The following is a 57,671-nucleotide window of genomic DNA, read 5'->3' on the forward strand; positions in this document are numbered from 1 at the left end:
CAAGGTCACCACATGTGAAGAATGCCCAATTTTGACGGCATTCTGAAGCATATGGGCACCGCCTGCGCGCCGATCGGACACTTGGGACGGAAGGGGCGACTGGGGCGCAGGCATAACGAGTGCACAACACCCGAGGCGTGAGGCGCCAAAAGCGATGCGGGATTCGTACCTGCCTGCGATTATCAGGACCGCTTCACTGAACCTCCACATAGCGCCTCGGAGGCGAAGCACCAGGGACAAGGACCCGGGAGCCCTATCCTTGTCCCCGGCAAGGTCACGGCTCGTCCCCACCCGGGCTCCAGGCCACCGGCCACCATCCGGCCCCCGTAGCTCAGTGGATAGAGCAGGCGCCTTCTAAGCGCTTGGCCGCAGGTTCGAGTCCTGCCGGGGGCGCACATGGCCCCTCACTTGCGAAGACGCGTGAGGGGCTCTTTCATGGCCGGGTGCGCATCACTGCGGCCCCACAGGGGAACGTCAGCGGTTCGCTACTTCTTGACCGGCGGGCACGTGCCCGTTTCCTCGCCGATCGAGTTGATCTCCGCGTTCGAGCGGGAGTCGCCCGCGTAGTCCAGCTGGTCCGTGCACTTCGTGTCGGCCTGCTTCGGTGCGCCCGATGCCGCCTCGGAGGTCTTGACCGGCGGGCACGTGCCCGTGTCTTCGCCGATCGAGTTGATTTCGGCGTTGGAGCGGGAGTCGCCGGCGTAGTCGAGCTGGTCCGTGCACTTCGTGTCGGACGGGGACTTCTGGACCGGCGGGCACGTGCCGGTGTCCGCGCCGATCGAGTTGATCTCCGCGTTCGAGCGGGAGTCGCCCGCGTAGTCGAGCTGGTCCGTGCACTTCGCGTCCGGCTTGGCGGGCGTGCCCGCCTGCTTGCCGTCTTCAGTGGAAGCGTCGGACTTCGGAGTGCTCTTGGCCGTCGCCACCGCCGATGAGTTGCTCGAGGGGCTCTCGGAAGAGGACGCGTTGCCTGCGCCGCCGTTGTTGCATGCCGTCAGCGCCAGGCCGAGGGCCACAGCGGTCATGGTCAGTGCCGAGATCTTCCGAGTGCGCATATTGGTGTCTTTCCTCTGCGTGTGCGTCTGCGTGGGGCTGCCGCTCCGGGAGGAGCGAGCGGGCTAAGCGGGTGGGCGAAGCGGGTGGGGACTGTTCGCCTGTTGGGTCTGTTTGCCTGTTGGGTCTGTTCGTCTGTGTGGGTTTCTGTCTGGTCAGACAGCGATGTGATCACGTCAGTTCCATCTTGATCGTTCTCAAGACACGTTCGTGACATGACAGTGGTCGCGTCGTGAAGTGGCCCGCAGGGATGGGGTTCGGGACGCCACCGAATACGGTGATCCGATGACGTCGATCAAGAAGTTCCAAGTCACCTTCGATTGCGCCGAACCCGAGCGTCTCGCCCGCTTCTGGTGCGAGGTGTTGGGGTACGTCGTACCTCCGCCGCCCGAGGGGTTTGCCACTTGGGATGACTTCAAGCTTTCGCAGCCGGCCGAGGAGCGGGACTCGTCGTTCTCCTGCAGTGATCCCTCAGGCGTGGGTCCGCGGCTCTACTTCCAGCGCGTTCCCGAAGGGAAGGCCGTCAAGAACCGGGTGCATCTCGATGTGCGGGTCGGCACCGGGCTCGTAGGAGAAGAGCGCCTCGCCGCGCTCGAGGCCGAATGCGCGCGGCTGATCCCGCTCGGCGCGATACACCTGCAGACGCTGTACGACGGTGTGGACTCGTGCATCCCGATGCAGGACATCGAGGGCAATGAGTTCTGTATCGACTGACGGGCGGCTGACGGGCGGCTGATGGGCGGCTGATGGGCGGCTGACGGGCGGCTGATGGGCGGCTGATGGGCGGCGCATTCCCTCTACGGCACGTCCGGCAGGCGCAGTTCCCCGTAGGCGCCCTTCGGGACCGCCGGGCTCCGTGGCGTGACGGCCGGGACTCGTGCGTAGCCCGTGCCCTGGGGCGGGCGGCCGTCCTGTTCGTTCTTGTTGGGCCAGTGCGCCATCGCCCGCTCGGCCTGGGCCGTGATCGTGAGGGAGGGGTTCACGCCCAGGTTCGCCGAGATCGCCGAGCCGTCCACCACCGAGATCCCGGGGTGGCCGTAGAGGCGGTGGTAGGGGTCGATCACTCCCCCGGCCGGGGTATCGCCTATCGGGCAGCCGCCCAGGAAGTGTGCCGTCAGTGGCTTGTTGAGGAGTTCGCCCAGGTTCGTGCCCGCGAAGCCGTTGATGCGTTCGGCCACCAGGCCCGCCGCCTTCCAGCCCTCCGCGATGTGCACGGGGTTGGGCGCGCCGTGCCCCTGCTCGGCCGTCAGCAGGCGGCGGCGTCCCAGGCGGGTGGTGAGGGAGTTGTCGTGGGTCTGCATGACGAGGCCGATGATCGTGCGCTCCGACCAGCGGTGCGTCGACGCGACCCGGGCCACGAGTACGGGGTGGGTGACGAAGGCGAGGACGGCGGCCAGCGGCTTGGGGAGGTTGCGGCGGTACTGCGGGACGCAGATCAGCGCCATCAGGTTGGAGCCCTTGCCGTAGCGGACGTTCTCGATGTGGGTGGTCGGGTTCGGGTGGATGGAGGACGTGATGGCCACCCCCTTGGTGAAGTCCAGGGGGCGGTCGGCGCCGTACTTCTTGCGGTAGCGGCGCGGGAAGGTCACCGCACCCACCAGCGCCTCGGAGTTGGTGCGCGTCAACCTGCCCAGGCGGTCGGAGAGGCCCGGCAGGAGGCCCTCGTCCTTCATGCGGTGCAGAAGCGTCTGGGTGCCGTACGTTCCCGCCGCGAGGACGACCTGGCGGGCCCGCAGGACGGTGCGGCGGCCCCTGCGCCGCCTGTTGGTGGGTACGGTCACCACCTCATGGCCCCCTGCGATCTCGCGCACCGACACCACCGTCGTCATCGCGCGGATCTCCGCGCCCGCCCGCTCGGCCAGGTAGAGGTAGTTCTCGGTGAGGGTGTTCTTGGCGCCCACCTTGCAGCCCGTCATGCACGAGCCGCACTCGGTGCAGGGCCTTCGCGCGGGGCCGGCCCCGCCGAAATACGGGTCGGGAACTTCCGGATGCGGGCCGGGAACTTCCGGGCGTGCCCCGGCCGTTGAAGAGCTGGAGCCGGTGGCGCCGCCGGTACCGCCACCGCCCCCAGCCTCCGCCCCGTCAGCGTCCTCTCCGTCGCCGAAGAAGACCCCCACGGGCGTCAGCCGGAAGGTGTCCGCCACACCCATCCGGTCCGCCGCCGCCCTCAGATGCTCGTCCGCCTCCGTGATGGTCGGGTTCTGGCGTACGCCGAGCATGCGCCGGGCCTGGTCGTAGTACGGGGCGAGTTCCGCCCGCCAGTCCGTGATGCCCGCCCACTGCCTGTCCTGGAAGAAGGCCGGCGGGGGCACGTAGAGGGTGTTCGCGTAGTTCAGCGAGCCGCCGCCCACCCCCGCGCCCGCAAGGACCATGACGTTGCGAAGGAGATGGATGCGCTGGATGCCGTAGAGACCGAGGGCCGGTGCCCAGATGTAGTTCCGCAGGTCCCACGAGTGCCGGGGCAGCGAATCCCTGGTGAAGCGGCGCCCCGCCTCCAGTACGCCGACCCGGTAGCCCTTCTCGGTCAGTCGCAGGGCGGCCACCGACCCGCCGAAGCCCGACCCGACCACCAGCACGTCGAAGTCGTACGCCCCCTGAGAGGGCTCCGTCACCCCCTCCGCCGCCTCACTCCCCTCGCTCCCCTCCGCCGCCTCACTCCCCATAAAGCGCCTCGATCTCGGCCTCGTACGCCGCCGCCACCGCATGCCGCTTGATCTTCAGTGACGGCGTGAGCAGCCCGTTGTCCTCGGTGAACTCGCCCTCGACCAGGGAGAACTTGCGGATGGACTCGGCCCGCGAGACCGCCTCGTTCGCGTAGTCCACCGCCTTCTGGACCTCCGCGATCATCTTCGGGTCCCGGCAGAGTTCGGCGAGCGGGGTGCCCTTCGGGCGTTTGCGCACCGACAGCCAGTGCTCGACGGCTTCCGGATCCAGGGTGATGAGCGCCCCGACGTACGAACGGTTGTCGCCGACGACGATGCACTGTCCGACCGGCGCCCGGCTGCGCAGCCGGTCCTCCAGGACCGCCGGGGAGACGTTCTTGCCCCCGGACGTGACGAGGATGTCCTTCTTGCGCCCGGTGATCGTGAGATAGCCGTCCTCGTCGAGCGCCCCGAGGTCACCGGTCGCGAACCACTCGTCCCGCAGCACGGCGTCCGTCGCCGCCGGATTGTTCCAGTACGAGCCGAAGACGATGCCGCCCTTGATGAGCACCTCACCGTCGTCCGCGATGCGCACGGCGGTGCCCGGCACCGGAAGACCCACCGTGCCGGGGCGCGGTTTCAGCGGCGGCGTGATGGTCGCGGCGGCCGTGGTCTCCGTCAGGCCGTAGCCCTCGTAGATGACGATCCCTGCGGCGTAGAAGAAGAGGTTGAGGCGCCGGTCGAGGGGCGAGCCGCCGCTGATCGCGTACCGCAGCCTGCCGCCGACCTCCTTGCGGATGCGGCGGTAGACGAGCAGTTCGTAAAGGCCCCAGCCGAGGTAGAGGCCGATCGAGGGGCCGGGGCCGCGCTTGTCGAGGAACTTGTTCAGATACGCCTCCCCGAACCGCACCGCGATCCCCTCGGCCCGGTCGAAGGACGCGCCGCGCCCGATCTTCTCCGCGGTCGCGCGGCCCGTGTCGTGGATCTTCTCGAAGAGGTACGGGACGCCGACGACGAACGTCGGCCGGAAGGAGCGCAGTTCGGGCCGCAGTTCGTCCGGCTTGATGCTCGGGCAGTGGCCGAGTTCGATGCGCGCGAGCATGCAGGCGATCTGGATCGTGCGGCCCAGGATGTGGGCGAGCGGCAGGAAGAGGAGCGTGGAGGCGACCTGGCCCGTGATCTCCTTGAAGATGGGGTGCAGCAGGTCGACCGTGTTCGCGGCCTCTGCGTGCAGATTGCCGTGGGTCAGGACGCAGCCCTTGGGTTTGCCGGTCGTCCCCGAGGTGTAGCAGATGGTGGCGATGGAGTCCGGGGTGAGGGCGGACCTCCGTTTGGTGACCTCCTCGTCGGACAGGTCCCGCCCCAGGGAGACGAGTTCGGTCAGCGCGCCGTCATCGATGCACAGGACCCGCGGCGGCCCGGCGAGGTCCGCGACCGCCGCACCGGCCGTCGTGACGTTCTCCGCCGTCTCCGCGATCAGCAGCGTCGCGCCGGAGTCCCGCACGATCCACTCGATCTGTTCCGCCGCCGATGTGGCGTACACGGGCACGCTCTGCCCGCCCGCCGACCAGATCGCGAAGTCCAGTACGGCCCACTCGTACCGCGTACGGGACATCAGCGCGACCCGGCCGCCGGGTTCGAGCCCGGCGGCTATCAACCCCTTGGCCGTGGCCGTGACTTCACGGGCGAAGGCCGCCGCGGTGACCGGCCGCCACTGGCCGTCGCTGCCCTGCTTGCGGCGCATGACGACCGCTTCGGGCGCCTCGGCGGCGTTGGCGAAGGGGATGTCGGCGGTGCTGCCCGTCGTCGCCTTCGCCGCGAGCCGGGCGGTACGCGCCTCGCGCACGACTCCTTGCTCGTCCCGGACGAGCTCCACCGCGGCCCGTTCCGCCAGCTCGCTGTGGCGTTGCGCCCGTTTCAGATCCTTGCGTACGCCCATGACGGCTCCCGGCTCCCGAACTACCAACTGACGTGCAGAGGTGGTGCTGCGGTGCATGCGTACTTACTGGGAGGTCAACTTACTCAAGCGTAGGGAAAGTTCAATGGGGTGTGCAGCGAAGAAATCGGTGGTCGGCCATCACATCGGTGACAGAAGCGCTCACCGTGGCGCAAGGAGCGCCCATCGTGGTGACGGCAACACTCACTCCTCCTGCGAAGGAGTGGCGGGCGGCACCCACACCTCCCCCTCCAGCACCCGTCCCATCCCCACCCACACCATGTTCATGAGCCGCAGCGTGACGCCCTCCGGCGACTGGCCGGGGTGGCCGCCCATCCAGTCGGTGAGCGAGTCCGCGGCGCCGACCAGCGCGTGCGCGACGAAGTCGGCGTCCTCGTCGTCGAGTTGCGTGCCGCCGTCGCTCTCCGCGATGCCGTCCCAGACCAGGCCCGCGACCTCGGCCATCACCGCGCGCCGCGCGTCGGCGACGGCGGACGCGATCGCCTCGCTCAGCTCCGACGCCTGGCGGTGCAGGACGATCCAGCTGTCGCGGTGCGCGGCGACGAAGGCGAAGAACGCCGAGAGGCCGGCGTGCAGACGCAGTTCGGGCGCACCGCCACCCGCCTTCGCCGCGCCCTGGAACGCCGCCACGAGGCGGTCGGCCTCGCGTCGCAGGCAGGCGAGGAAGAGACCCTCCTTCGAGTCGAGGTAGAGATAGACCATCGGCTTCGAGATCCCGGCAAGCTCGGCGATCTCGTCCACGGACGCGGCGTGATAGCCGCGCTTGGCGAAGACCGTCACCGCCACATCGATGATCTGCTGCTCGCGCTCCTGGCGCGGAACGCGCTTCCGCCGTCCCTCAGTTCTCCCGTTGACCGTCACCCTTGCAGCCTCCCAGACTCGGGGCTACCTTACCCTCTAGTAAGCTTACTATCGAGTAAGGAGATTGCCATGGCAGATGGTGTCGGCGGGGCCGAAGGCGTGGCCGGACTGGACTTCGCGAGCGTCACCCCCGAGGAATTCGCGAAGATCGTCAAGGGCCTGTCCAGCAAGGAGATCAACGAGATCGCCCGGGACGCCGAGCTGCGCGCCCGCGTCCTGCAGGAGGTGTTCGGGCGGATGGGCCGGCAGTTCAAGCCGGAGGCCGCGGGCACGCTCAAGGCCCTGATCCGCTGGAAGATCACCGGAGTCGACGAGTCGGTCGAGACGGTCTACGAGACGGACATCTCGGACGGCACCTGCACCGTCCGCGAAGGCCGCTCGGACGCCGACCCGCGCGTCACACTCGTCATGCCCGACGCCGAGTTCCTCAAGCTGGTCTCCGGCAACGCCAACCCCGTGACGATGTTCATGATGCGCAAGCTCAAGATCGCGGGCGATGTGGCGCTCGCCGCCGGCCTCACCCGCTACTTCGACATCCCCAAGGCCTGACCCCCGGCACCGACCTTCCGAAACGAAAGGAGCACATCATGGCCTTCTCGCTCGAACTGACCGAGGAACAGCGGGATCTGCGCGGCTGGGTGCACGGATTCGCCGCCGACGTGGTGCGGCCGGCGGCCGCCGAGTGGGACGAGCGCGAGGAGACGCCCTGGCCCGTTATCCAGGAGGCCGCGAAGATCGGCCTGTACGGGTTCGAGTCCCTTGCCGATCTGTTCGGCGACCCCAGCGGGCTCTCGCTGCAGATAGCCAACGAGGAGCTGTTCTGGGGCGACGCGGGCATCGGAATGGCCCTGTTCGGCACGTCGCTCGCGGTGGCCGGCATCTTCTCCGCGGGCACGCCCGACCAGCTCGCCGAGTGGGTGCCGCAGTGCTTCGGTGACGAGGACGACCCGAAGGTCGCGGCGTTCTGCGTCTCCGAGCCCGAGGCGGGCTCGGACGTGTCGGCGATGCGCACGCGCGCGAAGTACGACGAGGCACGCGACGAGTGGACCCTGTCGGGCCAGAAGGCGTGGATCACGAACGGCGGCATCGCCAACGTCCATGTGGTGGTCGCGTCCGTCGACCCGGCCCTCGGCTCGCGGGGACAGGCTGCGTTCATCGTGCCGCCCGGCACGCCGGGCCTCGAAGGCGCCAAGAAGATAAAGAAGCTGGGGCTTCGGGCCTCGCACACCGCGGACGTGTTCCTGGACGACGTACGCGTGCCGGGGCACTGCCTGCTCGGCGGCAAGGAGCGACTCGACGCCCGGCTGGCGCGGGCCCGCGAAGGCGCGAAGGCGGGCTCCGGAGGCGGCCGCGGCCAGGCCGCCATGGCGACCTTCGAGGTGAGCCGCCCGACGGTGGGGGCGCAGGCGCTCGGGATCGCGCGGGCCGCGTACGAGTACGCGCTCGACTACGCGGGCTCACGGGAGGCCTTCGGCCGCCCCATCATCGAGAACCAGTCCATCGCCTTCGCGCTGGCCGATCTGCGGACCGAGATCGAGGCCGTGCGGCTGCTGATCTGGCAGGCGTCCTGGATGGCACGGAACGACAAGTCGTTCGACGCGGGCCAGGGCTCGATGTCCAAGCTGCGCGCCGGGGAACTGGCCGTGGCGGCGACGGAGAAGGCGGTGCAGGTGCTCGGGGGTGCGGGGTACAGCAGGGAGCATCCGGTGGAGCGGATGTACCGGGACGCGAAGATCTACACGATCTTCGAGGGGACGAGTGAGATCCAGCGCCTGGTGATCGCCAGGGCGATTTCCGGGCGGCAGATTCGCTAGAGCGGTGTTTGCGGGGCGGTGTTGGCTAGAGCGGTGTTCGCGGGGCGGGGCGGGCGCCGGCCGGAGCTTGTTACGCGCCCCGGATCACCGGCTCCGCCGAGTTCGTCCTCAACCGCCGGACGGGCCGAATAGTCCTCAAGCCACGCCTGACCTGCGCCGATAACTGGATCATGACGTCGACGCAACTCTCACCCCGCGAACCCGACGCCGTCCTCGGGCTGCTCAACAGCCGACGCGACGCCGGGGGCGGTCTCCGGCGTTGGGTCCTCTGTCTGCTGCCGGCCTGCGTCATCGTGTTCGCCGGGTTCCAGCGGCGCTGGATGTCCGACGACGGGCACATCTACGTCCGCACGGTCCGGCAGATCCTGGCCGGCAACGGCCCCGTCTTCAACGCGGGCGAGCGCGCCGAGTCGTCCACCGGCACCCTCTGGCAGTGGCTGCTGGTGCTCGCGGGGCTGCCGGGCTTCGACATCGCGCGGGCGGCGATGTACGGCGGGCTGCTGCTTACCGCCGCCGGGTTCGCGTTCGCCTCGTTCGGGGCAATGCGGCTGTACGCGGACAAGGCAGTGCTGCCCGTCGGCTGTCTCGTCCTGCTCGCGCTGCCGCCGGTCTGGGACTTCGCCACCTCCGGTCTGGAGACCGGCCTCGCCACCTGCTGGATCGCGGGGGCCTGGCTGCTGCTCGTCACGCGGGCGCACTCGCCCGCCACCTGCGTGGTCCTGGGGCTCGGTCCGCTCGTACGGCCCGACCTGGCACTCGTGACCGCTGTCTTCCTCGTCGCCCAGTGGCTGATCGCGCAGCCCTCGCGGCGGGCCGCGTTCGGCGGCCTGGGAGCCGCCCTCGCGCTGCCGGTCGCGTACGAGATCTTCCGGGTCGGGTACTACGGGCAGCTGATGCCGCTGCCCGGCGTGACCAAGGAGGCATCCCAGAGCCTGTGGGGGCGCGGATTCGACTACCTCGCGGACTTCGGGGAGCCCTATCTGCTGTGGGTGCCCGCGCTGTTCCTGCTCGCGGCCCTGCTGCCGTCGGCGGCAGGGGTATCGGTCTCGGCATGGGCATCGACATCGGCATCGGCATCGGCATCGGCATCGGCATCGGCATCGGCAGGACGCAAGGGCTCCGTTCCGCTGGTCCCCGCGCTCGCGCCCGTCGTCGCCGGGCTCCTCTGCTGGGGTTACGTCATCAAGGTGGGCGGCGACTTCATGCACGGCCGGATGTTCCTGCCGGGTCTCCTGCTCATGCTCCTGCCGGTCTTCCTGGTGCCCCTCACGCGCGCGTGGACCATCGCGGCGGTGGGCATCGGCATCTGGGCGGTGGCCTGCGCGAGCTGGCTGCGGATTCCGTACGAGGGACGGATCGGGCCCGAAGGGGTGGCGGACGAGCGCGGGGTGTACGTCCAGCAGAACGCGGCCCCGCACCCCCTGCACCACGACTTCGCGGGCTACCCGGGCAACGTCGCCTACGCACGTCTCGTACGCGAAGCCGATCGCGAGGGCACACCGAGCCTGTTCCTGGCGAGGACCCCGGCGGGCACCAACTCCCCCACGGTGACCGGCGTCTACATGACCCTCGGCTTCAGCGGCACCGTCGTCCCCCTCAATGGCGCCGCCCTCGATCCGATCGGCCTCGCCTATCCCCTCGCCGCCCACTCCGAGCGCATCGACGGCAGCCGCGTGGGCCACGACAAGCGGCTCCCCGATACGTGGATCTTCGCCGACCGCGGCCATGGCCCCCTCCCCGCGGGCCTCGACCCCGCGGGTGTCGCCGCCGCCCGGCGGGCGCTCGACTGCGGGGCCCTTGCCGAGCTGCGGGCGGCGACGCGGGATCCGATGACGCCGGGGCGGTTCCTGCGCAATGTCGCCGGGGTGTGGGACCGGACGTCGTTCCGCTTCCCCAACGACCCGGTGCGGGCCGAGCGGCAGTTGTGCGGTAACTGAGACCCCCGACGAGTTCTAGCCCGTAATCTCGCCCTCGTCCTCTCCGCCGCTCCCGCCACCCCCGTAACGGTCGGTGAGCCGGTCCGCCTGCCGGACGGCGGTCGCGAGGTCCCGCAGGGCCTTGTCGCCGTCGCCGTCGCCGTCCGATGACAACGCGTCGGCGATCCCCGCCAGTTCGGCCAGCGAGGGCGCGCCGGGCAGCGGCTGCCTGGATCCGGGGGAATCGGTGGAGGTGGAGGTAGAGGTGGACATCGGCTCGGGGCCCGCAGTGGTGCCGGAGGCTCCCTGCCGCAGCGCGTCCGCGAAGTACGCGGCGACCGCCGCCGTCCGCAGCCCGTGGTCGGCGTCCCGCAGGCCGCCCTCCAGGTCACCCGACTCGATCTCGTTCGACTCCTCGTGCGGTGCGCGGCTGTCGGGGTCGAGCCAGCGGACGCTCGCCGTCGCCACGTGTCCGCTCGTTGCGGGCCTCATCCGTACGGCATACAGCGCGGTCACGGTGTGTCCGGGGCCGACCTCGCCGCCGTCCACGGTGTCGTCGCGGAAGTCGTCGTCGGCGACCGCGCGGTTGTCGTAGCCGATGAGGCGGAACTGCTTGACGGTCTGCGGGTCGAAGGCGACCTGCGCCTTCGCGTCGCGGGCGCGCAGTTCGATGTTGGCGGGGAGCTGCTCGCAGAAGACCTTGCGGGCCTCCTCGCTGTCGGACACGTACGTGGTGTGGCCGTCGCCCTTGTCGGCGAGACGTTCCATCAGCGCGTCCCCGTAGTCGCTGCCGACGCCGACCCCGAAGAGGGTGATGCCGTGTTCCTCGCGGGCGTCGGAGATGCGCTCCAGGATGCCGTCGGCGCTGGTCTCGCCGGTGTTGGCGAGGGCGTCGGAGAGGAGCACGACGCGGTTGGTCGCGCCGTCGCGCCGGCCGCCCACCGCGGTGTCGTACCCCGTGCGGATGCCCGCTTCGAGGTTGGTGGACTGGGTCGGCTCCATCGCGTCGACGGCCGAATGCACCTTGTCCCGGTGGCCGCCGAGGCGGGTCATGGGCAGCACCTTCTCCGCGCTGTCGCTGAAGGTGACGAGTGCGACGGAATCCTCGTCGCGCAGCTCGTCGGTCATGGTCCCGAGCGACTCCTTGACCAGGTCGAGGCGGCCGGGCTCCGCCATCGAGCCGGAGACGTCGATCACGAAGGTGAGGGCCGCGGGCGGGCGTTCGCCGTCCGGACCGTCTCCGCGGGTGGCGAGGCCCACCCGCATGAGGGACCAGCCGTCCTCGTCTGTGCGGGCGCCGTCCACGTTCACCGAGAAGCCGTCGCCCTCGGGGCGCGGGTAGTCCTGGCGGAAGCTGTTGACGAACTCCTCGGGGCGTACGGTCGCCGGGTCCGGCAGGCGCCCTTCGTCGAGGGTGCGGCGGGCGAAGCCGTACGAGGCGGTGTCCACGTCGAGGGCGAACGTGGAGAGGTAGTCGGGGGGCGGGGCGAAGTCGCGGTCCTTGCGGTCCTGTTGCTCCTCGGGGGTGGCCGCGTCGCCGGTGCCGGGGGAGGCGGGGCCCGGTGCGGGCAGGACCGGGGCAGTGTCGCTGCGTTCCCTCCCGCTGGTGTCGCTGGCCCGGTCCGTGTTGCCACCGCCGCCGCCACCGCATCCGGTGAGCAACAGCCCACCGGCCACAGCCGCGGCGAGCAGCCCCCGCCGTACTTTCCAGGTCCGTGTCCGCATCCTGGCCCCCTCGCGTCGTCGGTTCACATGACTGTGACGCGCGGGGCACCGCGAACGCTCGCTCGAAAGCGTTGCGGTCGAGTCTCAATGCGGGTACGGGGAGCCACCAAGGTAACGCCCGGCGGTGGGTGCGCAGATCGTCGGCCATGGCCGACGGGCCCTGCCCACGGGCCCTGTCGGTGCAGATGGAGGCAGCGCCGGATCGGCGGAACGCTCCTCTAGGAGGGGGCCCGGCAGGAGAGATTCCCAGGGCGTGGGCCGCGACGGCCTCTGGGGGGGGGTGAAGGTGGGGCCGGGGTGGGGGTGGGACTCTCGACTAGGACCGGCCGGTCGCGGGGTCATCGTGTCGGGTGCGGACTGGTTCGTCGGGGGTGGCCGGGGTGAATCGGCACCGGAACGGGGGCTGTGCTGGACCGGCGTTTGAATCGGTCACCGGTGCCGTCCGGTTCTCCCGAGATTGGCGGTTACGGACCGGGAGTAAAGGGCGCTCCGCTGCGCTGCGCGTCGGCTGCGCCGATTCCGCTTCGCTCCACCCTTGACACCCGCCCCTCCACCGCGCGAGGGAAAGCGACCGGACGGCCCGGGGGCGGGACTCTCGACCAGGGGCCGTGGGGTCGTCTGCATTCCTGTCGAGTGCGGACTGGCTCGTCGGGGGCGGCCGCCAGAGGGTGAGGTGCGCGACCCGCTGGACCGGGGCACAGGTCTCGTCAAGCGGCTGCGGACCGGATCGTTGGGGGTGGCCGCCAGGGGACGGGGCGGGCGTGGGGCGGCGGTCCGTGTCGGCGGGAGGGGACGGGCACCCGGCTGCCCGGCAGTCGGGAAGGCGGTCCGTCGCCCGGTCGTGGGGCGGATTGCAGGAAAGTCGCACGAAACGAGGCACTGAGGGCCCGTGGGGCGGGACTTTTCTGCAATCGGTGCGGAGGGCCGGGGGTGGGGGACCTACTTGGCGAAGTTGTGTTCCTGCAGGCGGGGGGCGCGCGGAGTGTGTGATGCGCCCTCTGGGGGTGAGGGGCCGGGCAGTGTGCGCCGGTCCCGCCCGGCGGCTGCCGGACGGGACTGCCGGGGCCGACTCCACGGTCGGCCACCCTCCGCCCCTCACCCACGGGCAGCCGCAGTTGGCGACGGGGCCGTCTGCTCACCGGGCGTGCGCCTGCGGGAGGACCAACACCCCATCCCCAGAGGGCGCATAGGCCCACGCGTGCGCCCCCCGCCTGCAGGAACACAACTTTGCCAAAGTAGGTGCCCCACCCCCGACCCTCCTGGCGATGGCAAAAGAGTGCCGATCGCAGAAAAGTCCCGCCGCACCCGCCCTCCACCCGGCGCGGCGTGCGACTTTCCTGCAATCCGCCCCACGACCAGCCGACGGACCACCCCGCCCCACGCCCGCCCCGTCCCCTGGCGGCCACCCCCAACGGACCAGTCCGCAGCCGCTTGACGAGACCGGCACCCATCCCCGGAGCGGATCGCGCACCTCACCCTCTGGCGGCCGCCCCAAACGAACCAGTCCGCACCCGACGGGAAGCCGGATATCCCGGCTGCCCTGGTCGAGAGTCCCGCCCCCGGGCCGTCCGGTCGCTTTCCCTCGCGCGGTGGAGGGACGGGAGTCAAGGGTGGAGCGCAGCGGAATCGGCGCAGCCGACGCGACGTAGGAGCGCCCTTTACTCCCGGCCCGCAACCGCCAAACTCGCGACCACCGGACGGCACCGGTGCCCAGACCAACGCCGGACCACAACAGCCCCCGCTCACGCAGCCGAGAGTTCGCACCAGACGTACTTTCCGGAGTCCCCCGTACTCGTGAGCGGATACCAGCCCCAGCCGTCGGCGCAGGTGCGGACGAGCGCCAACCCCCGGCCCCGCTCAGCATCCAGGGCAGTGCTCGACGGTGGCGCCGGTGGTGTGGGGTCGGCGTCGTGGGGGATGTAGAGGGTGTACTCCAACTCACCGCAACCCCCACAAGCATCCTCCTCCGCGAAAGCGAAGCTCCCGGCACGGAGCTCTCCGCCTCCCCCGCACAACTCGCCTCACTCATACGCTGCGTGAAGTCACGAGGGCGAGGCACAAGCACCTCCGCCCCGCCCTTCAGCTGACCACGTCCTTCCGCGCAAACCCCCTGAACGCCAGCGCGAACAGCACCAGCGCATACGTCACCGAGACCGCTGAGCCCTGGATCATTCCGCCCCACTCCATGCGGGGCTGGATCGCGTCCGCCCAGGCGAATTGCCAGTGCGCCGGGAGGAAGTCGCGCCAGCTGCCCAGGGCCGTGACCGCGTCGAGGACGTTGCCGACGATGGTCAGGCCCACCGCGCCGCCTACCGCGCCCAGCGGCGCGTCCGTCTTCGTCGAGAGCCAGAACGCGAGCGCGGCCGTGACCAGTTGGGAGACGAAGATGTACGCCACGACGATCACGAGGCGCTGGGCCGCCGTGCCCGCGGGCATGACGCCGCCGGTGGGGATGTGGAGCGGCCCCCAGCCGTACGCCATCGACCCCACCACCAGGCCGACCAGCGGCAGCAGCACCATCGCCGCCGCGCTGAGCCCGAGCGCCACCGCCAGCTTCGACCAGAGGAGGCGGGCCCGCGGCACGGGAGCCGCGAGGAGATAGCGCAACGACGACCAGCTCGCCTCGGAGGCGACCGTGTCCCCGCAGAACAGCGCGACGGGGATGACGAGCAGGAAGCCCGCCGACACGAACAGGCACGTTGCCGCGAAGTTCGCGCCGGACGCCGTGGCCGTGTCCATCAGGGTCACCCGGCCGCTCCGGGACTCCGGCGAACCGGCGACGGCGAACGCGATGAGCAGGACGAAGGGCAGCAGGCCCATCACTCCGGCCATCACGAGCGTCCGGCGCCGCTTCAGCTGGCGGACCGCCTCGACGCGCAGCGGCAGCGTACGGCCGGGGCGGTAGCCGGGAGCCGTGGACCGTTCCGTGCCGGACTGACCGCCCGGCTCCCGGCCCGGCTCCCGGCCCGGCTGCCTGCCCGGTTCCGTGGCTGTGGCGCTCATGCGTTGCCTCCGTCGATCAGGGTCAGGAACGCGTCTTCGAGGCGGCGGTGCGGGCCCATGGACTCCACGGGCAGCTCCAGGCGCACCAGTTCGGGCAGCAGCCGCGCCGCGCTGCCCGCCTCCGTGCCGTCGAGCCGTACGAGCAGGCCGCCGTCCGCGCGGACCGCCGACGCGACGCCGGGCAGCGCGGCCACCTTGTCGACCATCGGCTCGGAGATGTCGTCCGCGAGCCCCACCAGGAGCGTGTCGCCGGAGCCGACGATCTCGGCGACCGGTCCTGCCTGGATGAGCCGGCCGCGGTCCATGACCACCAGGTGCGTGCAGGACTGCTCGACCTCGGCGAGGAGATGGCTGGAGACGATGACCGTACGGCCGCCCTGCGCGTAGCGGATCATCACCTCGCGCATCTCGCGGATCTGCGGCGGGTCGAGGCCGTTCGTCGGTTCGTCGAGGATCAGCAGGTCCGGCATGCCGAGCATGGCCTGGGCGATCGCGAGCCGCTGCCGCATGCCCTGTGAGTACGTCCGCACCGCGCGGGCAAGGGCATCACCGAGCCCGGCGATCTCCAACGCCTCGTCCATGCGGGCGTCTTCGGCGGGGCGGCCGGTGGCCTTCCAGTACAGCTCCAGGTTCTCGCGGCCCGAGAGGTGCGGCAGGAAGCCCGCGCCCTCGACGAACGCGCCGACCCTGGAGAGGACCGGAGCGCCCGGCCGGATCGCCTGCCCGAAGACGCGGATCTCGCCCGCGTCGGGCTTGATGAGGCCCATGAGCATGCGCAGGGTCGTCGTCTTGCCCGCGCCGTTCGGGCCCAGGAGGCCGAGCACCTGGCCCTTCTCGACGCTGAAGGAGAGGTCACGCACGGCGTAACGGTCCACCGACTTGGCGTACCGCTTGCTCAAGTCCGTGATCCGCAGCGGTACTTCCCCGAGCTCCGGGTCGGGCGCGGGCGCCGCCGTCCGGCGCCGCGCGGTGACCAGGAGGAGCACCCCGATCACCGCTCCGGACGCGGGGAGCCACCACACCCAGGCGGGCAGCGGCGTCGCCGCCGTCTTCACGCCGGGCGCCGTGGGGACCTGGAGGTCGCCCTTCGTGGACACCGTGTACGTGGCGGGCTGGGTCGGAGAGGCGTAGCCGAGGTCCGTCGAGGCGAGGACGAGGCGCAGGCGGTGGCCCTTCTGCAGGTCGTGGTCGACGGCGGGCAGGGTGAGGGTGACGTCCTTGCCCGCCTTCGTGCCCTCCACGCGGATCGGTGAGACCAGCTGCGAGGGCAGCACCTTCTGGCCGCCGCCGGGGCCGACGTCGTACACCTTGCCGAAGAGCACCGTGTCCTCGCTGGTGGACTTGACGTGCACCCGCACCTTCGGTGATCCGGTGATCCGCAGGTCGTCCTCGATCGGCGCCGACTGGAACGCGGCGTGCTGGCCGGGGAAGTCCAGGGAGACGCCGACGCCCAGCGAGGACAGCTCGTCCAGACCGCCGCCGCCCGCGCCCGGAAGCGCGGAGATGGCGGGCGGCGCCGCGCCCGCGGGGTTCTCGACGCGCTGCGGCTCGCGCCCCTTGAGCGCGATGTCCCGCAGTCCGCTCTCCAGGCCGGGGTACTGATCGCGGCTCGCGCCCCGCAGCTGCGCCGATCCGTTGGTGGAGTCCATGCCGCCGGTGCGCGTCACGCGGAAGCCGGGGCCGGTGTCCGCGCTCTTGTCGTCCTTCAGATAGCGGTCGAACCATGATCCGATGCGGCCCTCGACACGCTCCGTCTCGGGGTTGCCGCCGTCGTGGCCGCCCGCGATCCAGTCGACGGAGACGGGCGCGTGGTTGGCGCGCAGTGCCTTGGCCGTGGCGTCGGCCTGGCCGAGCGGGAAGAGGGAGTCGGTCTGGCCCTGCACGAGCAGGGCGGGCACCTTGATGCGGTCGCCGACGGCCTGCGGGCTGCGCTCGGCGAGGAGCTTCTGGGCAGCAGCGTCGGGCTTTCCGTTCACCGCGACGCGGTTGTACATCTCGCAGAGCTGCTTCTCGAAGCGCTCGCAGCCGCCGCCGGTGTTGATGAAGAGGCCCGCCCAGAGCTTCTTGAAGACGCCGTTCGGGAAGAGGGCGTCGCTGAGGTTCCAGTACGTGATCTGGGGGGCGATGGCGTCCACGCGGTTGTCGTAACCGGCGGTGAGGAGGGAGATCGCGCCTCCGTACGAAGCGCCGGTCATGCCGACGCGGGGGTCGCCCTTCTTGTCCAGCTGCACCTCGGGGCGCTCGGCCAGCCAGTCGATCAGGTGCGATGCGTCGGCGACCTCGCCCTTCGGGTCGTTCAGGCCGATCTTGCCGGTGGACTTGCCGAAGCCGCGGGCGGACCAGGTGAGGACCGCGTACCCCTTGCCCGCCAGGTCTTCGGCCTGGGCGCGCAGCTTGTCCTTGCTGGCGCCGAAGCCGTGGCCGATGAGGACTGCGGGGCGCTTCACGTCGGGGTCGCCTGCGGTGAAGTACGACGTGTCGATCTTCGCGCCGCCCGCTCCCGTCATCCGCATGACGCGGTCCTGGCGGTGCACGGTGGGGCCGTCGTCCGATGCCGCCGCCGTCCAGGTGCCGGCGCCCGCGAGCAGCGCGAGGGCGGCCGCTGCGGCCAGCAGTCTGCGCTTGGGCAGCTTCGGCAGTCGTAGATCCATGCGTCAACCGTACGGGCGAGGGGTGACAACCGTGGCAGCCGGTGGGTTGAACCCCGTTGGCTACTTGAGGAGTAGGCGGGGGGCCTGCCGTACCACCGCTGCAGTACGGCAGGAATTTCCCCAACCCCGCCCCTTCCCGAAAACCCGCTGGCGCGGGGGCCTTGATTGCCCCCCAATCACCGGCTTCGCCGAGTTCGTCCTCAAACGCCGGACGGGCTGAAAGATCCCTACTCAGTGATTCCGCGGGAAACCCAGGTCCACGCCCTCCGGCGCGTCCGACGGGTCCGGCCAGCGGGTGGTGACGACCTTGCCCCGTGTGTAGAAGTGCGTGCCGTCATTTCCGTAGATGTGGTGATCTCCGAAGAGGGAGTCCTTCCAGCCACCGAAGGAGTGGTAGCCGACCGGCACGGGGATCGGGACGTTCACGCCGACCATCCCCGCCTCGATCTCCAGCTGGAAGCGCCGCGCGGCGCCGCCGTCGCGGGTGAAGATCGCCGTGCCGTTGCCGAAGGGCGAGGCGTTCATCAGCGCCACGCCCTCCTCGTACGTGTCGACGCGAAGGACGCACAGCACGGGGCCGAAGATCTCGTCCTTGTACGCGTCGGCCGTGACCGGCACCCGGTCCAGGAGCGAGAGGCCGACCCAGTGGCCGTTCTCGAAGCCGTCGACGGTGTGGCCGGTGCCGTCGAGGACGACCTCGCAGCCCTGGGCCGCCGCGCCGGTGACGTACGAGGCGACCTTGTCGCGGTGGGCCGAGGTGATCAGCGGGCCCATCTCGGACGTGGGGTCGTTGCCGGGGCCGATCTTGATCTTCTCGGCCCGCTCCTTGATCTTCGCGACGAGCTCGTCGCCGATGGAGCCGACCGCGACCACGGCCGAGATGGCCATGCAGCGCTCGCCCGCGGAGCCGTACGCGGCCGAGACGGCAGCGTCGGCAGCCGCGTCGAGGTCCGCGTCCGGCAGGACCAGCATGTGGTTCTTGGCGCCGCCGAGCGCCTGGACGCGCTTGCCGTTGGCGGACGCGGTGGCGTGGATGTGGCGGGCGATGGGCGTGGAGCCGACGAAGGAGACGGCCGCCACGTCCGGGTGCTCCAGGAGGCGGTCGACGGCCACCTTGTCGCCGTGGACGACGTTGAAGACGCCGTCGGGCAGACCGGCCTCGGAGAGCAGCTCGGCGATCTTCAGCGACGCCGACGGGTCCTTCTCGGACGGCTTCAGTACGAAGGTGTTGCCGCACGCGATGGCGAGCGGGAACATCCACATCGGCACCATGGCCGGGAAGTTGAACGGCGTGATGCCCGCGACGACACCGAGCGGCTGGCGGATGGACGAGACGTCCACGCGCGAGGCCACCTCCGTCGACAGCTCGCCCTTGAGCTGGACCGTGATCCCGCACGCGAGGTCCACGATCTCCAGGCCGCGGGCGACCTCGCCGAGCGCGTCCGAGTGCACCTTGCCGTGCTCGGCGGTGATCAGCTCGGCGATCGCGTCACGGTTGGCGTCGAGCAGCGCGCGGAAGGCGAAGAGGACCGAGGTGCGCTTGGCCAGGGACGACTTGCCCCACGTGGCGTACGCCTCGCGCGCGGAGGCGACGGCGGCGTCCACCTCGTCCACGGACGCGAAGGCGACCTGCGTGGTGACGGCGCCGGTCGCCGGGTCGGTCACGGGGCCGTACGTACCCGAGACGCCCTCGACGGACTTCCCGCCGATCCAGTGATTGACGGTCTTCGTCATGACAAGCATCCCTACTCTCACAGGTGGCGGCGTCGGGCTGAGACGTGCCGGTCGTACTCTTTCCTGGCCTTGATCGCGGACGGTCGGTCCGCTGTCTCGGCCACGGGCACATCCCACCACGCCTGCGCCGGGGGCGGGGGCGACACTGTGTCTGCCGTTTCCGTCTCCGCGTAGACACATGTGGGACCGTCGGCGGCTCGCGCTTCGGCGAGCGCATCGCGCAGGTCAGCCACTGTTTTGGCGCGGATCACCCGCATCCCGAGCGACGCCGCGTTGGCCGCGAGGTCGACGGGCAGCGGGGCGCCCGTGTATGTGCCGTCCGGCGCCCGGAAGCGGTAGGCGGTGCCGAACCGCTCGGCGCCCACGGACTCGGAGAGCCCGCCGATGGACGCGTATCCGTGGTTCTGCAGGATCACGACCTTGACCGGGATGTTCTCCTGGACGGCCGTGACGATTTCGGTGGGCATCATCAGATACGTCCCGTCGCCCACAAGGGCCCAGACCTGGCGGTCCGGTGCCGCGAGGGCGACGCCGATCGAGGCGGGGATCTCGTATCCCATGCAGGAGTAGCCGTACTCGACGTGGTACTGCCGGGGCGAGCGCGCCCTCCACAGCTTGTGGAGATCTCCGGGGAGCGATCCGGCCGCGTTGATGATCACGTCCGTGTCCGTGACGATGCCGTCGAGCAGGCCGAGGACCTGGACCTGCGTGGGCCGCGCGTCGGGGTCGTCGGCCGTGTAGGCGGCGTCGACGCGCAGCTCCCAGCGCACCTTGTCCTCGCTGTACTCGGTGACGTAGGCGGGCGGGACCCGCCACCCCTCAAGGGCGACCGTCAGGGCTTCCAGGCCCGCGCGCGCGTCCGCGACCAGGGGCGTGGCCGCCATCTTGTGGCCGTCGAACGCGGTGACGTTGAGGTTCAGGAAACGGACGTCCGGTGTCTCGAAGAGGGTGTTGGACGCGGTGGTGAAGTCGCTGTAGCGGGTGCCGACGCCGATCACCAGGTCGGCGGTGCGGGCGAGTTCGTCGGCCGTGGCCGTGCCCGTGTGCCCGATGCCGCCGGCGTCCGCCGGGTGGTCGAAGCGCAGGGAGCCCTTGCCGGCCTGCGTGGAGGCGACGGGGATGCCGGTCGCGTCCGCGAGGTCCCGCAGCGCGTCCTCGGCCGCGCTGTGGTGGACTCCGCCGCCCGCGACGATCAGCGGGCGCCGCGCCGCGCGCACGGCCCGTGCGGCGGCGGCCAGTTCATGCGGGTCGGGTGCCTGTCGGCGTACGCCCCACACCCTCTCCTCGAAGAACTCCTCCGGCCAGTCGAAGCCTTCCGCCTGTACGTCCTGCGGAAGCGCGAGGGTGACGGCGCCGGTGGCCGCCGGGTCGGTGAGGACGCGCATCGCGCCGAGCGCGGCCGGGATCAGGGCCTCGGGGCGGGTGATCCGGTCGAAGTACTTCGACACCGGGCGCAGACAGTCGTTGACGGACACGTCGCCCGCGTAGGGGACTTCGAGCTGCTGGAGCACCGGGTCGGCGGGGCGGGTCGCGAAGGTGTCGCCGGGCAGCAGGAGCACCGGGAGGTGGTTGATGGTCGCGAGCGCGGCGCCGGTGACGAGGTTGGTCGCGCCGGGCCCGATGGACGTGGTGACGGCGTGCGTGGACAGGCGGCCCGACTGGCGGGCGTATCCGACGGCTGCGTGCACCATGGCCTGTTCGTTGCGGCCCTGGTGGAAGGGCATGTCGTTGCCGTACTCCACGAGGGCCTGGCCGATGCCCGCGACGTTGCCGTGCCCGAAGATCCCCCAGGTGGCGCCGATGAGCCGCTGCCGCTCGCCGTCGCGCTCGGTGAACTGCCGGGTCAGGAAGCGGACGAGAGCCTGCGCGGTGGTGAGCCTGATCGTCGAGGTCATCGTTGCTCCTGCGCTGTCATCGTTGTCCCTCCGCCGTCATCGGTACCCCTCCGTGTGATCGGGATGGAAGCAGATCCGCCACTCCCGTTCCTCTCCGGGACCTGCCATCACGTTCAGGTAGTACATGCTGTGCCCCGGCTGGGCGATCGACGGGCCGTGCCAGCCGTCGGGGACGAGCACGGCGTCGCCGGTACGGACCTCGGCCAGGACGTCGGTGCCGCCGGGGCGCGAGGGGAAGACCCGCTGATAGCCGAAGCCTTCCTGCCCTTCCCGTGTCGCCTCGATCTCGAAGTAGTAGATCTCTTCGAGCTCGGCCTCGACGCCGGGGCGGTGCTCGTCGTGCTTGTGCGGAGGGTACGAGGACCAGTTGCCGGCGGGGGTGATGACCTCGACGGCGATGAGGCGGTCGCACTCGAAGGCGTCCGCGGACGCGAAGTTGCGGACCTCGCGGGAGCATGTGCCGCTGCCGCGGTGCTCGACGGAAACCTCCGGCGCGGAGCCGTAGCGGGCGGGGAGTCGACGCTCGCACTTCGCTCCTGCCAGGGCGAAGCGGCCTCCCGCGCCGGAGGCGATCTGGATGTGGGCGTCACGGGGCACGTAGGCGAAGTCGCTCACTCCGCTGAACACGCTCTCCCGGCCCAGCAGTTCGATGATCTCGTCTTCCGCGTGCACCGTACAGCCGCCGGTCAGCGGGAGCACGATCCATTCACTCTCCCCGGTGGCGAAGGAGTGCGTGGTGCCGGGTTCGATGTCGATCACGCGCAGCGCGGAATAGACCAGACCGGACCGCTTGGGATCGAGTTCGAGTGCGTACGGCCCTTCGGCCGCGCTGCCCTTCGGTACGTACGTCATGTGGCCCTCCTACAGCAGTCCGACGGCGGTGTCGACGGCGCCCGCCACGTCGCCGTCGGCCGGGTACAGCAGCGTGCGCCCGGCGACGAGTCCGTGCACGGTGGGCAGTTGGAGAGCGCCCCGCCACTTCTCGTACGCGGCGTCGCTGTCGTCGCCGATGTCGCCCCCGAGGAGGACGGCGGGCAGTGTCGACGCCTCCATGACCTGCGCCATGTCGTCCGGATTCTCGGTGACGGGGACCTTCAGCCAGGTGTACGCCGAAGTCCCGGCGAGCCCCGACGCGATGGCGATGGACGTGGTGACGGCCCGCGCGCTCAGGTCGTTGCGCGGCGGGCCGCCGCCGGGCGGGCGGCTGCTGAGGAAGGGCTCGACGAAGACGGGCAGCTTCCGCTCGGCCATGGCGTCGATCGCGCGGGCACTGGAGTGCAGGGTGGTCAGGGAGCCGGGGTCGTCGTGATCGACCCGCAGCAGGAGCTTGCCCGCGTCGAACCCGAGCCGGTCGATGTCCTGCGCCCGGTAGCCCGTGAACCGGTCGTCCAGTTCGAACGAGGCCCCCGCGAGCCCGCCACGGTTCATCGACCCCATGACGACCTTGCCCTCCAGGGCGCCCAGCAGGAGCAGGTCCTCCAGGATGTCGGCGGTGGCGAGCACACCGTCCACGCGGGGCCGTGAGAGCGCCAGGCAGAGCCGTTCGAGGAGGTCCCCGCGATTCGCCATGGCCAGCTTGTCCCCGCCGACGGAGAGCGCGCCCCGGGCGGGATGGTCGGCGGCGATGATCATCAGCCGCCCCGTGTCGCCGAGGAGCGGCCTCCTGGCCCGCCGGGCGGCGGCTTCGGCGATGGCTTCGGGGTGCCTGGCCCGGATGCGGATGAGCTCGGCGAGGTCAGTCATCGCCTTCATTGCCTTCCCCCACCGGCACCGCTCCCGCGGCCAGCGCCGCCTCGACCTCGTCCGGGAAGGGCATCGCGGACGAACATTCCAGGCGCGAGGCGACGATCGCCCCCGCCGCGTTGGCGTACCGCATGATCCGCTCCAGGTCCCAGCCGGCGAGCAGCCCGTGGCACAGGGCCCCGCCGAAGGCGTCCCCGGCGCCGAGGCCGTTGAGCACCGTCACGGGCAGCGGCGGCACCTCGGCGCGTTCGCCCTTGCCGTTCATGGCCAGGACCCCCTTGGGGCCCTGTTTGACGACGGCGAGTTCGACGCCGGAGTCCAGCAACGCGCGGGCGGCGGCCTCCGGTTCGCGCACTCCCGTGGCGACCTCGACCTCGTCGAGATTGCCCACCGCGACGGTGGCGTGCGCGAGCGCCTGCGCGTAGGCGTCCCGCGCCTCCTCGACCCGCTCCCAGAACACCGGCCGCCAGTCGAGGTCGAAGACGGTGAGCCCGGCCTTCGCCCGCCCCCTGAGCGCGGCCAGCGTCGCCGAACGGCTGGGCTCCGCGCAGAGCCCCGTGCCCGTCATCCAGAACACCCGTGCCGATGTGATCGCGCCGAGGTCGAGTTCCTTCTCGTACATCTCCAGGTCAGGGGCTTTCGGCTGCCGGTAGAAGTAGAGCGGGAAGTCGTCCGGCGGGAAGACCTCGCAGAAGGTCACCGGGGTCGGCAGGCCCGCGACCGGGCTCACCCACCGGTCGTCGACCCCGAACTGCCGCAGTTCCCGGTGCAGATAGTCCCCGAAGGGGTCCTCGCCGGTGCGCGTGACGACCGCGACGCGGCGGCCGAGCCGGGACGCGGCGACGGCTACGTTCGAGGCCGAACCGCCCAGGAACTTGCCGAAGGTACTGACGTCGGCGAGGGACACCCCGGCCTGCAGGGGATAGAGATCCACCCCGATCCGGCCCATGGTGATGACGTCGTACGGATCGATGACGTCGTACGGATCGGACACCCTGCACTCCCTCTCGCTGCCGTTCCCGCCCCCTGAACCCAGCCCCTAGGTCTATTCCGCCCCACGGCGCCTGTCAACACATTGTCCTTACATTCGGACCACTCCTTGACATCGTTCCGCGGCGCCCTGAAAGCTGGCGGACATGACGACGCTGTCACGCATCCGGATCGGCTCCGCACCCGACTCGTGGGGCGTGTGGTTCCCCGAGGATCCGGGCCAGGTCCCCTGGAGCCGCTTCCTCGACGAGGTGGCGGACTCCGGATACGAGTGGATCGAGCTCGGCCCGTACGGCTATCTGCCGAGCGATCCGGCCGTACTGACCGCCGAGACCCAGCGGCGCGGCCTGAAGGTCTCCGCCGGAACGGTCTTCACCGGCCTGCATCACGGACCCTCCGTATGGGACAAGACCTGGGCCCATGTGGCCGACAACGCGGCGCTCGCGCAGGCGATGGGCGCCGAGCACCTCGTCGTCATCCCGTCCTTCTGGCGCGACGACAAGACCGGCGAGGTCCTCGAGGACCGCACGCTCACCCCGGAGCAGTGGCACCAGCTCACCACGCAGACCGAGCGGTTGGCGTACGAGGTGCGCGAGCAGTACGGGCTGCGCGTGGCCGTCCACCCGCACGCCGACACGCACATCGACGACGAGCAGAACGTCACCCGCTTCCTCGACGCGACCGACTCCGGCCTCGTCTCGCTCTGCCTGGACACCGGGCACTACGCGTACTGCGGCGGCGACAACGTCAAGCTGATCGAGACGTACGGCGAGCGCATCGGTTATCTGCACCTCAAGCAGGTCGACCCGGCCGTGCTCGCCGAAGTGCGCGCGCAGGAGATGCCGTTCGGGCCCGCGGTGGCGCGCGGCGTGATGTGCGAGCCGCCGACCGGCGTTCCGGCCATCGAGCCGGTCCTCGCCGCGGCCCAGAAGCTGGACGTCGACCTGTTCGCGATCGTCGAGCAGGACATGTATCCGTGCCCGCCGGACCAGCCGCTGCCCATCGCCCGCCGGACGCGGTCGTATCTGCGGTCCTGCGGCGCCTGACGCCCCGCTGCGAGGGGCGGCGAGAGTCCGCCCGCTGCCCGGCGGGGGCTGATCGCGCAGTTCCCCGCGCCCCTTGCGGGGCACACCCGACGCCGGCCTGCGTGCTCGCGGCTCGGCGCCACGCCGGCGACAGGCACGCACTCGGTCACCTCAGTCGCGTTCGTCCCTGCCCCATGCATCACAAGCGTCACAAACAACACCCTCTTGTCACGCATGTCCCGTATACGCGGGTGATCCGTAACAGCCAGTCGACAGCCGCCTCCGCGCGGTCACTCCGCGTCGTTCACCGGGCACAGGCTGAGTGATCGCCAGCGTCGCGCCGCAGCTCCCCCGACGACTCCCCCCGAGTCGCCCCTGCGGCGCCCGCAGGGAGGTGCCACTGATGACCGACCGAAGGCTCTGGTCGTACAAGGAGATCGCCGCGCACATCCGGGTACAGCCCGACACCGTGCGCTCCTACCGCAAGCACGGCCTGCTCCCCGACCCCGACCACGTGGAGTCCGGGAAGCCCTACTGGTACGCGGACACCGTCCGCGCCTGGGTCGCCGCGAGGCCGCGCAACCGCGGGCGCCAGGACTGAGCCCCCCGATGGGGCATCACCCCCGACCGCCTCCCCCTCTTTGAGGTGTACCCCCTAGGGGTATAGTGTGGTGAGCGTCAGGGGGTCTCCGGGAACACCGGGACCACTCCTGCACATTACGACGCATACATACGCACACACTCCGCACCCTCACCGAGGAGAACGACATGAGCGCCCAGACCGAGCTGACGACCGTGTACAAGGTGACCGGGATGACCTGTGGTCACTGCGAGGGTGCCGTGAGCAGCGAGATCTCGGAGATCGCCGGCGTCAGCTCGGTCAAGGCGGTGGCCGCGACCGGCCAGGTGACCGTGGTCTCCGAGAGCCCGCTCGACGAGGCCGACGTCCGCGCCGCCGTCGACGAGGCGGGCTACGAACTCGCCGGTGCCGCCCAAGCCTGACCCGCCCGCTGCCGGGTACCCCAGGCCCTGTGACACCGTCACAGGGCCTGCCGCCGTTGCACCCCAGTCGTACGAGAGAGCCATGAACGAAGTCGAACTCGCCGTCGGCGGAATGACCTGCGCCTCCTGCTCCGCCCGCATCGAGAAGAAGCTGAACCGCGTGGAGGGCGTGACCGCGTCGGTCAATCTCGCCACGGAGAAGGCGAAAGTCTCGTACGGAGAAGGGATCGAGGTCGCGCAGCTGATCGCGACGGTCGAGAAACTGGGCTACAGCGCGCAGGAGATCGTCCCCGCTCCCCCCGAGCCGGACGCTCCGGCCACCACGGCCGACATCACCGAGCCCGACACCCTGCGCCAACGCCTCGTCGGCTCGGCGGTGCTCTCGCTGCCCGTGGTCCTGCTCGCGATGATCCCCTCGCTGCAGTTCGACAACTGGCAGTGGCTCTCGCTGACCCTGGCCGCGCCCGTCGTCGTCTGGGGCGGGTTCCCCTTCCACAGGGCGGCGTTCACGAATCTGCGGCACGGCGCGGCGACCATGGACACGCTGGTGTCGGTGGGCACGCTGGCCGCGTTCGGCTGGTCGCTGTGGGCGCTGTTCCTCGGGGACGCGGGGATGCCGGGGATGCGGCACGGCTTCGAGTTCACCGTCTCGCGCGCCGACGCGGCGTCGACGCTCTATCTCGAAGTCGCCGCGGGGGTCATCTCCTTCATCCTGCTCGGCCGCTGGCTGGAAGCCCGCTCGAAGCGGAAGGCGGGGGCGGCCCTGCGTGCCCTGCTCGAACTGGGCGCCAAGGACGCGGCCGTACTGCGCGACGGCTCGGAGGTCCGTGTGCCGGTCGCGCGCCTGGTGGTCGGCGACCGCTTCGTCGTCCGGCCGGGAGAGGCCGTCGCGACCGACGGCACCGTCGTGGAAGGCGTCTCCGCGGTCGACGCGTCGATGCTGACCGGCGAATCCGTGCCGGTGGACGTGACCGCGGGCGACGCGGTGACGGGGGCGACCACGAACGTCTCGGGGCTGCTCATCGTCGAGGCCACCCGGGTCGGCTCGGACACCCAACTGGCCAGGATGGCGAAGCTCGTCGAGGACGCGCAGACGGGCAAGGCCCGGGTGCAGCGCCTGGCCGACCGGATCGCCGGGATCTTCGTCCCGGTGGTCCTGCTCATCGCCACCGCCACGCTCGGCGGCTGGCTGGGCGCCACCGGCGACGTGACCGCCGCCTTCACGGCGGCCGTCGCCGTCCTGATCATCGCCTGCCCGTGCGCGCTCGGCCTTGCCACACCGACCGCCCTGATGGTCGGCACGGGGCGCGGCGCGCAGCTCGGCATCCTCATCAAGGGTCCCGAAGTCCTGGAGTCCACACGCCGGGTGGACACCGTCGTCCTGGACAAGACCGGGACGGTCACGACGGGGCGCATGACGCTGCGGGAGGTGTACGCCGCCGGGGAGACCGAGGAGAAGCAGCTGCTGCGCCTCGCGGGGGCCCTGGAGCACGCCTCGGAGCATCCCGTGGCGCGGGCGGTCGCCGCGGGCGCCGCCGCGGAGTTGGGGCTCCAGACGGGCGCTCTGCCCGCCGTGGAGGGGTTCGGGAACGTCGCGGGGTCCGGCGTGCGCGGCACGGTGGAAGGTCATGCCGTGCTCGTGGGGCGTGAGCGGCTCCTGGCGGACGCGGGAGTCGAGGGGCTCGCCTCGGTGGCCGCGCTCAGGGCGCAGGCCGAGGCGGCGGGACGTACGGCCGTCCTGGTCGCCTGGGACGGCGTGGCACGCGGCGTCCTCGCCGTGGCCGACACGGTCAAGGACACCAGCGCCGAAGCGGTGCGCGAGCTGCGCGCCCTGGGTCTTGCGCCGGTGCTGCTCACCGGGGACAACCGGGCCGTCGCCCTGGCGGTGGCGGAAGCGGTCGGCATCGACGCGGACTCCGTGTACGCCGAGGTCCTGCCCGAGGAGAAGGCCGATGTCGTACGGCGGTTGCAAGGCGGGGGCAAGGTCGTCGCGATGGTCGGGGACGGGGTCAACGACGCCGCCGCTCTCGCCACGGCCGATCTGGGCCTGGCCATGGGCACGGGCACGGACGCGGCCATCGAGGCGAGCGATCTGACGCTGGTGCGCGGGGACTTGCGCGGGGCGGCCGACGCGATCAGGCTCTCCCGTAAGACCCTCGCCACCATCAAGGGCAATCTCTTCTGGGCCTTCGGCTACAACGTCGCCGCGCTGCCGCTCGCCGCCGCCGGATTCCTGAATCCGATGATCGCCGGCGCCGCGATGGCGTTCTCATCGGTCTTCGTAGTCACCAACAGCCTTCGTCTCAGAGCGTTTACATAGTCCCTTCACATCTCTGTTGCAGTATTCTCACTCATAGGCCCCGATCGGCATATCGGGCCTCTTGCGCATGTACAGGACATATGCAAGAGACGCAGATCACAGCGATCCGAACGTAACCATCCGGGGGGTTCGCGAGTCTAAGAGGCGATGCAAGGGACGTCTTGGGGGACGTCTCTAGACATCGGGGACATCTTGGGGGATGTTCCTAGGAATGCGTTGGCCGGGGCACGTACACCGGGGAGCTTTGAGCGGCCCTCCCGATAGGTACGCGTCCCGGCAGATCGCATCGCAGTACGACTGGCGCGCTGCCACCACAGACGCCCGGCCGGATCCCGTGGGGGGAATCCGCACCGGGAAACAGGAAAGCGCCCCGACCGTCGACCCGTGGGGGGATCGGCGGCGGGGCGCTTTTCGCTGTGTGAGTTCAGCGGCCCTCGACCGGGACGAAGTCCCGGAGGACCTCACCGGTGTAAATCTGGCGCGGACGCCCGATGCGGGATCCGGGCTCCTTGATCATCTCGTGCCACTGCGCGATCCAGCCGGGAAGACGGCCGAGCGCGAACAGCACGGTGAACATCTCGGTCGGGAAGCCCATCGCGCGGTAGATGAGACCCGTGTAGAAGTCCACGTTCGGGTAGAGCTTGCGCTCGACGAAGTAGTCGTCGGCCAGCGCGTGCTCTTCCAGCTTCAGCGCGATGTCGAGCAGCTCGTCGGACTTGCCGAGCGCCGAGAGGACGTCGTGCGCCGCCGCCTTGATGATCTTCGCCCGGGGGTCGAAGTTCTTGTAGACGCGGTGCCCGAAGCCCATGAGCTTCACGCCGTCTTCCTTGTTCTTCACCTTGCGGATGAAGGTGTCGACGTCGCCGCCGTCCTGCTTGATGCCCTCGAGCATCTCCAGGACGGACTGGTTGGCGCCACCGTGCAGCGGGCCCCAGAGGGCCGAGATGCCGGCGGAGATCGAGGCGAACATGTTCGCCTGCGACGAGCCCACCAGGCGCACGGTGGAGGTCGAACAGTTCTGCTCGTGGTCCGCGTGCAGGATCAGGAGCTTGTCGAGCGCGGAGACGACGACCGGGTCCAGGTCGTACTCGGCGGCAGGCACCGAGAAGGTCATGCGCAGGAAGTTCTCGACGTAGCCGAGGTCGTTGCGCGGGTAGACGACCGGGTGGCCCTGCGACTTCTTGTACGCGTAGGCCGCGATCGTCGGAAGCTTGGCGAGAAGGCGGATCGTCGAGAGGTCGCGCTGCTCCTCGTCGAACGGGTTGTGGCTGTCCTGGTAGAACGTCGACAGCGCGCTGACCACGGAGGACAGCATCGCCATCGGGTGGGCGTCGCGCGGGAAGCCGTCGTAGAACCGCTTGACGTCCTCGTGCAGCAGGGTGTGCTGCGTGATCTCGTTCTTGAAACTGGCGAGCTCGTCGACCTTCGGCAGTTCGCCGTTGATCAGCAGGTACGCCACCTCGGTGAAGGTGGAGCGCTCGGCCAGCTGCTCGATCGGGTAGCCGCGGTACCGCAGGATGCCCTGCTCGCCGTCGAGGTAGGTGATGGCGGATTTATAGGCGGCGGTGTTGCCATAGCCGCTGTCCAGGGTCACCAGACCGGTCTGGGCGCGGAGCTTCCCGATGTCGAAGCCCTTGTCGCCGACAGTCGAGTCGATCACCGGGTAGGTGTACTCGTCGCCATCGCCGTACCGCAGTACTACAGAGTTGTCGCTCACGTCATCCCTCACCGACGTTGTGCCTCTTCTTCGAGGTGCCCTGACTGTCTCTACCATCCCCCATTTGGCCCTGGAGAGTGCACTCGGGGTCGACCATTGGGCCTATTGGCGGCACTCAGTGCCGCCAACCTACTCATCCTGCCCCTCTTCGCCCCGGTTGCGGAAGTGGTGTGTGACCTTTCCTACTCGTTTGATCGATCAAAATTTCCGGAGGTGGATCCGGGCGTGGATCCGGGGGCGGATCCACGGCCTCCGGCGAGCCGGAAGTCCAGGGCCGTACAGCGTCTGCCCGCGGACACCGTCCGCACCGCTTGTCCGAGAGCCTTGCGCGAACCGACCAGGACGACCAGCTTCTTGGCGCGCGTGACTGCCGTGTAGAGCAGATTTCGTTGCAGCATCATCCATGCCCCCGTGGTCACGGGGATCACCACCGCGGGGTACTCACTGCCCTGGGAGCGGTGGATGGTGACCGCGTACGCGTGCGCCAGTTCGTCCAGTTCGTCGAAGTCGTACGGAATCTCCTCGTCCTCGTCCGTCAGGACCGTGAGCCGCTGCTCGTCGGAGTCGAGCGAGGTGACTACTCCGACGGTGCCATTGAAGACGCCGTTCTGCCCCTTCTCGTAGTTGTTGCGGATCTGGGTGACCTTGTCGCCGACGCGGAAGACCCGGCCGCCGAACCGCTTCTCCGGTACGTCCGGCCTGCCGGGGGTGATGGCCTGCTGGAGCAGGCCGTTCAGGTTGCCCGCGCCCGCCGGGCCGCGGTGCATGGGCGCGAGGACCTGGACGTCGCGGCGGGGGTCGAGGCCGAACTTCGCCGGGATGCGGTGCGCGGCCACGTCCACCGTGACCCGGCCCGCGTCTTCGGTCTCGTCCTCCACGAAGAGGAAGAAGTCGTTGAGGCCCTGCGTGATGGGGGGTACCCCGGAATTGATGCGGTGGGCGTTCGTGACGACGCCGGACTGCTGGGCCTGGCGGAAGATGTGGGTCAGCCGGACCGCGGGGACGGGGCTCTGCTCGCTGAGCATGTCGCGCAGGACCTCGCCGGCGCCGACGCTCGGCAGCTGGTCCACGTCTCCGACGAACAGGAGGTGGGCGCCGGGGGCGACGGCCTTCACCAGCTTGTTGGCCAGGAGCAGGTCCAGCATGGATGCCTCGTCGACCACCACGAGGTCGGCGTCCAGCGGCCTGTCCCTGTCGTACGCCGCGTCTCCTCCCGGCTTCAGCTCCAGAAGCCGGTGGACCGTGGAGGCCTCCGCCCCGGTGAGCTCGGCGAGGCGCTTGGCGGCCCGTCCCGTGGGGGCGGCCAGGACGACCTTGGCCTTCTTGGCGCGGGCCAGCTCCACGATGGACCGCACCGTGAAGGACTTGCCGCAGCCGGGGCCTCCGGTGAGGACGGCGGCCTTTTGCGTCAGCGCGAGCCTGACGGCTTCCCGCTGCTCGGGGGCGAGGTCGGCGCCCGTACGGGTGGCCAGCCAGCTCAGGGCCTTGTCCCAGTCCACGTCCTGGAAGGCGGGCATGCGGTCCTCGGGCGTTCGCAGGAGGCGCAGGAGCTGGGCTGAGAGGGAGAGTTCCGCGCGGTGGAAGGGGACGAGATAGACGGCGGTGACGTCTCCCTCGCCTTCGGGGCCGGGGACCCTCTCGCGTACGACGCCCTCCTCTTCCCCGGCCAGTTCCGCGAGGCAGTCGATGACCAGGCCCGTGTCCACCTGGAGCAGCTTCACCGCGTCCGCGATGAGTCGCTCCTCCGGGAGGTAGCAGTTGCCCTGGTCGGTGGACTGGGAGAGTGCGTACTGCAGGCCCGCCTTGACCCGTTCCGGGCTGTCGTGCGGGATGCCGACGGACTGGGCGATGCGGTCCGCGGTGAGAAAGCCGATGCCCCAGACGTCGGCGGCGAGGCGGTAGGGCTCGTTCTTCACTATGGAGATGGAGGCGTCCGCGTACTTCTTGTAGATGCGGACGGCGATGGAGGTGGAGACGCCCACGCCCTGCAGGAAGACCATCACCTCCTTGATGGCCTTCTGCTCCTCCCAGGCGGCAGCGATCATCTTGGTGCGCTTGGGGCCGAGGCCGGGGACTTCGACGAGGCGCTTGGGTTCCTTCTCGATGATGTCGAGGGTGTCCACGCCGAAGTGGGTGGTGATGCGGTCCGCCATGACGGGGCCGATGCCCTTGATGAGGCCGGAGCCGAGGTAACGGCGGATGCCCTGGATGGTGGCGGGGAGGATGGTCGTGTAGTTCTCCACCGTGAACTGCTTGCCGTACTGCGCGTGGGAGCCCCAGCGGCCCTCCATGCGCAGGGACTCCCCCACTTGTGCGCCGAGCAGCGCGCCGACGACCGTGAGGAGGTCGCCGCCGCCGCGGCCCGTGTCCACGCGGGCGACGGTGTACCCGTTCTCCTCGTTGGCGTAGGTGATCCGCTCAAGGACACCCTCGACCACTGCGGCCGTTGCGGCCGTTGCGGCCTTTGCCGCTGCTGGACTCGACATGAGCTGACGCTATCGCTCTGCGCCGACAGTGCGGGAAGCCTGTGGATAACTCGGGGTGCGGTGCGGTGGGGTTCGGTGGGATGGGGTGGTTGCGGTGGAGTGGGGTGGTTGCGGAAACTTCGAAGGGGCCCGGTCTTTACGACCGGGCCCCTTCGGGTCTCCCCTCCCCTGTCGGCACTCCGCGATCCCCCCAGATCCCCCCTGCGGAGGCCCCGACGCAAAGTACGACCCGCGTCGGGCGGGAAGGGTTGCACGGGCAAGGCCACTAGTTTTCGGAGTGCCGATGCGGGAGGGCGGAAGTAGCGTTTCGCCCATGAGCGAAGAATCTGCCGCAAACCCGGCCGGAACTCCGGCGGGAACCCCGCCCGAGACCTCGCTGGAAAAGGACGTTCTCGACGAACTCGGCGACGACAGGCTCCAGGAGATCGCGGGGCTTCTCGGTACGGATGCCGCGGGAGCGCAGGACGTGGTGGGCACCACGGTGACCGCGCTTTCGGGGAACCTCCAGGAGAAGGCAGAGGACCCCGCGGAGGCCCCGGAGGTCGAACAGGCCTTCGCCGAGGCGTCGCCTCCGCAGGGGGTTGTCGGTTTCGGAGGCTTCGGGGGGCTTGCGGCGGGCGGGATGCTGTCGGGGGTGCTCGCGAAGATGAGCAGGCCGGTGGCGAATGCGGTGGCCAAGAAGACGGGGCTGCCTGCGGCGTCCGTGACGCGCGTGATCGAGCTGTTGATTCCGGTGCTGCTTACGGTGCTGACCAAGCGGGCGCGGCGGGCGCCGGGGGCGGCGGGGTCGGGTTCACCTGGGGGCGGGCTGGGTGACCTGCTGGGGCAGATCCTGGGTGGCGGCAAGAAGAGGTAGCTGTTCTGGGGTGGTGCGGCGCTGCTCCGGCTGTGGGGGCGGGTGCGCGCCGGTATGTCCGTCCTCGCCATCCGCTGGCGGGCGCTTGCCTGCTTCGGCTCGGGAGTGCCGCGAACCGTGCTCCGGGCGGAAATACCGACACACCCCCTCGCGTCTCGACGCCGGGTGCAGGTGCGTTCCGGTGCGGCGCTGCTCCGGCTGTGGGGGCGGGTGCGCGCCGGTATGTCCGTCCTCGCCATCCGCCCCTGGACGCTTGATTGCTTCGGCTGGCGAGTGCTGCGAACCGTGCTCCGGGCGGAAATACCGACACACCCCCTCGCGTCTCGACGCCGGCTGCGGGGGCGTGGATCTCCCGCCCATCCCCTGGTGCTGCGGGGCAATCGGGTGGGTGGGCGGGAGAAGTCTGCTCGTTCAGGGTGGATGCGGGGTGAACGGGCGGGTGGGTGGGAGAGGTTGTTCGGGGCCCAGGGGCCAGGCTACGTGGCGTGGCGGATGTAGTTTTGGGCCGTTTCTGCGAGGAGCTTCTTGCCGGGGTGTGTCCACAGGTCGTCGTTGAAGAGTTCGACCTCGATGGGGCCCCCGTAGCCCGCCCGCTCCACCAGGGAACGCCACGACCGCAGGTCGACCGAGCCCTCACCGAGCTGGCCGCGGCCGTTCAGGACGCCCTCGGGCAACGGGGTGATCCAGTCGGCCAGTTGGAAGGCGTGCAGGCGGCCACCGCGCCCCGCGCGGTCGATCTGCGCGGGCGCCGTGTCGTCCCACCACACGTGGTACGTGTCCACGCAGACCCCGACCTGCCCGGCAGGGAACTGCTCCGCCAGGTCGAGCGCCTGGGCCAGCGTGGAGACCACGCAGCGGTCCGAGGCGAACATGGGGTGGAGGGGTTCGATGGCCAGGCGGATGCCGCGGGACGCGGCGTACGGGGCCAGGTCCGACAGTGCCTCCGCGATACGGGAGCGCGCTCCGTGGAGGTCCTTGCTGCCGGCAGGCAGGCCGCCCGAGACCAGGACCAGCGTGTCCGTGCCCAGCGTCGCCGCCTCGTCGATCGCCGCCTTGTTGTCGTCGATGGCCCGCACGCGCGCGTGCGGGTCGATCGCCGTGAGGAAGCCGCCCCGGCAGAGCGTGGTGACCGTCAGGCCCGCGTCGCGCATCAGCTTGGTGGTTGCCTCCAGGCCGTAGGCCTGGACCGGCTCCCGCCAGAGGCCCACCCCGGTGATGCCCAGGTCCGTGCATGCGGCGACCAGTTCCGGCAGCGAAAGCTGCTTGACCGTCATCTGGTTGATGGAGAAGCGCGCCAGGCCCTCGCCGTCGTTGCTCATTGCTGGACTCCGTACACCGTGAGCAGGGATTTCATGCGGGACTCGGCCAGGAGCGGGTCCGGGAACAGGCCCAGGGCGTCGGCGAGTTCGTACGCGCGGGACAAGTGCGGCAGCGAGCGTGCCGACTGGAAGCCGCCCACCATCGTGAAGTGGCTCTGGTGGCCCGCTAGCCAGGCCAGGAACACCACTCCGGTCTTGTAGAAGCGGGTGGGGGTCTGGAAGAGGTGGCGGGAGAGATCGACTGTGGGGTCCAGGGTGGCGCGGAACGCCTTCGTGTCGCCCGTGTCGAGAAGCCGTACCGCCTGTGCCGCCAGCGGAGCAAGCGGGTCGAAGATGCCGAGGAGGGCGTGGCTGAAGCCCTGTTCGTCGCCCGCGATCAGCTCGGGGTAGTTGAAGTCGTCGCCCGTGTAGCAGCGCACGCCCTTCGGGAGGCGGCGGCGCAGGGCGACCTCGCGGCCCGGATCGAGGAGGGAGATCTTGATGCCGTCGACCTTGTCCGGGTGCGCGGCGATGACCTCCAGGAAGGTCTCGGTCGCCGCGTCCAGGTCCTCGCTCCCCCAGTAGCCGGTGAGCGCCGGGTCGAACATCGGGCCGAGCCAGTGCAGGATCACCGGCTCGCTCGCCTGGCGCAGGAGGTGGCCGTATGTCTGGAGGTAGTCCTCCGGTGACTTGGCCGCTGCGGCGAGCGCCCTCGACGCCATCAGGATCACCTGTGCGCCGCTCGACTCGACCAGGGCGAGCTGCTCCTCGTAGGCGGAGAGGACCGCCGGGAGGTCCGCGGGGCCCGTCAGTTGGTCCGTGCCCACGCCGCAGGCGATCGCGCCGCCCACCGACTTCGCCTCCGCCGCGGAACGCGTGATCAGTTCCGCCGCGCCCTTCCAGTCGAGGCCCATCCCCCGCTGGGCGGTGTCCATCGCCTCGGCCACGCCCAGGCCCTGCGCCCACAGGTGGCGGCGGAAGGCGAGGGTCGCGTCCCAGTCGACGGCCGCCGGGGAGTCCGGGGAGACGTCGGCGTACGGGTCCGCGACCACGTGGGCCGCGGAGAAGACCGTGCGTGAGGTGAGGGGGGAGCTGCCGGGTGCCAGTTGCGCGGGCGCGCGGCGGGGCTCGTACGGGCGCGTGGTGCCGTCCGCGCGCGGGAGCAGGAGCGTCACCGTGCGATCTCCGGCACCTCGATGCGGCGGCCCTCCGCCGAGGACTTCAGGCCCAGTTCCGCGAGTTGCACGCCGCGTGCGCCCGCGTGCAGGTCCCAGCGGTAGGGCGCGTCCGCGTACACGTGCTTCAGGAAGAGCTCCCACTGCGCCTTGAAACCGTTGTCGAACTCCTGGTTGTCCGGCACCTCTTGCCACTGATCACGGAAGGAGTGCGTGACGGGCAGGTCCGGGTTCCAGACCGGCTTGGGGGTGGCGGCGCGGTGCTGCACGCGGCAGTTGCGCAGGCCCGCAACCGCCGAGCCCTCCGTGCCGTCCACCTGGAACTCGACCAGTTCGTCGCGGTTCACGCGGACCGTCCAGGAGGAGTTGATCTGCGCGATCGCGCCGCCTTCGAGCTCGAAGATGCCGTACGCGGCGTCGTCCGCCGTGGCGTCGTAGGGCTTGTCCTGCTCGTCCCAGCGCTGCGGTACGTGCGTCGCCGCAAGCGCCTGGACGCTGCGTACTCGGCCGAAGAGCTCGTGCAGGACGTACTCCCAGTGCGGGAACATGTCGACGACGATGCCGCCGCCGTCCTCCGAACGGTAGTTCCAGGAGGGGCGCTGGGCGCTCTGCCAGTCGCCCTCGAAGACCCAGTAGCCGAACTCGCCGCGGATGGAGAGGATCTTGCCGAAGAAGCCGCCGTCGATCAGGCGCTTCAGCTTGAGCAGGCCAGGCAGGAAGAGCTTGTCCTGGACCACGCCGTGCTTGATGCCGGCCGCCTGGGCCAGACGGGCCAGTTCCAGGGCTCCGGCGAGGCCGGTCGCGGACGGCTTCTCCGTGTAGATGTGCTTGCCCGCCGCGATGGCCCGCTTGATGGCCTCCTCGCGGGCCGACGTGACCTGCGCGTCGAAGTAGATGTCGATGGCGGGGTCGGCGAGGACCGCATCGAGGTCGGTCGAGACGCTGGTCTCCGGGTCGAGTCCGTGGCGCTGTGCGATTTCCCGCAGCGCGTGTTCTCTGCGGCCCACCAGGACCGGCTCGGGCCACAGCACCGTGCCCTCGGCGTCGCCGAGGGGGAGGCCGCCCTGCTCGCGCAGGGCGAGCAGGGAGCGGACGAGGTGCTGGCGGTAGCCCATCCGTCCCGTCACACCGTTCATGGCGATGCGCACCGTCTTGCGAGTCACAGGGGTCCCTCCGTACGCAGGTAAGCGGATAGCAAGCGCTTTCTATCCAGGAAGAAGCTAGCCTGCCGCACAAGGTTCGGACAAGGGCTTCGGACCAGAGCCGTGACCGGAGGACGACGAGATGACCGTGACCCTGTCGGATGTGGCGGCCCGCGCTCAGGTCTCCCCCGCTACCGTCTCCCGCGTACTGAACGGCAATTACCCCGTGGCGGCGGCCACCCGGGAGCGTGTCCTCAAGGCCGTGGACGATCTCGACTACGTCCTCAACGGACCCGCGAGTTCGCTCGCCGCGGCCACCTCCGACCTGGTCGGCATCCTCGTGAACGACATCGCCGACCCCTTCTTCGGGATCATGGCGGGCGCCGTCCAGTCCGAGATCGGCGGCCCCGGCGGGCGGGCCGGCGGCGAGCGGATGGCCGTGGTCTGCAACACCGGCGGCTCCCCGGAGCGCGAGCTGACCTATCTGACCCTGCTCCAGCGCCAGCGCGCCGCCGCGCTCGTCCTGACCGGCGGCGCCCTGGAGGACCCCGCCCACGCCGCCGCGATGTCCGCGAAACTGGCCCGCCTTGCGGACGCGGGGACCCGGATCGTGCTCTGCGGACGCCCGCCCCTGGAGGACTCGGAAGCGGCGGTGGCCACGCTCACCTTCGACAACCGCAGCGGCGGACGGCGGCTCACGGAGCATCTGCTGACCCTTGGCCACCGCAGGATCGGTTACGTGGCGGGCCCGGTGGAGCGGACGACCACCCGGCACCGGCTCGAAGGCCACCGGGACGCGCTCGCGGCGGCGGGCGCCGGGAACACCGGGAACGGCGACCAGGAGGAGCTGACCGTCCACGGCCCCTACACCCGCGCGTCCGGCTACGACGCCACCCTCGAACTCCTGCGCCGCGCCCCCGACCTGACCGCGATCGTGGCCGCCAACGACACCGTCGCCCTGGGCGCGGCGGCCGCCCTGCGCGACCGCGGCCTGCACATCCCCGAGGACATCTCGGTGGCGGGCTTCGACGACCTGCCCTTCTCGGTGGACGCCGTCCCCGCCCTGACGACCGTACGACTGCCGCTGTACGAGGCGGGCGCCCGCGCGGGCCGCCTGGCCACGGGCGCGGAGGAGCCACCGCCCGGAGGCGTGGCGACGATCGCCGCGGAGCTGATGGTGCGGGGGTCTACGGCGCCGCCCCGCTGAGGTCCGGCATCGGCGGGCCGTTGCACAAAGCGGCACGTTCCGGTCAGGGCATGGCGGTCGTGGGCCGGTCGGCGTACCGTTGACTCAGTCAAGGGTGATTCGCCTCGATGCCCCCTGGAGTGATTCGCGATGCCGCATGCCGCCGTCAGGCCCGTCGAAGAGATACGTGCCTTCAACCGCTTCTACACGAACCTCATCGGCGCCCTCGACTACAGCCGCCAGCTCTACGTCCCGTACACCCTCACCGAAGCCCGCGTCCTCTACGAGCTCAATCACGCGCGGCATATCGACGCCGCCGATCTGCGCGCCGAACTCACTCTGGACGCCGGGTACTTGAGCCGCCTCCTCGGCAAGCTGGAGAAAGCCGGGATCGTCGAGCGCGCGCCCTCCGCGTGTGATCCGCGGCGCCAGCGCATCACGCTCACCGCGCGGGGGCGCGAGACCGCCGCGCTGCTCGACGAGCGGTCGAGCGAGGCGGTCGGTTCGCTGCTCTCGGATGTCCCGTCCGCCCAGCGGCCCCGCCTCGCGGAAGCGATGCGCACCGTGCAGGAGATCCTGAGCGGGAGCAAGGACGGGGCGGCCGACTCGCGCCCTTTCCTCCGTGAGCCGGGGCCCGGCGATCTCGGGTGGATCGTGGAACGCAACGCCGCCCTGTACGCCGCCGAGTACGGATTCAACATCGACTACGAAGGTCTGGTCGCCCGGATCGTCGCCGACTTCGCCGAGGATCACGACCCCCACCTGGAGCGGACCTGGATCGCCGAGCTCGACGGGCGGCGCGTGGGCTGCGTGATGTGCGTGCGCGACGACGCGCCGGGCACCGCCCGGCTGCGGCTGCTGCTCGTCGAGCCGGACGCGCGGGGGCACGGCATCGGGGATCAACTCGTGCGCGCGTGCGTCGATTTCGCCCGCAGCGTGGGCTATCGCGAGATGGTCCTGTGGACCAACGACATCCTCGGCGCCGCCCGCGCCATCTACCAGCGGCACGGGTTCGTCCTCGTCGACGAGAAGCCGCACCGCTCGTTCGGCGTCGACCTGGTGGGGCAGGACTGGCAGTTGCACCTGGCAGGGGAGGACACCCCCTAAGGTCTGCGTCATGAAACTCGCCTTCTCCACCCTCGGCGTGCCCGGCCTCCCCATCGCCGACGTGCTCCACCTGGCCACGACCCACGGCTATCACGGCGTCGAGCTGCGCGCACATCCCGAAGAGCCGGTCCATCCGGGCATCGACCTCACCGAACGGGCCGACGTGGCCGCCCAGTTCAAGGCGGCGGGCGTCGAGATCCTCGGGATCTCCGGGTACGCGCGCGTGGCGGCGCCCGGCGACGACGAGCCCGTACTCGACGACATACGGTCCCTGCTCACCCTCGCCCGCGACCTGGGCGCCCCCTTCATCCGCGTCTTCCCCGGCGGCGGCACCGAGCAGAGCGCGGAGGAGGCCGACGCGACGGCCGCCCGGCGTCTGGGCACCGCGGCCGAGTACGCCGCTGACTTCGGCGTACGCATCCTCCTGGAGACCCACGACTCGCACCGCACGGGCGCCGCGGCGACCCGCGTGCTCGGCGCGGTCGGCCACCGGCACGCGGGCGCCCTGTGGGACGTGATGCACACCTGGCTCGGCGGCGAGTCCCCCGCCGAGAGCCACGCGGCGCTCGCCCCGTACCTCGGCTACGTACAGGTGAAAGACATCGCGTCGGCCGACGACACGACACCGCTGGCGCCCGGCGAGGGCGTGCTGCCGCTCGCCGAGTGCGTGGAGGCGCTGCTCGGCGGTGAACACCGGGACGGCTGGCTTTGCTGGGAGTACGAGAAGCGGTGGTACGAGGCCGCGGCTCCGCTGCCCGAACTCCTCCCTCAGGGGCGGGACTTCCTGTCACGGCTCCTGAACCGCCCTGCCTGACCCCGATCCGGGACGTCAGCCCCAACCTGAGCGGGTCGCATGCGGCGAGGATCACCCGCCTCGACCATGTAGGAACAGCGCGGATATCTGCATGATGGGATGAAGCAACGCTTATGGATAAGGCGGCGCCCACCCCGCATCGCCGACCAAAGGAGAGGGCCCTCCCGTGCTCGATCTCGCTCGGCTCCGCGCCCTGCACGCCGTCTCCGTGCACGGCACCGTCGGCGCCGCCGCCACCGCGCTCGGCTACACCCCCTCCGCCGTCTCCCAGCAGATCGCCAAGCTGGAGCGCGAGACCCGCACCACCCTCCTCGAACGGCAGGGCAGGGGCGTCGCGCTCACCGAGGAGGCACGTCATCTCGCCGCCACCGCGCAGGAGCTGATGGCGATCGTGGAGCGCGCCGAGACGGAGCTGGAAGAGCGGCGCGGGCTGCCAGCGGGGCGGCTGGCCATCGCCGCGTTCCCCTCGGCCGCGCGCGGCCTGCTGCCCGGCGTCCTCGCGGATCTGGCCCGGCGGCATCCCGCGCTCGACGCCCGGATGTCGGAGGTCGACCCGCATCTCTCCATCGACCTGGTGGCCAAGGGGGCGGTGGACATGGCCGTCGTGCACGACTGGGACATCGCGCCGCTGCCCACGCCGCCCGGCATCGGGCAGGCCGTCATCGGCGACGATCTCTGCGACCTCGTCGTACCCGTCGGACACCGGCTCGCGGGACGCGAATCCGTGCGCCGCGAGGAGCTGAAGGGCGAGCGGTGGATCACCCAGCCGCCGGGGCACATCTGCCACGAGTGGCTGGTGCGCACGCTGCGCGAGGCGGGCTGCGAGCCGGACATCACGCACACGGCGGAGGAGAACCCCACCCTGGTCGCGCTGGTCGCGGCGGGGCTCGGCGTCGCCCTGATCCCCCGCCTCGGCCGCGGCCCCGTCCCGGACGGCGCGGTGACCGTGCGACTCGATCCGCTGCCGGTGAGGCGGCTGTACGCACTGTGGCGCGAGGGGGCTTCGCGACGCCCCGCGATCGCCGAGACGGTACGGACACTGCAGGCTCACTGGCCCGACGCGGTACCCCGCGTGACGGTCTCCTGAGCCTCAGGATTCCCTTTCGTACCACTTTCCGAAAATCGCCCTCTGCCGGGAACCCGCGTGCAGACACCACCGTCACATTGACGTGCTGTCGGGTGAGTCTCCGCGCGGCGGTGTCGGCATCGCTGCTGGCTGCGAACGCTGACCACCCTCTCTGCCGCCCGCGGCCGGCAGCATGCCGTCACCGGCGCGCCCCCCTCCATCAGCGCCGGTGACGGCCCCTCTCCTCCACAGTGACCGCCGTCTCTCCCCCACAGTGGCTGCCGACTCCCTTGACCGGCAGAAATCTTCGGGATATCCGTGACACCCGGAAAGTTTCCTTCAGCCGGTTTCCCCAGTCCGGCTCCGGTCCGGCTTCCGTCTCCGAAGGAGCGCACATGTCACACCGCAACGCCTCCAGACGCACTCTGCTCACCGCCACGGCCGTCGCGGCGACGGCCCTCGCCGCGCCCTCCGCAGCCCACGCGGCGGGCAGCGGCGACCGCGGTCGCGACCGGAAGCTGCGGGAGATCATCTCCCGCATGAGCCTTGAGGAGAAGGTCGGCCAGCTCTTCGTGATGCATGTGTACGGCCACTCCGCCACCGAGCCCGACCAGGCGGACATCGACTCCAACCTCGAGGAGCTCGGCGTCCGTACGGCCGCCGAGGCGGTCGCCAAGTACCACCTCGGCGGCATCATCTACTTCGGCTGGGCCCACAACACCCGTGCCCCGCACCAGATCGCCGACCTCTCGAACGGCATCCAGCACGCGGCCCTCGACCCGGAGGACTCCCCGACCGCCCGCATCCCGCTGCTCATCTCCACCGACCAGGAGCACGGCGCCGTGGCCCGCGTGGGCATCCCCGCCACGCTCCTTCCCGGCGCGATGGCCCTGGGCGCGGCGGGTTCGCGCTCCACCGCGCGCAAGGCGGCCCGCATCGCCGGTGAAGAGCTGCGCGCGCTCGGCATCCGCCAGAACTACGCCCCGGTCGCCGACGTGAACGTCAATCCCGGCAACCCCGTCATCGGCGTACGGTCCTTCGGCTCGGACCCCGAAGCGGTCGCCGGGCTGGTCGCCGCCCAGGTCAAGGGCTACCAGGGGGCGGACATCGCGTCGACGTCCAAGCACTTCCCCGGCCACGGCGACACCAAGGACGACAGCCACTCCAAGCTGCCGTACATCCACCACACCCGTGAGCAGTGGGAGACCCTGGACGCACCGCCGTTCCGGGCGGCGGTGGAGGCGGGCATCGACTCGATCATGACCGCGCACATCGTGGTCCCGGCCCTCGATCCCGCCGAGGATCCCGCCACGCTCTCGCACCCCATCCTCACCGGCATCCTGCGCGAGGAACTCGGCTACGACGGCGTCGTGGTGACGGACTCGCTGGGCATGCAGGGCGTCCGCACGAAGTACGGCGACGACCGCGTGCCGGTGCTCGCCCTGAAGGCGGGCGTCGACCAGCTCCTGAACCCGCCGAAGCCGGAGATCGCCTGGAACGCGGTGCTCCAGGCGGTACGGGACGGCGAGTTGACCGAGGCGCGCCTTGACGAATCGATCCTGCGGATCCTGCGCCTCAAGGCGAAACTGGACCTGTTCTCCGACCCGTACGTCACCTCGCGCGGCGTCGACCGGACGGTGGGAACGCGCGCGCACCTCACCGCCGCCGACCGGATCGCCGAGGAGACGACGACACTGCTGCTCAACGAGGACGACCTGCTTCCGCTGTCACGGCGTACACAGCGCGATGTGCTCGTCGTGGGCGCCGATCCCGCGTCGCCGTCGGGGACGACGGGCCCGCCGACGACCGTCATCGGGCGCGAGCTGACGGACCTCGGCTTCACGCCGACGGTCCTTCCGACGGGGACCGCCCCTTCCGCCGCGAAGATCGCCGAGGCGGTGGCGGCAGCCGCGGGCAAGGACGCGGTGCTCGTGGGCACGTACAACGTGGCGGCGGGGAGCGCGCAGATCGCGCTGGTGAAGGCGTTGGTGGCGACGGGGGTCCCGGTCGTCGCCGTGGCGATCCGCAATCCCTACGACGTGGCGCAGCTGCCGGCCGTGGGCGCGTCCCTCGCCGCCTACTGCTGGACGGACGTCGAACTGCGCGCCGCGGTACGGGTGATCGCGGGCCGCGTCCATCCGCACGGGAAGCTGCCCGTGCCGGTGCAGCGGGCGGACGATCCGGCGCAGGTGCTGTATCCGGTCGGGTACGGCCTGACGTACTGATCCGTACGCCGCAGCACCGGAGCGCCCCCTCCACCCGGCCCAAAGCACCCCGTGCACCTGGCGTGCGCCCGCTCCAGCGGGTCACGCTGGGTGCACATATCGGGGGGTTTGCCATGCGCGCCATGCTGGGCTTGAGGTGTGCGGCGGTACTTTTCGCGGTGTTCGTCTGCGTGACCGGCTGCCAGAAGTCCTCGTCCCCCGGGTCGGAGTCGTCGGACCGGAAGCAGTCCTCGTCGATTCCGTCCGGGTACGGGGCCATTTTCCTCGCCGTGGACGAGTGCAGTTCGCGGGGGCGCGAGACCTTCACGGAGGTGCCGTGCACGAGTGAGCGGGCGGCGGCGCGGGTCATCGCGCGCTACGACGGCAAGGTCGCGGAGGGGCCTGCGTGCCCCGCCCGCACGGACTTCGTCCTCCACATCAGCGAGGGGCGGCCCGCGGGGGACGAGGACGGCGACGGGGAGGTTCCGCGCGGGTACGCGTGCATGCGCAATCTCGAACTGCCCCATCCCGGGGATCCCGGGGGCGGGGGCGGTCCCCGGACCGTCGTCGGGGACTGCGTGTACGGCGCGGGGCGGGGGGAGGTACGGGAGACGGCCTGCGACGGATCGGGCGCCAGGGCTCCGGAGTACCGAGTGACTTCGGCTGTCTCGGAGCGCGCCTTGTGTCCCGCCGCCACGCAGCTGTACGTGTCACTGGACGGGCGGAAGCCCGTGGGGTGTGCGGTGCGGGTGTGAGCGTTCCTCTTTCCCCGATCCCGCCCCTTGCAATCAGCCCGTCCGGCGTTTGAGGACGAACTCGGCGGAGCCGGTGACGACGTCCGCCAAGGCCCCCGCGCCAGCGGGTTTTCGGGAAGGGGCGGGATCGGGGAAGGAATCTGTCCCTACGGACGCAGGGTCAGTTCCTTCTGAGCGGCCTTGCGGTCGAGCTTCGCGTCGTACGGAGCCAGCGGCTTCGGCGACGCGGAGGTGGAGACCCCGGCCCACGCCTGGATCCGCTCCGTGGCCTTGGCCTTCTCCGCGGGGACGAGTCCCGCCACGTTCGCGCCGTGGTTGGCGCCCGGCGCGGTGAAGACGTGCGAGTCGTGCTTCGCGCCCCTGGCGGGACGGAACGGCTCCGCACCCCACGGGTCGTTCTCGCCGTAGACGTACAGCATGCGCGTCGCGTTGTGCCGCACCCAGCGGTCCACGTCGGCCATCGCACCCGACTTGAACTTCATCGGGATCTCACGCGGCACGAAGTTCCGCGGCGGCTGGTAGCCGTAGCGGCTCAGGTCGCCGAGCCAGGGCTGCTTGATGTCGGGCGAGCCCAGCTGCGTACCGGCCTGGTAGTAGTACGGCGTGTACGGGGTCAGGCCCTGGTCCGTGTAGGAGGTCCAGCCGCCCACCTGGTCGACGTAGTCGAAGATCGCCTGGTCCGACGCGGTCTTGGCGTCGGGGACGTCCGCGCACGCGGACTCCGGCTGGTACTGCCAGAAGCCCCACACCAGGTCGAGTACGACGGCCTCGTACGCCTTGTCCAGGTTGCCGACCGTCTTGAAGGTGTAGCCGCCCGCCTCGGCGAACGCGGCGTACTTCTTCTCCAGCGGCTCACGGCGCACCAGCGCCTCGCGCTGCACGGCCTCCAGCTTGGCGCGGCACTCCTTGGTGCCGACCGTCTTGAAGAACTCGTCGTAGCGCGAGTCCTCCTTGTTCACCACGTCGTTCGGGGCGACGTACGCGACGACGCCGTCCATGTCCTTCGGGTAGAAGCGCTCGTAGTACGTGGCGGTCATGCCGCCCTTCGAGCCGCCGGTCGCCACCCACTTCTTGTCGTAGATGGGCTTGAGCGCCTTGAAGATGCGGTGCTGGTCGCTCGCGGCCTGCCAGATGTCGAGCTTGGACCAGTCGGCCGGCTCGGGCCGTGACGGCGTGAAGTAGCGGTACTCCATGGAGACCTGGTTGCCGTCGATGATCCGCGTCGGCTCACTGCGGCTGGGCGTCGTCGAGACGTTGTAGCCGCTGGTGAAGAAGGCGGTGGGGCGGGCGGTGTCCTTGTGCAGGACCGTCAGGCGCTGCTTGAAGGTGCCCTTGGAGGGGTGCCGGTGGTCGACCGGCTGGGTGTAGTTGAGGACGAAGTAGCGGTAGCCGGTGTACGGCTTCTCCTCGATCAGGCTCATGCCCGGTATCGCCAGGAGCCGGTCCTTGATGTCCGTGGCCTGCGGCTTCGCGGCGGTGGCCGCCCCTGCCGCACTCACTGTGCCCGCGGTGCCGATGCCTATCAGCACCACGAGCGACAGCAGCCATCTGAGCGCCTTGCGCATGCACTCTCCCCTGAGTGGTTCACGGTTGCGTCCGCCGGAACTTATCGGAGCAACTCGTTCACTACTAGGGGCTCTTGCGTCACACCAGGGCGCAGTACGTCGCAGTACGCCGCAAACAGGACACCCGCCTCAGCACAGGATCCAGCCCGAGCTGGTACTCCCCCCGCCCACCTTCCCCTTCACCCACACGCACCGGTGTCCCGCGTGCACCGTCACCGGCCCCGCGTGATGCGTGTAGCGGCCCTTGTCCCTGGCCGGGCGGTTGCCGCGGGCCTGGACGCTGACCGACATCGACTTGCGGGCGCCGGGGCGCTTGGCGACGGTGACGGCGCAGACGTAGCCGCGCTTCTTGTAGACGACGACCTTGCCCGTACTGAAGGAAAGGGTGCGCACCTTGTGCCCCGCACAGCGCCCGGCCTGCGCCTGTGCCTGCGCCGCACCGGCGCCCGCGACACCGAGCAGGACGGCAGCCGCGAGGACGACGGCACCGAGCGCAAGGCTCCGCCGCTTTCGACCACTGCTCACCAGTTTCCCTCCCGACACATCCGCCTCAGCGTACTGATGTACGGACGCGGACCGCGGGGCCCCCGGTTGCGCGAGGGCCCCGATTTGTTCGACGGGTCGACCAGATGTGCCCTGCGGGCTACGCGGCGGACGGCTCGGCCTCGCCCACGAAGGTGCGCCACAGCGTCGCGTACCGGCCGTCGAGGGCGAGCAGCTCCTCGTGCGTGCCGTCCTCCGCGACCCGGCCCTGGTCCATCAGGATCACGCGGTCCGCGCGGGCCGCCGTGGTCAGGCGGTGGGCGACGACCAGCGTGGTGCGCTTGCCCGCGATGCGGTCGGTGGCGTGGTTGACCTGCGCTTCCGTGGCGAGGTCGAGCGCCGCGGTCGCCTCGTCGAGGAGCAGGATGTCGGGGTCGACGAGCTCCGCGCGGGCCAGGGCGATCAGCTGGCGCTGTCCGGCGGAGAGGTTGCGGCCCCGCTCGGAGACCTCGTGGAGGTAGCCGCCGTCCAGGGTGGCGATCATGTCGTGCGCGCCGACCGCGCGGGCCGCGGCCTCCACCTGCGCGTCGGTGGCCTCGGGCCGGCCGTAGGCGATCGCGTCGCGCACCGTCCCGGCGAAGAGGTAGGCCTCCTGCGGTACGACACCGAGGCGGTGCCGGTAGGCGGTGAGGTCCAGGGAGCGCAGATCCGTGCCGTCCACCGTCACCCGGCCGCCGGTCGGGTCGTAGAACCGGGCGACGAGCTTGACCAGGGTCGACTTGCCCGCCCCTGTCTCGCCGACGAAGGCGACGGTCTGGCCCGCGGGGATGCGCAGGCGCACGTCGCTCAGCGCCTCTTCCGGTTCGTCGGCGGACCCGTACGCGAAGTCGACGTCCTCGAAGGCGATCTCGCCGCGCAGGGACAGCACGTCCAGCGGCTCGTCCGCGGCCTCGGTCGAGGTCGGTTCCCGCAGGAGTTCCTGGATGCGGCCGAGCGAGACGGTGGCTTGCTGGTATCCGTCGAAGACCTGGGAGAGCTGCTGGACGGGCGCGAAGAACAGGTCGATGTAGAGGAGGTAGGCGACCAGGGCGCCGGTCGTCAGCGTCCCCGCCTCCACGCGGCCCGCGCCGACCATCAGGACCGCCGCGGCGGCGACCGCCGAGAGCAGCTGCACGAACGGGAAGTAGATCGAGATCAGCCACTGCCCGCGGATGCGCGCGCTGCGGTAGTCGGCGCTGCCCTTGGCGAACTTCTCGCGACCCGAGCGCTCGCGCCGGAAGGCCTGCACGATGCGGAGCCCGGCGACGGACTCCTGGAGGTCGGCGTTGACCACCGAGACGCGCTCACGGGCCAGCTCGTACGCCTTGACGCTGGAGCGGCGGAAGAAGAACGTGCCGATGATCAGCGGCGGCAGCGTCGCGAAGACGACGAGTGCCAGCTCCACGTCGATGACGAGGAGCGCGACCATGATGCCGAAGAAGGTGACGACGGAGACGAAGGCGGTGACCAGGCCCGTCTGCAGGAAGGTGGACAGGGCGTCCACGTCCGTCGTCATCCGGGTCATGATGCGCCCGGTCAACTCCCGCTCGTAGTAGTCGAGTCCGAGCCGCTGCAGCTGGGCGAAGATCTTGAGGCGGAGGGAGTAGAGGACGCGTTCGCCCGTCCGGCCCGTCATCCGCGTCTCGCCGATCTGCGCCGTCCACTGAACGAGCACGGCGAGCAGTGCGAGCCCGGACGCCGCCCACACGGCGCCGAGCGCGAGCTGCGAGACGCCCTCGTCGATGCCGTGTCGGATCAGGACGGGAAGGAGCAGGCCCATGCCCGCGTCGATCGCGACCAGGAGCAGGGCGAGCAGCAGGGGTTTGCCGAATCCGGCGAGCAGCCGGCGGAGCCCGTACGACTCCTCAGGGGTGACCGCGCGCGCCTCGTCGATGCCGGGGGTGTCGGTGGCCGGGGGCAACGCGTCGACCTGCGCGAGGAGTTCGGGCGTGGCGGGCATCCCGGACATCGCGGTGTCCTTGGGCTCGCGGTCGCCGACCCAGAGCTGCGGGGTGATGCCGCGCTCGGCGTCGAACTCGGCGTCGAGCTCATCGCGTACGGAGGTGTCCTCGGGGATCTCGACCGGGACCGTGTGTCCCGGCGAGACGCCGCCGAGCTCTTCGGGGTCGGTCAGCAGGCGGCGGTAGAGCGCCGACTGCTCGGCCAGCTCCTCGTGCGTGCCGATCGCCGCGAGTTTCCCGCCGTCGAGTACGGCGATGCGGTCGGCGAGGTTCAGGGTGGAGCGGCGGTGGGCGATGAGGAGGGTCGTGCGGCCCGCCATGACGCCGCGCAGGGCTTCGTGGATCTCGTGCTCGACCCGGGCGTCCACCGCGGACGTGGCGTCGTCGAGGACGAGGAGGCGGGGGTCGGTGAGGATGGCGCGGGCGAGGGCCACGCGCTGGCGCTGGCCGCCGGAGAGGGTGAGTCCGTGCTCGCCGACGGTGGTGTCGTACCCGTCGGGCAGGTCGGAGATGAAGCGGTCGGCCTGGGCGGCCCGGGCCGCGGTCTCGATCTCCTCCGGGGTGGCGTCCGGCTTTCCGTACGCGATGTTGGCGCGGATGGTGTCGGAGAAGAGGAAGGAGTCCTCGGGGACGAGCCCTATGGCGGCCCGCAGCGAGTCGGCGGTCAGCTCGCGCACGTCGTGCCCGCCGACGAGGACGGCGCCGTGCGTCACGTCGTAGAAGCGGGGGAGCAGCAGCGAGACGGTGGACTTGCCGCTGCCGGACGTGCCGACGACGGCGAGGGTCTCGCCGGGCCTGATCTCGAAGGAGAGGCCGTCCAGGACGGGGCGGCTGTCCTCGTAGGCGAAGGAGACGTCGTCGAACTCGACCGTCGCCGGGGCGTCGGCGGGCAGCTCCTTGGTGCCGTCCTTCAGCGTCGGCTCGGTGTCGATGAGCTCCAGGACGCGCTCGGCGCCCGCGCGGGCCTGCTGGCCGACGGTGAGCACCATGGCGAGCATGCGTACGGGGCCGACGAGCTGGGCGAGGTAGCTGGAGAAGGCGACGAACGTGCCGAGCGTGATCTGTCCGCGTACCGCGAGCCAGCCGCCGAGCGCGAGCATCGCGACCTGCCCGAGCGCGGGCACGGCCTGCAGGGCGGGCGTGTATTTGGAGTTCAGGCGGATGGTGCGCAGGCGCCCCGCGAAGAGCTTGCGGCCGACTTCCCTGAGCTTGCCGGTCTCCTGCTCCTCCTGGCCGAAGCCCTTCACGACGCGTACGCCGGAGACGGAGCCGTCCACGACTCCGGCGACGGCCGCGGCCTGTGCCTGCGCGTACCAGGTGGAGGGGTGCAGGCGGCTGCGGCTGCGCTTGGCGATGAACCAGAGGGCGGGGGCGACGGCGAGCGCGACGAGCGTGAGCGGCACGGAGAGCCACGCCATGATCACGAGGGACATCACGAAGAGGAGGATGTTGCCGATGGTCATCGGCAGCATGAAGAGCAGGCCCTGGATGAGCTGGAGGTCGCTGGTGGCGCGTCCGACGACCTGTCCGGTGGACAGCTCGTCCTGCCGCCGCCCGTCGAGCCTGGTGATCGTCCCGAACATCTCGGTCCGCAGGTCGTGCTGGACGTCGAGGGCGAGGCGGCCGCCGTAGTAGCGGCGGATGTACGTGAAGACGTAGACGAGGACGGCGGCGCCGATGAGGGCGCCGACCCAGGGCCCCATGGAGCGGGTCTTGTCGCCGATGACGTCGTCGATGATCACCTTGGTGATGAGCGGGACGAGCGCCATGACGGCCATGCCGCCGAGCGAGGAGCCGAGCGCGAGCACGACGTCCTTCGGATGCCGCCAGGCATACCCCGTCAGACGTTTCGCCCAGCCGGATTTCTCCGGCCCCGCGCCACCCCGTTGCTCCACCACGTGCTGCCTCCCGTCGACCTGACCTGCCGAGAGGCCCAACGCGGTGGGATGAGGATTTCATCCCACCGCAACAAAGTCGGGTCGGAGGTCCTAGGACCACTCAGAGGTGGGTGGACTAGAACATCCGTTCCCCTCAGCTGCCGGGGACGGACACGAACGCCTCTCGGGGTGCGGCGGTCGGGGTGTAGCGCCCGGCGGCGGAGACCCTGGGCGCCAGGTCCTTGTGGACAGCCTTGGCCACGCCCTGGATGGTGGCGACGCCGTAGTTCATGGTGCTGTTGCCGTGGGTGAGCACGGAGATCGTGTAGTCGTGGCCGCCGCCCTTGAACGCGCCGATGCTGTGGACGCGCCAGCCGTGGGTGGACCGCTGGAGCCAGCCGTTCTTGACGTGTATCGCGACGCCGGACGGCGCGCCCGCGGGGGTGCCCCAGCGCTGCGAGGAGACGACCTTGCCCATCAGCTTGAGGACGTAGGCGCGCGAGGTGTCGGTCAGGACGGTGTTCTTGCCGGTGAACAGGGCGAGGAGCTTCTGCTCGTCGGTGACGTTGATCCGGGTGAGGCCCCAGTAGCCGCCGGAGCCCGGCACGGTCTTCGTCATCTTGGCGGCCGCGAGGAAGCCCTTGATCTTGGTCAGTCCGAGCTGGCGCCAGAGGGTGCTGGTGGCCGCGTTGTCGGACTTGGTGATCATGGCGGTGGCGAGGGACTTCTCGCGGGACGACAGCGCGCGTCCGGTCTTCTGGGCGTCCCACAGGAGCGTGGCGAGGACGGTCGCCTTGACGACGCTGGCCGAGTCGTACGAGGTGGTCGGGCGCAGGGTGCAGGTGGTGCCCGTGGTGCGGTCGTGGAGACCGACGGCGACGGTGCCCTTGCGGTTCTTGAGCGCCGTCGTGATGTCCTTCTTGAGCTTGGCGGCCAGGCCTGCCTGTGCCGATGTGCAGGTGACCTGCGGTGTGGTCGCGGCGACAGCGGGCGTGGCGGTCGCGACCGCGCCGAGCGGCACGAGCACCCCGGCGGCGAGTCCCGCCGAGAGCACGCGGGCACGCCTGGATATCCCGGATACCGGGTGATTCATGGAGTCTTCCCATCCCCTTGGGTTCGTACGAGGCCCCCCGGGCCCGTACAAGCGCGCCCCCCGGCACACTCACCCGTCTTGACTCACGGGCACCAGTAGGAGGTTGCACAAATTTGGGAACAGATGACCGATCTGTAATGCGCCGGTTGCACAAAGAGCCCCGGCGTCACAACGCGTGAGGCGTGTGACGCCGGGAGTGATCTACGACCGACAGCGGCTCAGAGGTGCGTCGGCTCGAACATGCGCAGGACCGCCGGGAGCACGACGACCGAAGGACCGGGGGCCGCGAGCGCCTTCGCGAGGTCGTCGCGGAGTGCCTGAGGGGTCGTACGGACCGCCGGCACCCCGAAGGACTCCGCGAGCGCGACGAAGTCGGGCCGGGAGAGCTCCGTGGCCGTGGGCTCGCCGAACGCGTCGGACATGTACTCCCGGAGGATTCCGTAGCCGCCGTCGTCCACGATCAGCCAGGTGACCGGCAGGTCGTGCTGCTTGGCGGAGGCCAGTTCCGCGATGGAGTACATCGCGCCGCCGTCGCCCGAGACGGCGAGCACCGGCTTCGTCGGGTCGGCCGCGGCCGCCCCGATGGCGGCCGGGAAGCCGTACCCGAGGCCGCCCGCGCCCTGCGCCGAGTGCATCGTGTTGGGCCGCCGCGCGTCGAAGGCGGACCACGCCCAGTACGCCAGGATCGTCATGTCCCAGAAGGACGGCGCCGCGTCGGGAAGGGCCTCGCGCACCGACGCAAGGACCTGCTGCTCCAGCGTGAGCTCCTGGGCGGCGATGCGGTCCTTGACCTTGGTGAGGACCGTCCGCACCCGCTCGGGGGCCGTGGCGTCCTCGCGGGGCGCGTCGATCGTCTCCAGGAGCGCGGAGAGCGCGAGGCGCGCGTCCGCGTGGATGCCGAGCGCCGGGTGGTTGGACTCCAGCTTTCCGGCGTCCGCCTCGATCTGGATGACCCGGCCGCGCGGCTTGAACGTGTGGTAGTTCGAGGAGAGCTCACCGAGCCCGGAGCCGACCACCAGGAGGACGTCCGCGTCCTCCAGGAAGTCCGTGGTGTACCGGTCCTCCAGCCACGACTGGAGCGACAGCGGGTGCTCCCAGGGGAAGGCGCCCTTGCCGCCGAAGGTCGTGACGACGGGGGCGTTCACCAGCTCGGCGAGCGCGAGCAGCTTGCCGCTCGCGTCCGAGCGCACGACTCCGCCGCCCGCGATGATCGCCGGGCGCTCGGCGCGGGACAGCAGGTCGGCCGCCACGGCGGTCAGCTCGGGGCGCGGGACGACCTCGTCCGGGGTCGCGTCCATGGCGGTGACGACGGGCAGGGTCGTCTCCGCGAGCAGGACGTCCTGCGGGATCTCCACCCACACGGGGCCGTGCGGGGCGGTGAGCGCCGACTCCCAGGCCGCCGCGATGGCGGAGGGGATCTGCGAGGCCGTACGCACGGTGTGGACGGACTTCACGATGTCGCGGAAGGAGGCCTGCTGGTCGCGCAGCTCGTGGAGGTAGCCGTGCCGGCCGCCGCCGAGCCCCGCCACCGGGATCTGGCTGCCGATCGCGAGCACGGGCGACGATCCGGCCGCCGCCTCCTGGAGCGCGGCGAGCGAGGTCAGCGCGCCGGGCCCGGTGGAGAGCAGCAGCGGGGCCACCTCGCCGGTGATCCGGCCGTACGCGTCCGCCGCGAAGCCCGTGTTGTTCTCGACGCGCAGCCCCACGTACGACAGGGACGAGCGCCGCAGGGCGTCGAACATGCCGAGCGCGTGCTGGCCGGGGAGACCGAAGACCGTCGTCGCGCCGAGGCCCTGGAGGGTCTCCACGACGAGATCGCCACCGTTGCGCCCCTCGGGGGCGTTCAGGGCCGCCTCCCGCTGCGCGTCGGTGGGCCGCAGTACTACGTCGTGGTCGTGCGTCACTTGGCCGCGCTCCCCTCGGTGGTCCGGCGGGCCTCCGCGATCTGGCGGGACATGATCGTCGTCAGCTCGTACGCGGTGTGCGAGGCGGCGACGGCCGTGATCTCCGCGTGGTCGTAGGCGGGGGCGACCTCGACGACATCCGCCGAGACGAGGTTGCAGGAGGAGAGGCCCCGCAGGATCTCCAGGAGCTCGCGCGACGTCATGCCACCCGCCTCCGGGGTGCCCGTGCCCGGCGCGTGGGCCGGGTCCAGGCAGTCGATGTCGATGGATATGTACAGCGGGCGGTCGCCGATGCGCTGGCGCAGCTGGTCGGCCACCTCGTCGGCGCCGCGGCGGTAGATGTCCGCCGAGGTGACGATGCCGAAGCCCATCTTCTCGTCGTCGGTGAGGTCCTGCTTGCCGTAGAGCGGGCCGCGCGTGCCGACGTGGGAGAGCGCCTCGGTGTCGAGGATGCCCTCCTCGACGGCCCGGCGGAACGGCGTGCCGTGGGTGTACTCGGCGCCGAAGTACGTGTCCCAGGTGTCCAGGTGCGCGTCGAAGTGCAGCAGGGCGACCGGGCCGTGCTTCTTGGCGACCGAGCGGAGCAGCGGCAGGGCGATGGTGTGGTCGCCGCCGAGCGTCATCATGCGGGCGCCCGAGCCGAGGAGGTCGTCCGCGGCGGCCTCGATCGTCTCCACGGCTTCGTTGATGTTGAACGGGTTCGCGGCTATGTCGCCCGCGTCCGCGACCTGCGCGAGCGCGAAGGGCGATGCGTCCTGTGCGGGGTTGTACGGCCGCAGGAGGCGCGAGGCCTCGCGGATCGCGTTGCCGCCGAAGCGGGCGCCGGGGCGGTACGAGACACCGGTGTCGAAGGGCACGCCGACCACGGCGATGTCCGTCTTGCCGCCGACCTCGTCGAGGCGGGGCAGCCGGGCGTAGGTCGCCGGGCCCGCGTACCGCGGGATGCGGGAGGAGTCGACCGGGCCGCGGGGGGTCGGGGTCTCGGCGGTGCTCATGGTCGGTTTCCTCCTGCTGTGACGAGTGTTGCTGTGCTGCTGGGACAAGTGTCGCGCGGCCCGCTGACAGTGACGCCGTCAGCGGGCCGCGCGCATGGCTAGACGGCCACCGGCGATTCCGGTTCCGCTTCTTCGGACCCCCGGCCCGCGAGCCGCTCGCGCCAGGCCGCCAGGACATGGGCGTCGGTCGGCTTCGTGGCGAGGGAGACGACGACGTACACGCCGAGGGAGATCAACAGGCCGTAGTAGATGGGCTCGTTGGCGAGGATTCCGTACCCCCACATGAGCCCGACGACGGAGAGACCACCGGCGACGATGGCCGCGAGCGCGCCCTCCGCGGTGCCGCGCTTCCACAGCAGTCCGCCGAGGATCGGCACGAGGAGACCGGCGACGAGCAGGTTGTAGGCGACGGTGAGCGCCTGGACCACGTCGTTGAGGGCGATGGCGATACAGACGACGGCGATGCCCATGATCAGGATGAAGAGGCGGTTGCCCTTCACCTCGTCGTGCGCCTCGCCCTCGGCCTTGGGGGCGACGGCCCCGCGAAGGCGCGACCAGATGTCGTTGTTGGCGACGGTGGCGCAGGCGATGAGTGCTCCGGAGGACGTGGACATCACGGCGGCGAGCGCCGCGGCGAGGACCAGACCCCGTACGCCCATGGGTAGTTCGTCCTTGACCATGGTCGCGAAGGCCGCGTCGGCGCTCGGCAGCTTCGGGTACATGACCTTGGCGGCCGTGCCGATGACGGCACCGGCGATCGCGTAGACGAGACAGTAAGTACCGGCGACGGTTCCGCCGTAGCGGGCGACCTTGTCGCTGCGCGCGGTGAAGACGCGCTGCCAGATGTCCTGCCCGATGAGCATGCCGAACGTATAGATCAGGACGTACGTGAAGATCGTCTCGCCGCCGATGCCCAGCGGGTCGAAGTACTCCGTGGGCAGCTTGGCCTTCATCTCGCTGAAGCCACCGGCCTTGACGACCGCGATGGGCAGCAGCAGGAGCAGCACGCCGATGGTCTTCACCACGAACTGCACCATGTCGGTGAGCGTGATGGACCACATGCCGCCGAGCGTCGAGTAGGCGACGACGATCGAGCCGCCGAGGATGATCGCGATCGTGCGGTTCATGTCGAAGATGACGTCGAAGATCGTGGCGTACGCGATGGTCGAGGTGACCGCGAGCATCAGGGTGTAGGACCACATGACGACTCCGGAGATGACGCCCGCGCGTCCGCCGTAGCGGAGGTCGAGCATCTCGGAGACGGTGTAGACCTTCAGGCGTGCGATGCGCGCCGAGAAGAAGACGCTCAGCGCGAGCAGGCCGAGGCCGATCGTGAAGACCATCCAGGCGCCGGAGAGCCCGTACTGGTAGCCGAGGCCGACGCCGCCGATGGTGGACGCGCCGCCCAGGACGATGGCGGCCATGGTCCCGGAGTACATCCACGGTCCGAGGCGGCGTCCGGCGACCAGGAACTCGCTCTTGGACTTGGCGCGGCGCATGCCCCACCAGCCCATCGCGAGCATGCCGGCGAGATAGACGACGATCACTGTGTAGTCGACGGCCATAGGGCCCTCCTTCGCGCACCTCGGTGGCGTGTCGTGCAGATGGGGGTGAGGGGGGGTGGCAACCGGCCGTGGGGACATCCGCCCGTACCCGCGGCCTGGGGTCGGCACGACCTTAGGTGGCCGGAAAGCAACGCTGAAGTGTACGTTTCATCCACTTCCCGTGATCGATATGGATGGAACATCCACCGTGCCGGACCCCTTCACCCCGTCAGCCCCCTCCGCGCCGCCCCCGACGCCGCCGGTCGCGCTCACCGCGCTGCTCGCCCGGGAGGATCTCGGCCTGCGGCAGATCGCGGGGCCCGACGCCGGGGAGAGCGGGGCGGCCGTCCAGTGGGTGCACACCTCGGAGATGGCGGACCCCTACCCGTACCTCCTGGGCGGCGAGCTGCTCCTGACGGCGGGCGTGCACATCACGGACCCGGCGGGCGCGGGCGTCTACCTCGACGATTACGTGGCGCGGATCGTCGAGGCGGGCGGATCGGCCCTCGGCTTCGGTGTCGCGCCCGTGCACGACACGGTGCCGCGCGCCCTGGTGACGGCCTGCGACCGCCACGGCCTGCCGCTGCTCGAAGTGCCGCCGCGCACGACGTTCAGCGGGGTCGCCCGCGCGGTGTGGCAGCTGGTGGCGGAGGCCAGGCACGCGGAGCTGCGCCGGGTCACGGAGGCCCAGCAGGGCCTCGCCACGGCCGCCGCGCGCCCCGATCCCGTACCGGCGGTGCTGCGTCAGTTCGCGGCGCGCCTGAGCGGCTGGGCGGTGCTCTACGCACCGGACGGCGCGGTGCTCCACACGGCGGGTACGGCTCCGGGCGCGGGGGTGCGGCAGGCCGTGCACGACCTCTCCGAAGTCGTGCGTCCCGCGGGGCGGCCCGGCCCCGTACCGGCGTCGGCGACCGACTCCCTGGGCGGCACCCGGCTCACCGCCTACGCGCTCGGCGGCGGGCAGGGGTTCGCGCTCGGGGTCGCCGCCGAGCAGCGCGAGCCGGGGGACCACACGATCACCGGGGTGGCCGTCGTGCTGCTCTCCCTCCTGACCGGCAAGCACCAGGGTGCCGCCGACTCCGTACGGTCGGCGGCTCTCGTACGGCTCCTGCTCGGCTCGGCTGCGGGCGATGTCGCGCCTCTCCTGGGGGCCGACGAGTGGACCGTCGTGCACGCGCGCGGGGATGCCGGCAACGACCCGGTGGCGCACTCCGTGGCGGCCTCCGCGCTCGCCGCCGCGCTTGGCAGCGGCCTGGTCGACACGGACCCGGACCAGGACCTCGTACGGCTCCTGCTCCCCGCCGACCGCGAGCTCACCGGACAGCCCGGCTGGACCCTCGGCGCCTCCGCCCCCGCGTCCCCCGGCGACCTGCCCGCCGCCGACGCCCGGGCGGACCGCGCCCTGCGCCGCGCCGAGGCCACCCGCGCACCGCTCGTCCGGCACCGCGAGGCGGGCATCGCCGCCCTGGTCGCACCCGCCGAGGCCGCCGCCCACGCGCGCGTGCTGCTCGCCCCGCTCGGCACCGGCACGGCACTCACCGAAACCCTGCGCACCTGGCTCTCCCTGCACGGCAACTGGGACCGCACGGCAACAGCCCTGGGCGTCCACCGCAACACGGTCAGACAGCGGATCACGCGGTGCGGGTCGCTGCTGGGGGCGGACTTGGACGACCCGGACGTACGGATGGAGCTTTGGTTCGCGCTCACCAGGGCCCCGTAAGGGGCGCGGGGAACTGCGCGACAAGCCACAGGCGGCCCGCAGGCAAGGAAACAAACCGGAACCGCTCAAGCCAAACGCAGTACACCTCACAGAGTCCAGGGTTCGGGACTGCCCGCCACCAGCCGGTTACCGGCGGCAGAATGGGACCCATGCCCATACCCAGCCGTGCTGCCCTCGTCGACCACCTAGTCCGCTCCCGCATCGCCGGCGACGTCGCCACGCCCCGCGAGAACAACCTCAGCCACTACAGGAAGCTCGCGAACGGCGACCGCCACTACTGGCTGGGCCTGGAGCTCGGTGACCGCTGGACCGACGAGCAGGACGTCCTCGCGGTGATGGCCGAGCGGTGCGGCGTG

42 protein-coding genes and 1 tRNA gene (2 of these 43 cut by a window edge) are annotated in these 57,671 nt (G+C 70.7%); 18 read left to right on the top strand and 25 right to left on the bottom strand.

Annotation, left to right across the window (positions count from 1 at the left end):
• Positions 1 to 12 carry the 5' portion of a dynamin family protein gene (locus ACWFR3_RS08390; protein WP_453733781.1) on the bottom strand. The gene continues 1,644 nt to the left of window position 1, outside the view, so the window shows 12 of its 1,656 coding nt (coding positions 1-12); it begins with the start codon at positions 10 to 12; its stop codon lies beyond the left edge, outside the window.
• A gap of 308 nt (positions 13 to 320) precedes the next feature.
• Between ACWFR3_RS08390 and ACWFR3_RS08395 the strand changes: the two genes are divergently transcribed.
• A tRNA-Arg gene (locus ACWFR3_RS08395) sits at positions 321 to 393 on the top strand.
• A 92-nt stretch (positions 394 to 485) separates the two neighbouring features.
• Here the strand turns inward: ACWFR3_RS08395 and ACWFR3_RS08400 are convergent.
• A complete protein-coding gene (locus ACWFR3_RS08400; RefSeq protein WP_453733782.1) occupies positions 486 to 1,052 on the bottom strand; it encodes a hypothetical protein in 567 nt (188 codons plus the stop codon).
• A 283-nt stretch (positions 1,053 to 1,335) separates the two neighbouring features.
• On the opposite strand from ACWFR3_RS08400, the gene ACWFR3_RS08405 reads away from it, so the two are divergent.
• Positions 1,336 to 1,764, top strand: coding sequence for a VOC family protein (locus ACWFR3_RS08405; protein WP_453733783.1), 429 nt, complete (start codon positions 1,336 to 1,338; stop codon positions 1,762 to 1,764).
• Positions 1,765 to 1,847: 83 nt separating this feature from the next.
• Here the strand turns inward: ACWFR3_RS08405 and ACWFR3_RS08410 are convergent, their stop codons facing one another.
• The 3 genes from ACWFR3_RS08410 to ACWFR3_RS08420 all read right to left on the bottom strand — a co-directional run bounded on the left by ACWFR3_RS08410 (position 1,848) and on the right by ACWFR3_RS08420 (position 6,510).
• Complete coding sequence (locus tag ACWFR3_RS08410; protein WP_453733784.1) at positions 1,848 to 3,755, bottom strand: GMC family oxidoreductase N-terminal domain-containing protein; 1,908 nt, start codon at positions 3,753 to 3,755, stop codon at positions 1,848 to 1,850.
• On the bottom strand, positions 3,703 to 5,631 hold the full coding sequence (locus tag ACWFR3_RS08415; protein WP_453733785.1) for an AMP-dependent synthetase/ligase: 1,929 nt from the start codon (positions 5,629 to 5,631) through the stop codon (positions 3,703 to 3,705). Before ACWFR3_RS08415 ends, ACWFR3_RS08410 begins: the two co-directional genes overlap by 53 nt.
• Before the next feature lie 201 nt (positions 5,632 to 5,832).
• Positions 5,833 to 6,510, bottom strand: a complete 678-nt coding sequence (locus tag ACWFR3_RS08420; protein WP_453733786.1) for a TetR/AcrR family transcriptional regulator — start codon at positions 6,508 to 6,510, stop codon at positions 5,833 to 5,835.
• Positions 6,511 to 6,579: 69 nt separating this feature from the next.
• On the opposite strand from ACWFR3_RS08420, the gene ACWFR3_RS08425 reads away from it, so the two are divergent.
• From ACWFR3_RS08425 to ACWFR3_RS08435, 3 genes are all read left to right on the top strand, one after another.
• Positions 6,580 to 7,059, top strand: coding sequence for an SCP2 sterol-binding domain-containing protein (locus ACWFR3_RS08425; protein WP_453733787.1), 480 nt, complete (start codon positions 6,580 to 6,582; stop codon positions 7,057 to 7,059).
• 35 nt (positions 7,060 to 7,094) lie between these two features.
• On the top strand, positions 7,095 to 8,324 hold the full coding sequence (locus ACWFR3_RS08430) for an acyl-CoA dehydrogenase family protein (protein WP_453733884.1): 1,230 nt from the start codon (positions 7,095 to 7,097) through the stop codon (positions 8,322 to 8,324).
• Between the two features lie 170 nt (positions 8,325 to 8,494).
• Complete coding sequence (locus ACWFR3_RS08435) at positions 8,495 to 10,261, top strand: hypothetical protein (protein WP_453733788.1); 1,767 nt, start codon at positions 8,495 to 8,497, stop codon at positions 10,259 to 10,261.
• A 15-nt stretch (positions 10,262 to 10,276) separates the two neighbouring features.
• Here ACWFR3_RS08435 and ACWFR3_RS08440 read toward each other — a convergent pair whose 3' ends face one another.
• From ACWFR3_RS08440 to iolC, 8 genes are all read right to left on the bottom strand, one after another.
• Positions 10,277 to 11,965, bottom strand: coding sequence for a YfbK domain-containing protein (locus tag ACWFR3_RS08440; protein WP_453733789.1), 1,689 nt, complete (start codon positions 11,963 to 11,965; stop codon positions 10,277 to 10,279).
• A 2,079-nt stretch (positions 11,966 to 14,044) separates the two neighbouring features.
• A complete protein-coding gene (locus ACWFR3_RS08445; protein WP_453733790.1) occupies positions 14,045 to 14,968 on the bottom strand; it encodes an ABC transporter permease in 924 nt (307 codons plus the stop codon).
• Positions 14,965 to 17,619, bottom strand: a complete 2,655-nt coding sequence (locus ACWFR3_RS08450) for an alpha/beta fold hydrolase (protein ID WP_453733791.1) — start codon at positions 17,617 to 17,619, stop codon at positions 14,965 to 14,967. Before ACWFR3_RS08450 ends, ACWFR3_RS08445 begins: the two co-directional genes overlap by 4 nt.
• A gap of 231 nt (positions 17,620 to 17,850) precedes the next feature.
• Positions 17,851 to 19,353: a CoA-acylating methylmalonate-semialdehyde dehydrogenase gene (mmsA, locus tag ACWFR3_RS08455; protein WP_453733792.1), complete on the bottom strand. Its 1,503-nt coding sequence runs from the start codon at positions 19,351 to 19,353 to the stop codon at positions 17,851 to 17,853.
• 17 nt (positions 19,354 to 19,370) lie between these two features.
• Positions 19,371 to 21,248: a 3D-(3,5/4)-trihydroxycyclohexane-1,2-dione acylhydrolase (decyclizing) gene (gene iolD / locus ACWFR3_RS08460; RefSeq protein WP_453733793.1), complete on the bottom strand. Its 1,878-nt coding sequence runs from the start codon at positions 21,246 to 21,248 to the stop codon at positions 19,371 to 19,373.
• 36 nt (positions 21,249 to 21,284) lie between these two features.
• Positions 21,285 to 22,100 carry a 5-deoxy-glucuronate isomerase gene (iolB, locus tag ACWFR3_RS08465; RefSeq protein WP_453733794.1) on the bottom strand — a complete coding sequence of 272 codons (816 nt, stop codon included), beginning with the start codon at positions 22,098 to 22,100 and terminating at the stop codon, positions 21,285 to 21,287.
• A 9-nt stretch (positions 22,101 to 22,109) separates the two neighbouring features.
• Positions 22,110 to 22,991, bottom strand: a complete 882-nt coding sequence (locus ACWFR3_RS08470; RefSeq protein ID WP_453733885.1) for a Cgl0159 family (beta/alpha)8-fold protein — start codon at positions 22,989 to 22,991, stop codon at positions 22,110 to 22,112.
• On the bottom strand, positions 22,984 to 23,985 hold the full coding sequence (gene iolC, locus ACWFR3_RS08475; RefSeq protein ID WP_453733795.1) for a 5-dehydro-2-deoxygluconokinase: 1,002 nt from the start codon (positions 23,983 to 23,985) through the stop codon (positions 22,984 to 22,986). Before iolC ends, ACWFR3_RS08470 begins: the two co-directional genes overlap by 8 nt.
• 142 nt (positions 23,986 to 24,127) lie before the next feature.
• Between iolC and ACWFR3_RS08480 the strand changes: the two genes are divergently transcribed.
• The 4 genes from ACWFR3_RS08480 to ACWFR3_RS08495 all read left to right on the top strand — a co-directional run bounded on the left by ACWFR3_RS08480 (position 24,128) and on the right by ACWFR3_RS08495 (position 28,328).
• Complete coding sequence (locus ACWFR3_RS08480; protein WP_453733796.1) at positions 24,128 to 25,027, top strand: sugar phosphate isomerase/epimerase family protein; 900 nt, start codon at positions 24,128 to 24,130, stop codon at positions 25,025 to 25,027.
• Positions 25,028 to 25,409: 382 nt separating this feature from the next.
• Positions 25,410 to 25,607: a MarR family transcriptional regulator gene (locus tag ACWFR3_RS08485; RefSeq protein WP_453733797.1), complete on the top strand. Its 198-nt coding sequence runs from the start codon at positions 25,410 to 25,412 to the stop codon at positions 25,605 to 25,607.
• 167 nt (positions 25,608 to 25,774) lie between these two features.
• Positions 25,775 to 26,008 (top strand): heavy-metal-associated domain-containing protein, encoded by a 234-nt coding sequence (locus ACWFR3_RS08490; protein ID WP_453733798.1) that lies wholly within the window; start codon positions 25,775 to 25,777, stop codon positions 26,006 to 26,008.
• Positions 26,009 to 26,090: 82 nt separating this feature from the next.
• Positions 26,091 to 28,328 carry a heavy metal translocating P-type ATPase gene (locus ACWFR3_RS08495; RefSeq protein ID WP_453733799.1) on the top strand — a complete coding sequence of 746 codons (2,238 nt, stop codon included), beginning with the start codon at positions 26,091 to 26,093 and terminating at the stop codon, positions 28,326 to 28,328.
• A gap of 424 nt (positions 28,329 to 28,752) precedes the next feature.
• On the opposite strand, the gene ACWFR3_RS08500 is transcribed toward ACWFR3_RS08495, so the two are convergent.
• Positions 28,753 to 30,045: a citrate synthase gene (locus ACWFR3_RS08500; protein ID WP_453733800.1), complete on the bottom strand. Its 1,293-nt coding sequence runs from the start codon at positions 30,043 to 30,045 to the stop codon at positions 28,753 to 28,755.
• Positions 30,046 to 30,227: 182 nt separating this feature from the next.
• On the bottom strand, positions 30,228 to 32,531 hold the full coding sequence (gene recD2, locus ACWFR3_RS08505) for an SF1B family DNA helicase RecD2 (protein WP_453733801.1): 2,304 nt from the start codon (positions 32,529 to 32,531) through the stop codon (positions 30,228 to 30,230).
• 313 nt (positions 32,532 to 32,844) lie between these two features.
• On the opposite strand from recD2, the gene ACWFR3_RS08510 reads away from it, so the two are divergent.
• Positions 32,845 to 33,387: a DUF937 domain-containing protein gene (locus ACWFR3_RS08510; RefSeq protein ID WP_453733802.1), complete on the top strand. Its 543-nt coding sequence runs from the start codon at positions 32,845 to 32,847 to the stop codon at positions 33,385 to 33,387.
• Positions 33,388 to 33,863: 476 nt separating this feature from the next.
• Here the strand turns inward: ACWFR3_RS08510 and ACWFR3_RS08515 are convergent, their stop codons facing one another.
• Genes ACWFR3_RS08515 through ACWFR3_RS08525 form a run of 3 tightly spaced genes read right to left on the bottom strand, consistent with a single transcriptional unit; the run spans position 33,864 to position 37,023 of the window.
• Positions 33,864 to 34,706, bottom strand: a complete 843-nt coding sequence (locus tag ACWFR3_RS08515; protein ID WP_453733803.1) for a sugar phosphate isomerase/epimerase family protein — start codon at positions 34,704 to 34,706, stop codon at positions 33,864 to 33,866.
• A complete protein-coding gene (locus ACWFR3_RS08520) occupies positions 34,703 to 35,860 on the bottom strand; it encodes a dihydrodipicolinate synthase family protein (protein ID WP_453733804.1) in 1,158 nt (385 codons plus the stop codon). The genes ACWFR3_RS08515 and ACWFR3_RS08520 overlap by 4 nt, the downstream gene beginning before the upstream one ends.
• Positions 35,857 to 37,023, bottom strand: coding sequence for a Gfo/Idh/MocA family protein (locus tag ACWFR3_RS08525; protein ID WP_453733805.1), 1,167 nt, complete (start codon positions 37,021 to 37,023; stop codon positions 35,857 to 35,859). Before ACWFR3_RS08525 ends, ACWFR3_RS08520 begins: the two co-directional genes overlap by 4 nt.
• A gap of 121 nt (positions 37,024 to 37,144) precedes the next feature.
• On the opposite strand from ACWFR3_RS08525, the gene ACWFR3_RS08530 reads away from it, so the two are divergent.
• The 6 genes from ACWFR3_RS08530 (at position 37,145) to ACWFR3_RS08555 (ending at position 44,134) form a co-directional block, all read left to right on the top strand.
• A complete protein-coding gene (locus ACWFR3_RS08530) occupies positions 37,145 to 38,209 on the top strand; it encodes a LacI family DNA-binding transcriptional regulator (protein WP_453733806.1) in 1,065 nt (354 codons plus the stop codon).
• A 129-nt stretch (positions 38,210 to 38,338) separates the two neighbouring features.
• Entirely contained in the window at positions 38,339 to 39,295 is a 957-nt protein-coding gene (locus ACWFR3_RS08535; RefSeq protein WP_453733807.1) for a bifunctional helix-turn-helix transcriptional regulator/GNAT family N-acetyltransferase, read from the top strand.
• A gap of 10 nt (positions 39,296 to 39,305) precedes the next feature.
• A complete protein-coding gene (locus tag ACWFR3_RS08540; protein WP_453733808.1) occupies positions 39,306 to 40,109 on the top strand; it encodes a sugar phosphate isomerase/epimerase family protein in 804 nt (267 codons plus the stop codon).
• Between the two features lie 166 nt (positions 40,110 to 40,275).
• A complete protein-coding gene (locus ACWFR3_RS08545) occupies positions 40,276 to 41,196 on the top strand; it encodes a LysR family transcriptional regulator (RefSeq protein WP_453733809.1) in 921 nt (306 codons plus the stop codon).
• Positions 41,197 to 41,570: 374 nt separating this feature from the next.
• A complete protein-coding gene (locus tag ACWFR3_RS08550) occupies positions 41,571 to 43,400 on the top strand; it encodes a glycoside hydrolase family 3 protein (RefSeq protein WP_453733810.1) in 1,830 nt (609 codons plus the stop codon).
• A 113-nt stretch (positions 43,401 to 43,513) separates the two neighbouring features.
• Complete coding sequence (locus ACWFR3_RS08555; RefSeq protein ID WP_453733811.1) at positions 43,514 to 44,134, top strand: hypothetical protein; 621 nt, start codon at positions 43,514 to 43,516, stop codon at positions 44,132 to 44,134.
• Between the two features lie 146 nt (positions 44,135 to 44,280).
• Here ACWFR3_RS08555 and ACWFR3_RS08560 read toward each other — a convergent pair whose 3' ends face one another.
• The 7 genes from ACWFR3_RS08560 to ACWFR3_RS08590 all read right to left on the bottom strand — a co-directional run bounded on the left by ACWFR3_RS08560 (position 44,281) and on the right by ACWFR3_RS08590 (position 55,616).
• Entirely contained in the window at positions 44,281 to 45,699 is a 1,419-nt protein-coding gene (locus ACWFR3_RS08560; protein ID WP_453733812.1) for a S28 family serine protease, read from the bottom strand.
• A gap of 129 nt (positions 45,700 to 45,828) precedes the next feature.
• A complete protein-coding gene (locus ACWFR3_RS08565) occupies positions 45,829 to 46,224 on the bottom strand; it encodes a hypothetical protein (RefSeq protein ID WP_453733813.1) in 396 nt (131 codons plus the stop codon).
• Between the two features lie 118 nt (positions 46,225 to 46,342).
• Positions 46,343 to 50,080, bottom strand: a complete 3,738-nt coding sequence (locus ACWFR3_RS08570) for an ABC transporter ATP-binding protein (protein ID WP_453733814.1) — start codon at positions 50,078 to 50,080, stop codon at positions 46,343 to 46,345.
• A 133-nt stretch (positions 50,081 to 50,213) separates the two neighbouring features.
• Entirely contained in the window at positions 50,214 to 51,152 is a 939-nt protein-coding gene (locus tag ACWFR3_RS08575) for a serine hydrolase (RefSeq protein ID WP_453733815.1), read from the bottom strand.
• A gap of 218 nt (positions 51,153 to 51,370) precedes the next feature.
• A complete protein-coding gene (locus ACWFR3_RS08580; protein WP_453733816.1) occupies positions 51,371 to 53,056 on the bottom strand; it encodes a thiamine pyrophosphate-binding protein in 1,686 nt (561 codons plus the stop codon).
• Positions 53,053 to 54,051 carry an agmatinase gene (speB, locus tag ACWFR3_RS08585; RefSeq protein ID WP_453733817.1) on the bottom strand — a complete coding sequence of 333 codons (999 nt, stop codon included), beginning with the start codon at positions 54,049 to 54,051 and terminating at the stop codon, positions 53,053 to 53,055. The genes ACWFR3_RS08580 and speB overlap by 4 nt, the downstream gene beginning before the upstream one ends.
• 98 nt (positions 54,052 to 54,149) lie before the next feature.
• Complete coding sequence (locus tag ACWFR3_RS08590; RefSeq protein WP_453733818.1) at positions 54,150 to 55,616, bottom strand: sodium:solute symporter; 1,467 nt, start codon at positions 55,614 to 55,616, stop codon at positions 54,150 to 54,152.
• Positions 55,617 to 55,785: 169 nt separating this feature from the next.
• Between ACWFR3_RS08590 and ACWFR3_RS08595 the strand changes: the two genes are divergently transcribed.
• Both ACWFR3_RS08595 and ACWFR3_RS08600 read left to right on the top strand, forming a co-directional pair.
• Positions 55,786 to 57,315, top strand: a complete 1,530-nt coding sequence (locus ACWFR3_RS08595) for a PucR family transcriptional regulator (protein ID WP_453733819.1) — start codon at positions 55,786 to 55,788, stop codon at positions 57,313 to 57,315.
• A 140-nt stretch (positions 57,316 to 57,455) separates the two neighbouring features.
• Positions 57,456 to 57,671, top strand: the 5' portion of a protein-coding gene (locus tag ACWFR3_RS08600; protein WP_453733820.1) for a phosphatase. 582 nt of this gene lie beyond the right edge of the window; only the first 216 of its 798 coding nucleotides appear in the window; its start codon is at positions 57,456 to 57,458; its stop codon lies beyond the right edge, outside the window.

The sequence above is a fragment of the Streptomyces sp. NPDC055189 genome (genome assembly GCF_053606765.1).

Bases quoted from the DNA above. Each gene is read 5' to 3' on its own strand.
- ACWFR3_RS08400 (WP_453733782.1), bottom strand. From the start codon at position 1,052: ATGCGCACTCGGAAGATCTCGGCACTGACCATGACCGCTGTGGCCCTC.
- ACWFR3_RS08405 (WP_453733783.1), top strand. From the start codon at position 1,336: ATGACGTCGATCAAGAAGTTCCAAGTCACCTTCGATTGCGCCGAACCC.
- ACWFR3_RS08410 (WP_453733784.1), bottom strand. From the start codon at position 3,755: ATGCGGTGGCGGCGGCGTACGAGGCCGAGATCGAGGCGCTTTATGGGG.
- ACWFR3_RS08415 (WP_453733785.1), bottom strand. From the start codon at position 5,631: ATGGGCGTACGCAAGGATCTGAAACGGGCGCAACGCCACAGCGAGCTG.
- ACWFR3_RS08425 (WP_453733787.1), top strand. From the start codon at position 6,580: ATGGCAGATGGTGTCGGCGGGGCCGAAGGCGTGGCCGGACTGGACTTC.
- ACWFR3_RS08435 (WP_453733788.1), top strand. From the start codon at position 8,495: ATGACGTCGACGCAACTCTCACCCCGCGAACCCGACGCCGTCCTCGGG.
- ACWFR3_RS08440 (WP_453733789.1), bottom strand. From the start codon at position 11,965: ATGCGGACACGGACCTGGAAAGTACGGCGGGGGCTGCTCGCCGCGGCT.
- ACWFR3_RS08445 (WP_453733790.1), bottom strand. From the start codon at position 14,968: ATGAGCGCCACAGCCACGGAACCGGGCAGGCAGCCGGGCCGGGAGCCG.
- ACWFR3_RS08450 (WP_453733791.1), bottom strand. From the start codon at position 17,619: ATGGATCTACGACTGCCGAAGCTGCCCAAGCGCAGACTGCTGGCCGCA.
- mmsA (WP_453733792.1), bottom strand. From the start codon at position 19,353: ATGACGAAGACCGTCAATCACTGGATCGGCGGGAAGTCCGTCGAGGGC.
- iolD (WP_453733793.1), bottom strand. From the start codon at position 21,248: ATGACCTCGACGATCAGGCTCACCACCGCGCAGGCTCTCGTCCGCTTC.
- iolB (WP_453733794.1), bottom strand. From the start codon at position 22,100: ATGACGTACGTACCGAAGGGCAGCGCGGCCGAAGGGCCGTACGCACTC.
- ACWFR3_RS08470 (WP_453733885.1), bottom strand. From the start codon at position 22,991: ATGACTGACCTCGCCGAGCTCATCCGCATCCGGGCCAGGCACCCCGAA.
- ACWFR3_RS08480 (WP_453733796.1), top strand. From the start codon at position 24,128: ATGACGACGCTGTCACGCATCCGGATCGGCTCCGCACCCGACTCGTGG.
- ACWFR3_RS08485 (WP_453733797.1), top strand. From the start codon at position 25,410: ATGACCGACCGAAGGCTCTGGTCGTACAAGGAGATCGCCGCGCACATC.
- ACWFR3_RS08490 (WP_453733798.1), top strand. From the start codon at position 25,775: ATGAGCGCCCAGACCGAGCTGACGACCGTGTACAAGGTGACCGGGATG.
- ACWFR3_RS08495 (WP_453733799.1), top strand. From the start codon at position 26,091: ATGAACGAAGTCGAACTCGCCGTCGGCGGAATGACCTGCGCCTCCTGC.
- recD2 (WP_453733801.1), bottom strand. From the start codon at position 32,531: ATGTCGAGTCCAGCAGCGGCAAAGGCCGCAACGGCCGCAACGGCCGCA.
- ACWFR3_RS08510 (WP_453733802.1), top strand. From the start codon at position 32,845: ATGAGCGAAGAATCTGCCGCAAACCCGGCCGGAACTCCGGCGGGAACC.
- ACWFR3_RS08515 (WP_453733803.1), bottom strand. From the start codon at position 34,706: ATGAGCAACGACGGCGAGGGCCTGGCGCGCTTCTCCATCAACCAGATG.
- ACWFR3_RS08530 (WP_453733806.1), top strand. From the start codon at position 37,145: ATGACCGTGACCCTGTCGGATGTGGCGGCCCGCGCTCAGGTCTCCCCC.
- ACWFR3_RS08535 (WP_453733807.1), top strand. From the start codon at position 38,339: ATGCCGCATGCCGCCGTCAGGCCCGTCGAAGAGATACGTGCCTTCAAC.
- ACWFR3_RS08540 (WP_453733808.1), top strand. From the start codon at position 39,306: ATGAAACTCGCCTTCTCCACCCTCGGCGTGCCCGGCCTCCCCATCGCC.
- ACWFR3_RS08550 (WP_453733810.1), top strand. From the start codon at position 41,571: ATGTCACACCGCAACGCCTCCAGACGCACTCTGCTCACCGCCACGGCC.
- ACWFR3_RS08555 (WP_453733811.1), top strand. From the start codon at position 43,514: ATGCGCGCCATGCTGGGCTTGAGGTGTGCGGCGGTACTTTTCGCGGTG.
- ACWFR3_RS08560 (WP_453733812.1), bottom strand. From the start codon at position 45,699: ATGCGCAAGGCGCTCAGATGGCTGCTGTCGCTCGTGGTGCTGATAGGC.
- ACWFR3_RS08575 (WP_453733815.1), bottom strand. From the start codon at position 51,152: ATGAATCACCCGGTATCCGGGATATCCAGGCGTGCCCGCGTGCTCTCG.
- speB (WP_453733817.1), bottom strand. From the start codon at position 54,051: ATGAGCACCGCCGAGACCCCGACCCCCCGCGGCCCGGTCGACTCCTCC.
- ACWFR3_RS08590 (WP_453733818.1), bottom strand. From the start codon at position 55,616: ATGGCCGTCGACTACACAGTGATCGTCGTCTATCTCGCCGGCATGCTC.
- ACWFR3_RS08595 (WP_453733819.1), top strand. From the start codon at position 55,786: ATGGATGGAACATCCACCGTGCCGGACCCCTTCACCCCGTCAGCCCCC.